Below are 57671 nucleotides of genomic sequence, written 5' to 3' on the forward strand. Positions count from 1 at the left end.
TTAGATACCAGTAGGCATACCCGATATAAAAAGCAGAATTTCCAGCATCAATATTAAGAAAAGTAAAGACTACAAAAATGAGTACAGTGACGACCATACTGGTAATTTGATCAGGGAAATAAGTTCTAACTTCGGCCAGATATCGAGAAAATTCGGCTTTAAATAAATGTATGATCAAGTCTTCCACTCCCTTTCTCGATCAAAAGACTAAACGTAAAAGTTCGTCAAGCGACGGATAACGATTTTGCACCGCATGAACGGTAATCCCATGCTCAAGAAGCTTTTTAAGGAATTCTTGTTGATCTTTCAATGTTTTGAAAGTTGTCGTCACACGCTTTCCGTCGTCGCTTGAGTTGACGGTTATTGCATTGTTGGCTTTGAAAGAAAAATGGGATGAAACTACAACGAAACCAAAAGAAGAAAAGGTTTTTTGGAATTCTTCATAGGGGCCGAAGAATCGTACTTTCTGGTTATCGATAAGAAGGACATCATCGACAAGTTTCTCAAGAACATCAGCTTGGTGTGAGGTAAGGATAATTGTCTTGTGCAACTGCTGATTGATTTCCTTTATCTGCCTGATTAGCGTGCGGCTAGCAACAAAATCAAGTCCAAGGGTCGGTTCGTCCAAGAACAGTAAGCTGGCATTGCTGACTAAACAGGAAATGAGCGCTAGTTTTTGTTTCATTCCCCGCGAGTACTGACCAACGCGCTGGTCAATGGCAGATGAAAGATCAAACTTTTTGAAAAGTGAATTAATCTCGGAGGTTTTGCTGGCTGGAGAAATACCGCTGAGATTCAAAAAGTAGTTTATATTTTGGCGTCCAGTTAAATAGTCGTAAAGATTATCAACGGATTCAAGAACCGCTGCCATGTTACGATAAAGCGCTCTGTTTCCGTATGGGATATGCTTATTTTGAAAAGTATAATCTACAGTGCCGCTTGTTTTATCAATCAGGTTTAACAATATTTTTAATAGTGTGGTTTTTCCAGCACCATTTTTACCGAGTATTCCGGTGATTCGCCCTGCTTGAATCGAAAAACTGACATCTAAGAGAACGGTTTTGTCTTGGAATTTTTTGTTTAAATGATTCACATTAATCATGTTCATTTGTTTAATCCTTTATCATGGCGAGAATCAGTGGGACAGCCCTTCTTTTAAACTCATTTTTAGGATAATGAAATGTTCCAGACTTTCGTTTATGGGGACAACCCCCAAGCAAACTGGAAGGAAATTAGGTTAAACACTAATGGAAAAGGGATAGGGTGTTGTTTGAGTTCGTTGAGAAGTTCAGATATTTGGGATCTTCTAAATACTTTTCTGCTCATCAGTAAAAGTATTTTATCAAATATATAAAACGCTTTCAACGATATTAGCGGCGGACTGTAATTTTTGCTGATTTACAACAATAATGAAAATCAGAATTTTGATAACAACAATAATAGCGATAATGTGAAATCATGTACCGTGTTTTTAAACCTGCTGAAAAATCCAATAAGGGCGGGCTTCGTATCCAACAAGAAATGCTGGTAACATACCTGCGTGCGATGTATTTCAGCATCTTTCTAAAATATTAATTGACAATGTTGTTCAACAAATGCTAAGGTGAAAATCGCTTCATAAAGCGTAATGATTACGATTTAAGGGGCGAGATTGCTTTTATATCAACCAAGCGGGTACTAACTGGCGCTGTATATCTGTAGAAGCAATGAGTCCTTGTTGGCCGATAAAGAAATACACCATACTGCGTTGATCAGTTCGCTAGCTTTGTTTGAAAACACTGGTTAGGAACCAAGGCTACTCAGACTGAGGCGGCTTATCCGGATTGGTTGACGCTAATGAGGGGGTTATTCATGTTTGCACTTGTTTGTTTCTTGATCATGTTGCCGATGATCTTTAGTGTGCCACTGCTGTATGTCGGGATGTTGCCACGGGTTCGCCAGCAATCAGCACTTTTAACCATGAGTATTGCGTTAATGATTGCGATTGTCTGTTGGTTGGTTTTTGGTAACCGCCTGGCATTTGGTTTTGACTTATTACATGCAGCAACTTTTTCATCATTATCTGCTGGCTTGGTACAAATGGATTTTTACTTATATGCGGTTGCGATGTTGATGGGTACGATCGCTGGTAACAGGAACAGCCGCTACATGTTTGGCTTTGTTCCGGTGTGGACCGTGTTGGTGTACTGCCCGCTTGCACGCTGGCTATGGGCTGATCATGGGTGGTTGCGACAGTTAGGCGCTTTGGACTTTTCCGGCGGCATTGTCGTGCATTTGACGGCCGGGTTGACGAGTTTGGTGCTGGCAAAAGCGTTACTTCCAGGTGATCAGCCGAGTATGCCAAATGATTTTCGAACTGATTACGCGGCAACGATCATGATTCTGGTTGGCTGGTTAGGGTTTAACTTAGCCCCGGCAGGCAGTTTGAATGAGCTTGCCGGACAGGTGCTGATTAATACATTCGTGGCCGTGTTGATGGCGATAATCGGTTGGTGTTGGCTGACTTATCGGCAAAATGGTGTGGTGCAGTTAGGCGATTTGTTGAATGGCGTGCTGTGTGGTTTGGTAACCAGCACCGCTTTAGTCGGATACGTCGGGACATTGAGCATGGCCATTGTTGCTGCCGTTGCTGGCGTGATTTGTCGGCAGATGGTTTCAAAAATGCAGCATTCAAAACATTTCTATGATGCGGTAGATTCTTTTGCGATGAATGCTATCGGTGGCATTACAGGGGTTGTTGGCTTGATGATTGTCCAATTCTTTAATGGGACTCATACAATAGCGACCGCGGGGAAGTTCGCAGTGGTTGAACTTTTAGCTGTAGCGGTCGCGGCTGGGTTGACAGTTATTGGCACAATGGTTGCGCAGTTAGTTGCTAGGGCGTGTGAAGCTGGCGTAACACGGGTGATGAATCTTGACAGTGAACGGTTGAATTGACAAAGGGAGCGATTTGGATGAATCAAATGATGATTATTGGTGGTGGAGCAGCGGGCGTTGGTATCGGTATCATGTTAAAACAACTTGGCTGCAGTCAATTTCAGATTCTTGAGCAGGAAGAAATAGGCGCGAGTTTCCGGCATTGGCCAAAAGAAACGCGATTCATTACGCCATCCTTTACCAGTAACGGATTCGGCATGCCGGATTTGAATGCCGTCAGTATGGAGACCTCACCTGCGTATACGCTTGGTGCAGAGCATCTGAGTGGTTCACAATTTGCCGATTATCTTAAATTATTGGCGGATACTTACGCATTACCGATCGCTGAACATACGCGCGTTGGTGCAATTTCACCGACTACTGAAGGTTATCAACTCGAAACGAATCACGGCGTCGTGACCACCAAGTACTTGATCATGGCAGTCGGTCAGTATGCTTTCCCTAAATTAACCGATCATCCGGAAAACGTCATTCACTATCAGCAAGTGACCTCGTGGCAGGATTTGACGGGGAAAACCCAGATTGTGGTTGGCGGAAACGAAAGTGGGGTCGATGCGGCCATCAATTTGGCTACGCTAGGCCATAAGGTGCTTTTGTTGACTAAGGAAACGGGTCTGAACGCGGCATCGCCTGACCCAAGTATTCGGTTGGCACCGTACACGCGTCGGCGATTCTTGGATTTGCCAGCGGAAGTTGCTGAAAGAATCACGTTACAAGAGAAGATTGCGTTGAAGACTGTCACGCGCACCCAGGATTCCCAGTATCAATTGTGGTTTACAGACGGACGTACGATTACGACGCCGTATAAGCCCGTTCTATGCACAGGTTTTGATGCCGGCCCGTTAAAGCTATGGCCACAATTATTTGAAAATAATGATGGCGAAATTGCTTTGAATGACGTTGATGAATCAACTCAGGCGAAAAATGTATTTGTTGCCGGGCCGGATGTACGCCACGAGGATGCGATTTTCTGTTACATTTACAAATTCCGTCAGCGTTTCGGAGTGATCGTTAATGAGATCGCTAAACGGGAACAGTGGGACATCGGGGACTTTGTCAAAATCAGTCGCGCCAATAGTTTCTACCTTGATGATTGTGCAACTTGTGATGTTGCTTGTGACTGCTGAGGGAGCGGGCATTTAGAGGAGGAAGCTTTCATCTTAAGTCAGTAAAATGGCAACGCCCACTTCCATTAAGTTACTTTTGCGTCAATACACATAAAAAATAACCCTCTGAACATGTCTTCAAATGACAGTTGTTCAGAGGGTTATTTAGTTCAACGGTATTTTTAGGTTGGGATTCATTGGTGAGGTCCCAAGACGTGACATTAAGGGTGGGTAAAAATTACCGGTGGATGTAAACGTAGCTGCTGGCACCAGAGATGGTCTGGGTGTTAGGACCGGTTGGTGAGCTGAAGCCCATGCCGCCTTGAGTGATCGTAACGCTGTCGCCAGAAACAGATTGAACATAAGCAACGTGACCATAAGAGCCATCAGCTGTCCATTGGCCGCCAACAGATTGACCAGCAGCGAAGACGATGATGGAACCTGCTGCCGGGGTGTGGTTAACCGTGAAGCCGGCTGCTGCAGCGGAAGCGCCCCATTCAGCACCGTTGCCCCAGCCATTGCCTGCCCATGAAGCAACAGACTTAACGTACCATGTGCACTGACCCCAAGGATAAGTGTTACCTGAACCGCTGTAATCAGCATGGCTGCCGCTACCTGAAGCAGTGTTGCTGCTGATCACAGTAGATGAGGCACCGCTGTTGGAAGAAGTGTTGGTTGATGAGGTACCAGTCGAAAGAACACTGCTGTTGGCACTCTTATTTGAAGTTGAGCTGGTAGAACTTGAAGCAGTTGATGCAGCTGCTGTCTTCAAGGCAGCCTGGGTTGCTTTGGCTGCTTCTGATTGTTCTTGAGCAAATTGACTTTGGAGTGCAACCAATTCGTCTTTGTGATCAGCAATTTCTTTGTTCAAAGCATCTTGCTTATCGCTTGCGGTCTTTTGAAGGGTCTCTAGCTGTGACTTTTGCGTTTCAAGAGATGCTTTAGTCGAAACCAAGGTCTGACGTGCCGTTTCCTGTTCACTCTTCAAAGCGGCTAACTTATCTTTGGCGACGGTTACCGCATCCAAAGCGTCTTTGCTGGCTTGACTTAACTTGCCGACTGTCATGGTACGGGCAATCAAGTCAGATAGACTTTGTGAGTTCAACACGAAATCAATATAGACATTGCCGCTAACTGAACTGCCGGCTTTCTTTTGAAGGGAAATCAATTGATCCTTCAAGTTGTTCTTCCGGGCTGCGACGTTCTTTTGAGCAGCGGTGATTTCGCCACTCAACGATGCGATCTTGGCATCCGTTGCACTGATCTTGGCAGTGGCGTCACTGATTTCGCCATTCTTAGCATCAATCTGTTTGTTGAGGTTGATCACTTCAGTGTTAGCTGCTTCGATTTGCTTTAATAAATCGTTGGTTTCGCTCTTGTTAGATGCGATGCTGGCACTTGTGTCAGCGAAAACCGGTGTTAAGGCGCTAACAGAACCCGCTAAGGTAACTGCTGCAACCAATGTCATCATTGCTTTATTGAATTTCATGTTTGACCTCACTCTTAATTAATTAACTAAAGGCTACTTTACTGTGTCAATGTTACGTCACCATTACAGGATTGTTATGAGTTGTTCTCAATCTTCATCTGGGCGTCAAATTTGCGGCATTTTGAGCATTTAGTGGCGATTTTTCGTGAATTTTACATGAAAAAAGCAGCCGCGATCCGCGACTGCATGACAAAATTGTAAGTTACTCGTTTGATTTCAGTGCCTCGACCATATCCACACGTTGAAGTCGCCGGTGCGTAAGCCAGGTGACAATACCGGTAAAGGCCATCATCAAAAGCGTGGCTGTGAGATAACCGATCATACTAATCGTCAACGGGAAGACAACGGCCTCGGTTTCGGCTTGGAATAGAATATAGACGGTTAAAAGATTACCCAGTCCATAGCCTAACAGGATGCCGACAATGGTAAGGACGATACTTTCGCGGCTGATATACATCGTCACCTCACGATCAAAGAACCCAAGCACTTTGATGGTGGAGAGTTCGCGAATACGCTCGGAAACGTTGATGTTGTTTAGGTTATAGAGGACGACGAAGGATAAAACCGCACTAAGCAAAATAAAGATCAGGACAATCGGGTCTAACATGCCACTCATGTTGTGCAAGGTCTTTTTCGCGGTGGTGGTGAAGCTGATGCCCACAATTGCATGATGATTCAGCAGACGTTTAGCTAAGCGATCGTCCTGCTGCTGACTTTGCGGGCGCAGGCGAACGAGCAGCGAGTTTGGTGCCGACTGTTTGCCGACTAGTTGTTGATACGCCGTGGCAGAGAGATAGCCAAAATGACCGACATAGTTTTTGGCGATCCCTTTGACGGTAAAACGATGGGCTTGACCAGCCGTCGTCATCACCTTTAACCGATCACCGGTGCTAAGCTTCAATGCTTTTGCCGGTTTACTGGTAATGATAATGCCGGTACTTGGCAGGGTTAAGGCTTGGTTGGTAGACGTTGAACGCAGACTGACGTAAGGTTCAAGCTGTTTGCCGCTTGTCGGAGCAAAAAGATTAACATCGCTAATTTGGTGACCGTTGCTGCTTAATTTGGCGGTGGTACTGCTAACACTGGCGGCACTACGATAAGCACGACTTTTTTGCAGAATCGATTTGGCAGCGGTTGGTTGCTTACCATCTGCCAGTCGGACGATGGCTTGGTAATGAATCACGTCGCCATATTGTAAAGTGCCGGTCGCGGTAATGGAATCCTTTATGCCAAATCCGGTAAGAATCAAGGCGGTTCCGCCGGCGATCCCGAGAATGGTCATGACGAGGCGTGACTTATAGCGGAAAAGATTGCGGTAACTGACTTTTTGATTGAATGAAAGGCGTGACCATAAAGGGGTGATGCGTTCAAGCAGGATCCGTTTGGCGGACTTGGGCGCACGCGGACGCATCAAAGCGGCGGGTTTTTCCGTCAGTTCATTGCGCACCACGATGATCGCAGCGCCAAGAGTTGCGATTAAGGCTAATAGCAGCGACAAAAAGATCAGTGGCCATTGCAGCGAAATCACTTGCTTAAGCGGGATGTAGTTCTTATACAGGCTTAAGACGATGCGCGGGATGCTGAAGTTGCCGGCAAAGACGCCGATGATACCACCGAGTAAACCGGCTAAGGCAGCATAGGCCAGATAGTTACGGGCAATGGCCCATTTGCCATAGCCTAATGCTTTAAAAGTTCCGATTTGAGCGCGGGCTTCTTCGACCATGCGACTTACGGTGGTAAACGTGATTAATGCCGCAACGAGGAAGAAGAACACGGGAAACACATTGGCGATGGCAGCGATACGATCGGCTGAACCGCCATAATCCCCGAAGCCCGGTAAATCATCGCGGGTTTGCCATGTGAGACTAGTGGCCAGTTGGTGGCGGGCCGTTGCGGTTGCTTGCTTTTTGAACCCTGCTTGGTAAGTTTTGACTGTTTCCGCCGCTGTTGCCGCTGCTGCGGTGGCAGGCATCCCAGCTGCAACTGCTTGATTAGTGGTCTTGGTTATTGCCGCTTGGGTCATTTTAGCTTGGATGGTCTTGGCTAAATCTGCTTGCGCCTGCGCTTTAACGCGTTGCTTGACCTGTTTCATTTTCGCAGTTACGGCGTCTTGATAGGCTGTGCTGAAAGTGTCGCGGGTTTGCAAGTTTGGAAAGCGGATGTTGAGCTGCGAGGCAACAGGCAGGTTCATTTGCTGATCGGGGATATACGCAAAATAACGGACCGTGCCATCCCCGATATTTGCCGACCCGCGGCTAGTGTCTTCGATATAGGCCGGTGAGTCAGCAAAACCAGTGATGGTATACGTTCGGTCCTTAAGCCCGCTGCTACGTGCAAACGTGTAATGCTGGCCGAGTCGATAGCCGCTCTTTTTAGCAACGGTGTCTAGCACGATTTCATTACGGTGCGTGGGGAGGCGGCCACTGGTGAGGTGGAGGCGATTGATTGTGGCCGTTTTTTGATAGCCGTATAAAGCGACAACATCACTTGAGCGGCCACCGATTGCATATTTGAATTTAACCGCTTCGGCTTGGGTTCCCTTGACTGACTGTGCCGCTTTGACTTGGGCAGAGCTGACGCCAGTAGTTGCCAGCAGTTGGGCATCGGCGAGGTGATCGGCTTTGACGGTCGTATTCAGCGAGTCTTTAAGGGCGGGACCCGTGGCTTTAACGCCGACAAATAAAAGCACGCCAAGCATAATAATGATGACAATCGCAATGAAGCGGCCGAGTGAATCGCGAATGTTACGCCAAAGATTTTTAGTTAATGGTTTCAAACTGATCACCTACCACTCGATGTCCGCTACCGGTGTCGGTGCCGGCTCGTCGTGAATGCTGCGAACCCGGGCATCATTGATCTCAACAACCCGATCCGCCATTTTGGCAATCGCGGCATTATGGGTGATGATCAAGACGGTTTTATGGTCTTTGCGGCTGGCATCTTGCAACAGCTGCAAGACCTGTTTTCCGGTTTTGTAATCCAATGCGCCAGTCGGTTCATCACATAAAAGCAGTTTCGGATTCTTTGCCAAGGCTCGGGCAATGGCCACCCGTTGCTGCTCGCCACCGGAAAGCTGCGAAGGAAAATTATCCAGCCGGGCGCCTAAGCCGACTTGTTTAAGAACCGTGGTGGGATCCAATGCATCAGCGACAATTGAGCCAGCCAGTTCAACATTTTCCTTAGTCGTCAGGTTAGGAATCAGATTATAAAACTGGAAAACAAAACCGACATTGTGCCGTCGAAAAGCTGTCAATTGGCGATCCGAAAAAGTTGCGATATCCGTCCCGTCAATCCAGACTTCACCTTCTGTTGGAGAATCCATCCCGCCTAGAATATTCAGCAATGTCGATTTACCGGCACCGCTGGGACCAAGAATGACCGTGAGCTTACCTTGATCAGCCGAAAAATTAATATCGTGGTTGGCGGTGATGACGGTTTCGCCCATTTGGTAACGTTTTGATTCATGTTTTACTTCGATATATGCCATTGTGACCTCCTGAAGGGTGTTGAGATAGTTCGCGCTTGAGTCAAGCCTGCGCTCAACACGTTGTTCATTTAATAACATTATGTTAGATTAAAACCAGTCGTTCAAGCACAGAATCCGGATATCTGTTGTTAAATGAACACGTTGTACAGATCATGTTGGTTTGGAGGTTATGATGACAGGTATAAGCAATAATCGGCGAGTACAATATACTGTGAGCCAGTTTAAAGCGGCGTTGTTGCAAATTCTGGCGACAAAATCGCTGGATGAGGTGACGGTCACTGAGATTTGTCGGCAAGCGGATCTGAATCGAGGTACCTTTTATTTGCACTTTGCGTCACCGCTGGCATTATTTGAACAAATTGAAACCGATTTATTAAATGAAATTCAACCGTATCTCAGTGTTAAAATAGATGACATGACCAAGATGCTAGTTCCGATTCTCAAGGTCATCACACAGCATCCGCAAGCGGCCACGATTATTCTGACCAACCCGGATAGTACGGTGTTGGAGAAAATTGTCCGCCCGATTCAGACGCAGACGCAAGCACGCTATCAGGCATGGTACCGTGAAGCCGATCCAAAACAGCTCGCTTATTACTACGCATTTTTCGTGCAAGGGGCGGAGGGCGTGTTAACGATGTGGTTGAAACAAGGGATGAAAGAATCACCGGAACAAATTGCGAAGGTGATCGAAAATGTGGTGACAAAAGGAGCGCCGCATTGAGCGAGAGCCGTCAAGCGCTAGTTAATTCATTAATTAGGAGAAAGAAATGCAAAATGTAAAATTAATCGCCAGTGACATGGACCAGACATTGTTGACCAGTGAAGGGACACTACCACCGCACTTTGATCGTTATCTTCGGCGCCTCAATCAAGCCGGGATCGAATTCGTGGCTGCCAGTGGTCGGCCGCTATACACCTTGCAGGAAACTTTTCCGCATTTTACTAAGCAGATTTCATTGGTTTGCGATAATGGTGGATTGGTCGCCTCGCATGGTCAGATCATCGGCAAGAGTTTAATTCCAGCCGCAGCGTATCGCGAGATTGTGGCGTTTATCTGTGACAAGACCGATGGCGTTCCCGTCTTATGTGCCTTGGATGCTGCCTATATTAATGCGGCAGATGGCCAGTATGCCCCGGCGCTATTGCCGTTTTATCATCAACTAAAAAAAGTGCCTGATCTGATGGCGGCTTCCTTGGAAGTGGACAAAGTGACGATTTACTTCCCTAATGCCGATAGTCGTGCCAATGCGGAACGGTATTTCCGGCCGGCTTTTGGCCAAAACTACACGGTTCAAGTGAGCGGCGAAACATGGTTGGATATTCAGAATCTGGGGGTGAATAAGGGTCGCGGCATGCGCATTTTAAGCCGCCATTTTGATATTCCAACCGCACAAATGATGGCATTTGGCGATTATGATAATGACATTCCGATGTTAGAGACGGTCGGTTACAGTTACATCATGGCGAATGCGACTCAAGGGATGGCGCAGCACGCGAAGTATCGGACGCGCAGTAACGATGAGTTCGGGGTCTTGCATGTGATGGATCAAGTGTTGCAGGCGCAGGAAGGCTAGTAACAAATATGGCGGAGATTTTGATTCGTGTGGTGATCGGGTTTTATGGTTTTTTGATGCTGCTCACAATCTGGCAAGCGGGAAAAACGAACCAGAACGCCTCGTACTTAAATCAGCTATTCGCACTGGCCGCTACGCTAGTCCTGACAGCGGCTGTTATTCCTGACAAATTCAGTGCTTTGGTCATACTTTTGATCGGGTTATTAGGTCTATCAGCGGTATCGTGGTTTAATGGCATCCGATTGTATGGCAAGCCGCATATGAAGCATCATCTGATTAGGTTAGTCGTTCACTTAATCTTATTTGGATTAGCAATGTGGTTGCTGTGAGCGTGATGGCTTTTTGTGCAACCAAGGTCAATGCAGGTATAAAAATACAGGGAGTATGATGTGTTCTCACAATACTTCCCTGCAAAATCGTGATTACAAGCTACACGCCGCCAGTACTCGCTAAAGTTCATGCGGCGTTTTTGCTTGCCCGGATGAACGATAGGACTAGGGAGACTACGAAAAATCAAAGATAAGCCTGCGCAAATAATTTTGCTGCCAGCAGGAAGGCCAGTGCTGCAATAATGACGCGTAATAATTGAACCGGTAAGCGGCGGGCGATGATCGGGCCGATGTAGCCGCCGATGAAGAGTCCGATGCCAAGCGGAATGACCATTAACCACTCGATTTTAGTGGTGAAAGCATAAATGACGGTGGCAATGGCGTTAGCTGCAAATCCGGTCAGATTCTTCATTGAGTTGGAGACAATAAACGGCTGGTCAACTGTCAGGGTTAAAGTTGCCAGCATGACGACACCGGCAGCAGCGCCGAAATACCCTGCGTAAGCACCGGTTACGAAAATAACAATGGTCTGTGCAGCTTCTTGGCGAAAGGTTAAGGTTTTCACCGGCTCGCCTGGACGATGCTCCTGGGTCGGCAGTTTACCACTGAATAAGAGTAAAAGTCCCGCAGCGATGATGAAAAACGGCACAATCTTTTCAAATGTCGAAGCCGGTGCAATCAATAGAAGAGCACTACCGAAAATACTACCGAGTGACACAATCAGAATCAGACGCCAAAGAAATTTACCGCGGCCGCGCAGTTCCGGCAGTGAGGAGACGGCTGAACCAACCCCAGTGAAGACGAGTGCCGCTGTATTGGTGACGTTAGCAATGACTGGTGGCACGCCGATTGCGAGCAGGGCTGGATACGAGACCAGTGAAGCTAACCCTGCTAACGTAGCAGTGAGGCCGGCACCGATCCCGGCAACCAGTAAAAAGGCAAAGATCGAAAAAGTCATAGTTGCTGCTCCTTCAGGAATTTGTATGAATGTCAGCCAACATAGTGCGCAACACCATGTATCAGGATTGCATAGGTACTTATAAGCTGGCAAACATTGCTAGTCTCATCATACGCTAAAGCACGACTATTTGGGGGTATGATAAAAGGTAAAGAAGGGACAGATGCACATGTTTGAAAATAGCAAAAGCCGGCTTGATGCCATTTCGGATGGCGTATTCGCGGTTGTGCTGACATTGATGGTATTAGATATTAAAGTGCCCAAAACGCTGACCAAAGTGGACCTTTACGCAACCGGGTTTTCTGTCGTCATTTACTTTATCAGTTTTGCGGTGGTCGGTCAGTACTGGATCTTTCACCAAGAACTTTTGCACACTGTTCAGCAGCCAAGCACCAATTTTTTGGTATTGAATTTTTTCTATCTTGTGTTCATCTGTTTAGTGCCGTTTGCAACCAGTTTTATCAGTGACCATCCAGGTAGCCGTATTAGTGCGACATTATTTGCAGTTATTATCTTTATGGTTGATCTGTTTCAATTTATTTTGTTCCGATTAGTCATTGGCGAGCGACCGAAAAAAGAAAATTTAAATGCTCATGATTGGGAGGAATATCGCGCTGCGTCACTAATGGTACTTGTTGCCGTTATTTATATTCTTGTAGGTTTACTGTTGCCCAAGTGGATTCTTGTTGTGATTGCGCTCGGTTTAGGCGCCCGAACGTTGAATAATACCATTGGACATCGACTTCAACATCAAGGCAAGACTCAATAAAACGACGCCTTTATAACCATATATTTTTACCAAACTAAAGATCGCCCCAAACCATCTGATGAGGGTTTTGCTAGGATCATCAAATGGCCGATTTTTTACGTTGCGTAAGTCTGTGATACGATGAGGCAGAAACGAGGTAACTACGAATGCATGGCACAAAAGGATTACTGACATTAAAATTGGTTCAGGCACAAATGACTAACGTAAATGCAGTCCAACATTGACACCTATAAAGGAGCGATTTCATGACGATTCAAGATAAGATGCATCAAGGGGCGTTGTATCAACCGATGAATGCAGATCTGCAAAAAGAACAGCTGGCGGCAATTGATCAGCTGGCGATTTACAACCAGATTCCGGCGAGCCATCAAGCAGAACGATTTGCCCAACTCAAAAAAATGTTCGCTGAAATTGGCGCTAAAAGTTATATTGAGGCACCGTTTCATTCAAACTTTGGTGGGGCGCATGTTCATTTTGGCAGTGGTATCTATGCTAATTTTAATCTGACCTTGGTGGATGACACCCATATTTACGTGGGCGATCGCACCATGTTCGGGCCAAACGTGACATTGGTAACTGCGACTCATCCGATTGATCCAAGTCTGCGCGAACAAGGCTATCAATATAATAAGCCGATTCATGTGGGCCGCAATTGTTGGTTTGGCGCCAATGTCACGGTGATGCCCGGGGTTACCATTGGCGATAATACTGTCATCGGCGCTGGCAGCTTGGTCACTAAGGATATTCCGGCCAATGTTGTTGCATTCGGTTCACCTTGTCATGTGGTTCGAAACATTACGGAAGAAGACCGAAAAACTTACGATCACGGTAAGCCAATTGACCTGTAGCGAGGCTTAGTCAGCCCAGGTTACTTCCGCAAAGCTCAAAATAAAAGTTTTGACGGCATAACGATTCAGCCGAGCAGTCGTCTGCTTAAGTTCCGCCTGCGAAACAGGGGAGGGCTTGACGTAATAAACCGTTCCTTCATCGTCATGACTATATGCAGGGGCATAAGCATTTTCAGAAGAACGCTGAATGCGGGCGCAAAACGCACTCTGAAAATAACCGTTCATTAGCAGCTTTGTCCTGACAGCCATTGTCGGGATTAGATGGCCAATGACGAAAAGCCCGATGATGGTATAAATAATTGTCGCAAGTTTCTGATTAAGTGTCATCTTTTTTAATTTGGTCATAGGTTGTCCTCGCTAGCATGATTTTAGCGGCTTGATCGAATAGGAAAACCGGTTGTGAAAGCAACAAACGATGATATAGGTATGTAGTGGTCGACTAATAAGTGTCAAGAGAGGCACATGTTTAAAATAGCGCCAACTCGAACTGGCATCAAGGCGAAGTTTTTTGGTCTAAAAATTTTAACGCAAAATGAGCATAGATTGGGAAAAATCACTCGTCCAGTCCCAGCACTCGGCCCTACCAGTGCTATGATAAAAGCAACTGAAAGGAAGCGTGTCTATGAATCAGTTTGTGAACCATTTGAGTTGTACAGCATTGCTTGTTGGTAAGAAGGCGTCGGTTGATGGCTCGACGATGATTGCCCGCAATGAGGATGCGGCAGGCGGGATTAATCCGAAGCGGTTTATCGTTGTGAAGCCGGATGAACAGCCGCAGCGGTATGTGTCAACGTTTAACGGTTTTCAGTTGGACTTGCCGCAGACCCCGCTGCAGTATACCTGTACCCCAGTTGCCGACACGAGCGATGGTACTTGGGGTGAGGCCGGGATTAACAGCGAAAATGTTGCCATGAGCGCTACGGAAACCGAGTTCACAAACACCACGATGCTGGGGCTGGATCCACTTGAGCCAGATGGTATCGGTGAAGAGGCTATGCTGACGGTGGTATTACCGTATATCCATAATGCCCGAGAAGGGGTGCAGCGGCTTGGCGAATTAGTGACGAAGTATGGCACCTGTGAAAGTAACGGCATTGCCTTTTCCGATGCTGATGAAGTCTGGTATTTTGAAACGGTTGGCGGCCATCACTGGGTGGCTGAGCGGATTCCTGATGATCGTTATGTATTGGCGCCGAATCAAACGGGGATTCAGGAGATTGATTTTGACGCACCGGATGATTTCCAGTACAGTGCCGACTTGAAGGCTTTTGCTGAAAAGTATCATTTGAATAAAGCGAAGAAAGGCTTTAATTTCCGCGATATTTTCGGTGAAGATACGCAGGCGGATCATTTTTATAATACCCCCCGTGTCTGGTATGCCCAGAAGATGCTGAATCCTGAAGTTGACCAGGATCCGGAAAGTCGGACCATGCCATTTAGTCGGGTTCCGAGTCATTTGCTATCGGTTGAAGATGTGGCGATGGTTTTAAGCAGCCATTATCAAGCAACCGAGTTTGATCCGTATGGGCAGACAGGGACGGCCGAAACGCGGCATCGTTATCGGCCAATCGGGATGAATCGTAACCAGGAAATGCATATTTTGCAGATTCGGCCGAACATGCCTAAAGCCCATGCGGCGATTCATTGGCTGGCAGAAGGCGTCAACATTTTCAATAGTCCGGTGCCGTTTTTTGCCAACTGCACCACGACGCCCGAGAATTTCCAGTACACCCCGACTGATAAAAGTTCGACTGACAGCTTCTATTGGCTGAATAAGTTGATTGCTATGGTGGCGGATCCGCTGTTTGCCGAACATAACTGGGATGCCGAAGTGGCGGTTTCGGAAAGTCGCAAGTTCGGATTTGCGGCCGGTCGCGCGGCAGTGGCCAAAGGAGACGCAGGGTTTGCAGACGTCAAGCCTGAAGATCTGCCAGCGTGGCATGACGAATTGAATGCCGAAACTGCAGCCACGATCACCAACGACCTCCAATATTTGCTGCATCAACTGGTTTGCATCCGCGCAGAAAAGATGACGCCGACTTTTGAAAAAGGCGGCGAACTATAGCGCTAATCTGACACACTTTGAAAAAATTGAATGCCCGGTCACACTGACGGATTTTCATCAGTGCGGCCGGGCGTTTATAATGGTCAAGAAATCTATCAAGAGAATGGAAAGAAGGTCTTCTCATTAAGAATACAAAAACAGAACGCTGGATCGGGTTGATTGTCGGCTTGATATTAAACGCAGCGGGTAATGGACTTTGTATCGTTGGGGCGATGGGAAGTGGTTTGTGGACCGCCGCGGCGATTAATCTCAATGACTGGCAGGGATGGAATATCGGTGCGGTTTTGTTTACATTCGGCGTGCTCAATGCCATCTCCAACTTAATTTTGATTCGACAGTGGGACTGGCCACGATTCATCGGTGAGGTTATTTATACGCTGTTCTTCAGTTACTTTGTCAATGTTTTTACGTGGCTATTTACTTGGCTGGGTCTGGGAAATTGGCCTGTCATCGCCCGAATCTTTGTTTCCTGCTTTGGCGTTTTCTGCTTTTGTGTTGCGATTTCGCTGTATCAACGCGCGAATATCATCATGCATCCCAATGACGACACAACCAATATTTTGCGCTTCCTGTACTTTAAGGGTAATGCCACAGCGTCACAGTTAACCGATTTCATTCCACCGATTATTGTCACCGCGATTGCTTGGGCGGCGACTGGCAAACTGTTAGGGATTAATATTGCCACATTATTCTCGTTTCTTGGCAATGGTGTCATGATTGCGTGGGCTGACGAGCATATTTGGCCGCAACTGCAACATAACTTTAAGGTTAAAGCTACTCGATAGAAATGACGAGATGTGGCGACGAGGGTTAACTTAATCCAAATAGCTTTTATGGATTAGTCAACTCTAAAGATTTGTATCAGAAGATTTGATTTTAAGCAAAAATGGTTCTAAATTGGCATAGAATTTTGAGTACAGAGGGAGTTACACAGTTTTTGGCACTTATTGTTGCTGATTTACAATCACGTGATTAAGCACGGCAACATCACAACAGTTTTTCTCTGAGTTTGTTTTTGTTACAACTCTAATTTTACGTTCACACCAAGAAGTTTCGGGATTTAAAGTAAGATTATATAGTTTGCTTAATTTAATGTAACTGATCTTGCTTTGTTTAAACACGGGAGATCTCCACAACGATTGGTGTAATTGGAGGCTGGATGAGGTCTACTGCATTATACGCTGAGTGACACAGCTTGCAATGATTTAGGGAGAAAATATGGATTACATTTATATCGTGCCACACGTACTTGTGATGTTAGTTTTTTCTATCACGTTAAGAATTAAGAATGAAATGTTTAAAAAAGAGCGAATAGAACGAATAGCGACATTTAAACGGATTGACTCTGACGGGGGTGTCGGCATGGAGAAAGACGGTGATGAGAGTTTGAACACGCTCGTTGGTCGAAATTTGTATATTGAAAGAATGATGAATTCTCAAATGATTGGGAGCTATTTGGCCGTCATTTTCTTTTCTGCAGGGGTTATCTATGGGAACACATCTACAGGGCTTCTTCTTTTACCAAGTATCGGGGTCTTCCTCCTCTTTGCTAATGTGATTTTTCTGGGTGAAGAACAAGTTTTCCGCGTCATCAAGCAGAGAAAATTGGAAAGACTCTCGGAAAGGTACCCAAGCTTAATGCGTGTTCGAAAGGTTGGGTCAAAATGGTATTATCGCTACCTTTTACTGCTTGTCGTAGTTGGGGGACTCAACTTCGCTATATTTTATGCTGCTGCCGTTGTCTTCTACTAAAGCGTTGAATCAGTCGCTTCTCGGAATTTGATGCCTATTGGAACCCGAATGCTGTTGTGGAACAAGTAAGTAAAACAGTTCCGAGTCGTGCCAATCTCGGGCCGGATGGAGTGAGAGTGCGGAACTAGAGCGGTGCTGGCAAAAACCGAGTCGCTGTGTTGTTTCGTCGGATGAGCCTATTTGGTCGCTATATCAGTCTCAACGGACACTTATCTTGACCTGTATCGACTTACATAAGCAATGCTTGATACGGAATTGTATACTTCATCTTGGAATATTCGTCAGAGAGAGTCTATAGTGATGAGATCGGGAGTGACTAAGGTATCACTGAATCTGAGACGGTTCTAGTCAGAACAACGTAATTTTGTCACAGTAAAAAAGGCTTTCAGATTTTCCTACCAAGATACTTAAATGTGTTTTATCTGAGTGATTCTGAATTTTTTAGCCGAGGGCAGAAAATGTTTAAGGAAAGGAATATCAAAAATGAATGTCTATATACCCTTTATTGAGATGGTTTGTATCTGGGTGGGCGCTTCTACAATTATTTCAATTCTCAGAGGAAAACAGAAAAACAAGTTACTCCAAGAAGGCAAATATACAAATGAAAGTTACTCAGAAGCTAGAAAGAAGATGCAGGAGCTTACCACAAAGGCGTCAAATCAGCTTTTTAATCGTGCTTATAACATCATTATTGTTTGGTATTTTTTCATCGTTGTGTTTTCGTTGGGAGCAATAACGGCGAATTTTTCAATTGCGCCGGTTATTTACTTAATTGATGCGATCTTCCTTTTTGCTTTTGCAGTTATTAATCTTGGTGCATCATATTATACTCAAAAAGTGAGGAGAAAAATAAATACTGAGCTACCAGAAATTAAGTGTGCGGTGAAGATACTACTTTTTATTTTTCGGGATTTTGGCACGGCGTTAGTATTTTTGGTTTCTTATTTGCAGGCTTAAGCTGACTATATAAGTGTTGCATAGCGTTCATTTGGAATGTTTTTGTCAGCGTTTTTTACATGAATGATATTGGTTTGCTACATGAAGAGGACAGGTCATAATTCTATCTAAAATTTTGACGTTGATTAAAACGCGAAAACTGGGGTGGAATAAACTATTAAAAATAGTTCCAAACCTCGCAAAACTGCACATGTAATTTCAATGCGCTGTCACAGCGTTCCAGCCCCAGCTGGCCAGAGATTGCGAGGGTTGGCACGGCCTAGAACGCTTTTGTCGACCGATTTTTCAATAATTCGGCGTTTCAGAGGGTACACTGCACGGTCAAAAATTGTGGTGCGGCCTCAAAAAAAAAGGCACGCCAGCTCTCGTCGGTGTGCCTTCCTTTTTAAACCTTGACCTAGTCAGTCAACTGAAACATCTTAGGAATCGAAAGAGAACCTCACATAAAGAATATTTCCGACTTAACTGCATCTGTATATTTATTTACCTGTTAATCGTCTATTTGGTCTTTTTCCCCTTTAATGCCGCGCAGGAACGTTCCTACAGCCCCGCGGTCTACGCCTCTAGATATACTTGGTGAGTAATAGATAACCTCATCGTTAAGACGTTGGAAGAACAAGCCTTTTCGTCCATACAAGTTATAAAAATAGACAGTTCTTGGAAATGTGCTTTTTGACCAGATCAAATGGTAGGTCTTGCCTTCTAAATGAACTATCGTATCATGCTCATTCCAAAACTGGATAACGTTAGTCTGTCCAAACGTAGAAAGTGATGTTTGATGGACACTCATATTAAACAAAAACAGGCTAACATAGATACAAATATAGGTTAAAATAACTTGTAGTCGAGGTCGCTTTACCTGTTTAGAATTTAGACGGATTTCCCACAGAGTCAGAGCTAAAAAGAGACTAAACATACTTAGACCTAAGATAGTCTGAAACATCGTCCAATTTGCAAAGGCAAGTGACAGGAAAAAAAGCACAAGAACTATCGACATTGCATATAAGTGTCTCCAGTAAACCATCAAAATCGCTTCCTCTAGCAAGTTTCGTGTTCAGTCTCACAATTTATTTTCATTAATGTTCCAAGTGACCCTGGATCATATTTTTAAATACGCTTGCTGCCATCGTTGCTTGATCAGGCGAATACGAGACTTCGAATTTATCCTTGAAAGCATTCAATGCATTGCCAAACTCAGCCGTCTGAGCCAACTCTCCATCGGGATTTAAAACTCGAAGTGCATCTGACTCAATTTTATCATGATTGCCGGAGAACCGGTTTGATACATATTGATTAAAGCGTTCTGTATTCCCCTTGTTGTTGTAATATCTGTCAATAATCGAATACAGGGAGGCATTCCCATTTTTTAAGCTGGCATAGATATTGACTGCATCCGCATCAGCTAACAAGTCGCCTACTCCAAATGAGCTTTTTCCCTTTGATGCATCTTTGCCAATATGATCTTCCATTGCAACAAGTAAGTTGGCATATTTATCAGCCGACTTAATTGAATCCGAAATCCCGGTCAATAAATCTCCTGCCCATCCAGCAAGATCTTGTGTCCCAGTTGCTGAAACGGCAGCATTAAAATTCAATAAGCTAGCTAATGCTGCAATCATATGAATGAAGTCGGTCTTAATTCCTGTCGCAGTATCGGTCAATTCTGGAAAATCATCGTCGCTTGTAATATTCCATTTTTTGTTTTCATTGTATATCCATGTGTCATTCAGTGCCCCAGTCATAATTGTCCATGGTAAGCTTGCATACCTAAACTGCCGATACAATTGGCAAATTAAACGTGCTGCCATCAGTGAATCTGGCACAGTGTTACCATTTTTATCCATATTCTTGACAAATGAATCGGCGTCATCTTGTACCTTTTTCAGGTAGTTAAAGAACTCTGTATTTACCTCTTTCACAGATGAACTAACATGCGAAACTCCTTGATCTTTGCCCGGGCTTGCATCTTGGTCAATGCTAATGCCATATATTGGGTATTCTACGAACTGATCGAATGCCCAATTACTTGGCATCTTAAATCCTAGGTTACCGCTCCAGCCATATTCTGAGCACTTGTTTTTTGCGATTTCATAAAGAGTGCTTTGACGGCGATCCTCAAAAAAACCGAACCAACAAGGTGGCGTCGGTTCGGTTTTCCATCAGTCGCGCTTAACGACAAGCTTAATTGAGAGGTGGTTCTTATGGTAAAGGACTATAAAGTGGTCTTTTAAAAGATAAATTGAGGTAAATAATAAGGTGTGACAGAACTAGGTATGCCATTGGTTACCGCAAGAATTGTAAAGCCGTATACAATCAGCATAAACATGATGAGCATAAACAAGTAGCTTTCTCTTTGTCGTTGCAAGATGCTTGATGGCGTCCAGAGTAAGTCATCTTTGTTATTACCTTGACTAATCAACGTTAAGAATTGGTTATATTGATACCACCAGATTATTGCTGCTAGAGTCCCAGCGACACTTGCGCAAATTAACATTGAATTTCTGACACTGTCTGATTGACTCAGGAACCAAAGATGAGTCAGGTTGACGGGAACAAGTTTGAAAAATAGGCCAAATTGGATACCCAGAGCACAGGCAATAAGCAGAGTAGTTGTTATCAACAATACAGTCGAAATGGTTCTTAACGTTTTGAGTAAACGATGTTGCATATAGACTGTTTTGAAGTAAGAACTGCGTGAGCGGTCGATCTGTTTTTTTGACATGTGCGGATGTTTTTCTTGTTGAAGGGAAATAACTCTTTCGTTTCCAACCTTGATGATTCGTATTGGCATTAGAAAAACAGTGATAAGAAAGAGCAAGATAATGAGCAAAATAAATTCCCCTTTTTAATTGAATTCAGGCTAATCCAAGAGCCGCTAATACTGCTTCGCTACCACCTGATGCTCCGGCTGCCGCTCCTAGTCCACCTGTAATCCAGAGTAAAAGTCCAAAAGCAAGTACTGTCAGCGCACCCTTTCCAAGGGTATTTAATATTTTTCCCCAGTCAATATAATTAGTTGTTGGCCAATCATACGTTTCAGGATTAAGCTCTAGTTTTATAGTCAAGGAGAGCTGGTCTGTAAGTGTTTTGCCGTTTAGTTCTGAGATGTTAAAAATAACTGATAACGAAATAGCTCCATTTGTCGCTATCTCAGTCTCAACCGACATTTTACCTGAGTCGATTTGCGTAAGCAATGTTTGGTGTGAAATTGCATCTGAAAGAAAATGAGTGACTTGGTTATTTACACCAATGTTACTAAGAGATGATATATAGTTTGTCCAGTCAATATTGTCCAATTTGTGATTTTGAATTTTTATGATTGAATAATCATCCGGGGTATGGAATTCTTGATCTAACTCAATGCTGATTAAAAGACCTTTGACATCAAGGATAGTTAAAGGAACATTGAAATCCCAACTAACCAGCCCAAGAAAACCCATTAAATAGTTCTTAGCCCACTCAATAGATTTTGAATTGCCAGGATCTTTTGAAGTGTGAGATACACCTTTGTCTTTGCCGGACGATGAAATTTGGTCAATATCTGTGCCGTAAATAGAATATTCTGTAAATTGATCAAACGCCCAATTTGTTGGCATCTTGAATCCTAAGTTGCCACTCCATCCATAGGACATATTTGCTACGAAGCTATACCGAATTCCAATCTTCTCGGCGTGCAGACAAACATTTCGCGTTCCATAAACACCTGTATTGTAAATTGATTGGCTAAGAATGTTTTGAATGGCTTTAATGTAAGGAATAACCGTCCCGTCAATATCGCCTTCTTGGAAATCAACATCTACGGCGAAATAGATGACAGTTCCAGCTGGTAGTTCTAGGTTTAGAGCAGTCTTGATAGCCGTTTGAGCATCTTTCTGGCCTTGACTCGCAGTGAAGTAAGTTTCAACGTATCCACCGTCTTCGTAAATTGGAAAGAACTTCATACCGCCATCAAGAATCGTTTTGATTTCTGTTGGGGTTAGGTTCTTTGGTTTAAAGTCAGTACCGACTGTGCCTGTTAGATAACGACCGACAATGCTAAAACCGTAGTCTCGAAAATGTTTAACATCTTCTGCGGTCAATTGCGTTGCTGTGTCTAATGCGATGGAATCACGACCGGTATCACCATTGCTGGTAACTAGGCCCTTAATAACAGTGTAGTCAGCGATGCCGGAAGTTTCGTTAGGGTATTTCATAAACTTCCGGAAGCGAATGATGCTGGTGGCGACGTCGCTTCCAAAGCTTTCACTGAAGTCACCGCTGTACATGCTATTTAAATACAAACCATATTTGACGATCTTGACTAACAGGCCGGTTGATCCGACTGATAGCTGGACGTTCTTTAATGCAGCATTGGTGGCATCACCGAAATTACCGTTTGCAACATCAGCGGAGATACTCACGGCTCGCTGTAAGGCGTAAATCAAACCAACATTTGGCTGACTAAAATTGAAATAATTGAAAGATCCGCTACAACTTTGCATATTAGATTTCGGTTGCAACCCGCTTAGTAAATAGTACACTAACATTAATATACTAAAAGCGGAGGGAACAGGATGAATGATGAGCTGACGATTCGAAGCGGGATTCGCGATGTGATGCCGACAGTGTTTGGGTACATTACTGTCGGAATGGCTTATGGCATTGTGGCGAAAACCGGGCATTTGTCGCTGCTGATGATCGGGTTGATGTCGCTAATCGTATATGCCGGATCAGCTCAATTTGTGTTGGTGAGTATGTTAGCAACCGGCAGTCCGATTGGGGCCATGGTGATTTCAACGGCCTTGATTAATGCGCGGATGAGCCTGATGTCGATGACGGTCGCTCCTTATTTAAAAGATGAATCGATGACTCAGAATGTGCTGATCGGTACCTTGCTGACGGACGAAAGCTTTGCGTTGTCGATGAACAAGCTTAATTACACCGGCCATCATTTAAATGCTCCCTGGTTTCATACCGTCAATGTTGGCGCGTACTTAGTCTGGTTTATTGCCAGTCTTTTAGGGGCGGTGATTGGTGGCTTGATTCCTAATCCTGATAATTTTGGGTTGGATTTCGCAGTTGTTGCGATGTTCATCGGTTTGCTGTACTTGCAGATGATTACGGATCGATCGAAGCCTTTTTTGCGGCATTTAAGTGTGGCCAGTGTCGTTGCCGTCGCGATGGTGGTGCTGGTGCGTTACTTGCCGGGGACAACGGCGATTATTGTCGCAACTGTGATTGGCTGTCTGTTTGGAATGGGGGTGGAACGGCATGCAGAATCCTGAAACATTTGTGGCGATTTTGAGTTGCGGGCTGGCGACATGGTTATTGCGGGTGGTGCCGATTGTCTTGGTAAAACGCATGACGATTCCTAAATGGCTGCTGCATTTTCTCAGCTTTGTACCGGTGGCGATTTTATCGGCAATTTTTGTTGAAAGTCTCCTAGTGATTCACCCCGGACAATGGCCAGGCGTCAACTGGTCGAATTTACTAGCATCGCTGCCTGCTATTGTCGTGGCGATTATAACCAAAAGTCTCTTTGCTGTCGTGGTCGCGGGCGTTGCTGCGATGGCGATTTTACGGCTGCTAGGGTGGGCTTAGCCATTATGGTCATCTTTTAAAAAAGGTGGCTTTTTTTATTTTCTTGATAGCAGCAAAACTTTGATTTAACGGGCATCAGGAAAGCTTTCTTTTAGTAAAAATAATAGCTTCATATTGGGTTAACTCATATATCAGAATTTCTAGTGCCAAATAAAATAGCCATTGAAAAGTTTTACTAAAATAAGTACACTACAAGGTGTAAGCGATTTCAGAAAACGTACTCTTTAAAACTTGAAATGGAGGCTTTTTGCATGGAGACATCGTTGTTATACCCAGTGACCAATGATCAGCGCACGGATCAGAAACTGGATGGACTTTGGCAATTTAAGTTTGATGAAGCTGGAGAAGGTGAAAAGTCCGGCTGGGAGACCGGTTTTCACGATGGCGTTTCGATGCCGGTTCCGGCTAGTTTCAATGACTTCTTTACGGATAAAGCAAGTCGTGAATATACCGGTGATTTCTGGTACAGTCGCAACTTTTTTGTCCCTTCTGCGGCTAAGGGAAAGGCATTGTTTCTGCGGTTTGATGCGGTAACTCACCGGGCCACGATTTTTGTTAATGGCAAAGAGATTCGAACGCATGAAGGCGGCTTTTTACCATTTGCTGCCGATATCAGCGAGGCCGTTAAGTATGGTGCCGAAAATACCGTGGTTGTCAAAGGTAATAACGAATTGTCGCGGGAAGCATTGCCGGCCGGGGATACGATTACACTGCGGAATGGTAAGAAAATGGTACGTCCGTTCTTTGACTTCTATAATTACTCTGGCTTAAATCGCTCGGTTCACTTGTTGTCCTTGCCTCAAGAGCGGGTGTTGGATTACACCACTACTTTTGCGTTAGCTGGCAACGATGCAACAGTGAACTATACGGTTGAAACCAATGGCGATGCGCCGGTAACGGTTAGTCTGGCAGACGCGGATGGCCAGGTGGTTGCGACTGCTCAAGGCAAACAAGGCGCCTTACAGGTTCAAAACGCTCACCTATGGCAGGTTCGCAATGCCTATCTTTATACGCTGACGATTCAGCTTGGCGATGATACCCAGACACCGCTTGATACTTACACCGATCGGATCGGTATTCGCACGATCAAGATTTCCGGAACCGATATTTTGGTCAACGACAAGCCGATTTATCTGAAAGGCTTTGGTCGGCATGAAGATTCACCATTTGCTGGCCGCGCGTTTGACTTAAATGTTGAAAAGAAAGACTTTGCCTTGATGAAATGGATTGGCGCAAACTCTTTCCGGACATCGCATTATCCATATGACGAACAGGTTTACAAGATCGCGGATGAAGAAGGCTTCCTGCTGACCGATGAAGTACCGGCAGTCGGCTTTAAAATGGCCGCCGCTGCTTTTCTTGGCGGGCTGAACCAGTCCTTCTTCAAAGGGCCATGGCTCAAGAAGCTGCATGAACGCCATATTGACCAGATTCGTGATTTGATCAAACGCGATAAGAACCATCCGTCTGTTCTGGCATGGAGTCTGTTTAACGAACCGGATACAATTGATGAAAATGCGGTCCCATACTTTAAACAGATTTTTGACGAATCTAAAGATCTTGACCCTCAAGGCCGCCCGCGGACGTTTACTTTGAGCGAAGATGATACGATCGAGACGTCAAAAGTACTCGACTTCCCAGACTTTTACATGCTCAACCGATATCCTGGCTGGTATCATTTTGGCGGCTATCAGATTTCCGATGGCGAGGCTGGCTTGCGCGATGAAATGGATAAGTGGCAAAAAGCAGGCGTTAAGAAGCCAGTTGTCTTTACCGAGTTCGGGGCCGACACCGAAGCTGGCTTGCATAAGTTGCCAAGTGTCATGTGGACCGAAGAATATCAAGTCGAAGTGCTGAAAATGTTCAGCCGTGTCTTCGATGATTATGACTTCATCAAAGGCGAACAGGTTTGGAATCTGGCTGACTTCCAGACGGTTGAAGGTAACATGCGGGTCAACGGTAACAAGAAAGGTATCTTCACCCGCGATCGCCAACCCAAAGCCGCGGCGTTCTTCTATCATGATCGCTGGAATAAGCTGCCGCTGGATTATAAAGCAAAGTAAGTTTTGGGTGAAAGTATCAGCAGTAACGAAATTCTAATAATAACGTCGTCGGTGTAGACGCAGAATACCAATCTTGGCTGTCCGTAACGGGCGGTAAGATTGGTATTTTTGCGTGCGCGTGAATGTCTAAAGGATGGCCTGACTTAATCCCCCCAAATATCAGCAACTATTTTAATCGACAGAAGATTGACAAACCCTGCTTAAATAGGCCGTAATGGCAAACAATTGGCCTAAACCATTGAAAAACATGCGACAAATTTGGCAAAAATTATTGTTGTTAACCCTTAAACATGTATACTAATATATGAGTTTAACAAGTAAGCGCATTCAGTAAGTGCTTTTATGCACGGTTACTAAAGGGGGTGCCGCGTTCAGGCAAAAAAAGCAATCGGTAAACGCAGACGGAACAAAGACATGGGAGGCAAATACTCAAATGAAAGCAAAGCTGATTGGCTCAAAACCTAAAAGCAGCAGATACAGATTGCTTTGGTCCGGTATTGTCATGGCAATGATGGCGGTATCACTGGTAATATTGCTGACAATACCCGCTGCAACCCGCGCTGCATCGCAAAACCCGGAAGACACGGTTGCCGTTCATCTCGATGGGAACGACATTGCTTCAAACAACACCAACGGCCTGACTTTTAAGGGCTTCGGTGTCCTGAGTGGTAACGGTACTAGTGCGCTGTTAATGGATTATAAATCCGAACAGCCCGATGTTTACGCCAAGATGATGAAGACCTTGTTTGGCGGCAGTCAACCCATTATGACCAATCTCAAACTGGAAATGGGTAATGACCGCAACAACTCCACCGGTTCGGAACCGGCCACCCAACGCACGGAATCAGAAGCTGCCAATGTGACCCGCGATCAAGGGTTCCAGTTAGTGGCAGATGCCAAGAAGATTAATCCCAATCTGAAGGTGACAATTTTACGCTGGAACGCGCCGGGATGGGCCAAAACAAACGATCAGATTTACACTTGGTACAAGAACTCGATTTTGAACGCGTATCGTACATATGGCTATATGGTCGACTATGTTAATCCGGGATTAAATGAGCATAAGCCGGATCTAGCGTGGGCTAAAGAATATGCAGAGCGCGTTAAAACCGATAACACCGGCTTTAAGAATGACACAGAACGTCAACTTTATAACAAGATCAAAGTGGTCATTTCCGATGAGGTCGGTGTTGGTAGTTTTGGTAAGGATATGGTCACCGATTCATCCTTACGAAACGCGGTTACGGCAGCCGGCTATCACTACTCAACCGAAGATGACAGCGCTAAGAACTTCACGGCACTTGCTGATAAGTACGACAAGGAAGTGTGGAATAGTGAAGCTCAGGCCACTTTTGGCAACTCCGACTACCGGCCTAATTCAGGTACCGGAATCGGTGTAGCAGGCAGCTCATTAGAAATGGCCAACACCATTGTGAAAGGTTTTACCGATTCACGGCGGACGAATTTTATCTACCAACCGGCAATTGCAGCTTTCTATGAAGGCGGTCAATATTCATCTAAGAGTGTCCTGCAGGCAACCGATCCATGGTCAGGGTGGACGAATAGTGATGTTGCGATTGATGTGCTTGCCCAATTCAGTAAATTTGCCAAACTTAGTTGGGAAAATAGCGACAATACGTCTGGTATCTGGCGCGCCGTATCTCAGGCAAGTGTTTCCACGGCAACGGGTTCCAATAATGTCAACGGCCGCAACGGTTTGGCTAACTATTTAACCCTTGCTTCACCGGATAAAAAGGATTTTTCCACGGTTATCGTCAATGATAGTAAGTACACGAAGCACTATCAGATCTCGGCTTCCAACATGGCTTATAAAGGAACCCCGACCCTTGAGGAATGGGAAACACGGGCAGCTGACACGACTGCAAAAGATGCGTATGACAGCAATTACCTCAAACATGTTGGTGATGTCCAAGCTGATAGCAAAGGTGTTTATACCGTTACGGTTAAACCATTTTCAATCAAGACGGTCACCACGCTTGATAAGGCAAAGGATTCCGATTTGAACCAAGGTATATCGGCTTCATCGAACAAGCAGCGGACGGTACTTGATACCGATGCCAATGGTAAAGGGACCGACACCTCAGACACGACCTTGTATGCAGATAATTTTGAATATGGCGGTAAGAAAGTTGCAACGCTGAATGCTGATGGCACCAGCAACACCGCAAAGACTGAAGACTTCATAACATCGCGCGGTGGTGACGAAGGCTTCTATCCGTTGTATACATTTAATCGTAATGGGACACTTGAAGGCTACAAGACGACAAATGCCAAGTCAGGTCATTACGTTTTACGCCAGCAGTTGGACTCAACGGTGGTCGAACCGGGCGGGGCTTGGAACGATGGCGATGCGTTGGCATGGATCGGCGACAATCGCTGGATGAATTACAAAGCCAGCACGGATGTCTCATTTGAAGATAAAGGCACCCATGGCAGCGCAAATTATGCTTCGATCGGTGCACGTCAGCAGGCTGATTCAGGCCCGGCAGCCTACCTGAAATTCTGGCAGGATGGCGGCTGGTCATTGCATATCGGCAGTCAGTCAGTTGCAAGTGGCAATGTCGCCACTGGTCAAGGCGGCACCAAGATTTCCGGCTTCGATACAACGAATACGGCTTGGCACAATATTGCCATTCAGGCAGCAGGCAATACCATCACGGCTTCCATTGATGGCCAAAAGGTTGCTGATGGCAAGGTCACGTCTGAGCTTTCCGGACGAGTTACTTTAGGCAGCGGCTACTTCCACACTGACTTTGATAACCTGAAAGTTGAAACTGTCAAAGGCTATACCCCGTACTACTCGCAACAAATCGATGACTTAGAGATGTACGACACATCTGCCACACCAAAACAACAACTGGTTTATAACGATCAGTGGACGCACGAAACCGAACAAGGTATGTACTTGCGGGACCGGACAGTTTCCAAGAATACAGGCGCCGGTGCTACCCTTACGTATACGTTCACTGGGACCGGTCTGGATATTTGTGGCAACAATGATGGCTCAGTGAAGTTGGATGTGACGGTTGATGGCAAACAAGTCGCAACAGATGCTGCAACCAACAAGGCCGACAATCTCGGGCAGACCTACACATTACGAAATTTGAAGTACGGCCAGCATACCGTGACGTTCACTGTCAAAAGCGGTACGTTAGCAGTTGATTATGTCGGTGTCGTCCCAAGTGACACCATTGCCGATTTCAGCAAGCTGCAAACGGCTTACGATAAAGTCAAAGATGTCACGAACGCCGATAACAAGTACACGTCATCAAGTTGGACATCGTTTCAAAAAGTTTTATTAGCAGCAAAAAATGTCCTTGCAGACACGACGGTTTCACAAAACGATATTGATACGGCCCTCAAAAACCTCAACACAGCATATGCCGCCTTGGCGCTTAGCCCAGACAAGACAAAACTACAAACGGCTTATGATAAGGCAAAAGCTGTGACTAACCCAAGCGATAAGTACACGGCCGCCAGCTGTAAAGTATTCCAGACCGCATTAACGGATGCGCAGTACGTTCTCGCTAACGCCAACGCAACTCAAAATGATGTTGACAGCGCCTTGAAGAATCTAAATCAGGCAGCCTCTGATTTAGTGCTGAACCCGGCCAAACCAGATAAGACGAAACTTCAGGCTGCTTACGATAAGAATAAGGCGGTTACGAACCCAGACGACAAGTACACAAGTGAAAGTTGGCAGGCATTCCAGACGGCGTTATCAGATGCGCAAAAGGTTCTTACCGACACCAACGCAACCCAAAATGATGTCGACAACGCCTTGAAAAGTCTGAACCAGGCAGCCACTGACTTAACGTTGAACCCAGCAAAGCCAGATAAGACGAAACTTCAGGCTGCATACGATAAGAATAAGGCAGTTACGAATCCAAACGACAAGTACACGAGTGATAGTTGGCAGGCATTCCAGACGGCGTTATCAGATGCGCAAAAGGTTCTCGCTAACACCAACGCGACCCAAGACAGTCTTGATACAACCTTGCAAAAATTGAATAACGCTTATGCTGGCTTAAAGCTTAACAGCCAGAAACCAGATAAGTCGGCACTACAGACGGCTTATGACAAAGACAGTACAGTGACCAACCAAGCTAATAAGTACACGACCGCAAGTTGGACAACCTTCCAGTCAGCACTTGCTAATGCGAAAAAAGTGTTGGCAGACACTGACGCGGTTCAAGCAGATGTTGATACGGCTTTGCAGAAGTTAAATGATGCTTATGACGGCTTAACCCTTAGCCCAGATAAATCGGCATTGCAAACGGCACTCACAGAGGCACAAACGCTCAGTCATTCAGCAGTAACTGGCGACCACGAAGGTAACTACCCAGCAGATGCGCTTAAAACCCTCCAGGTTGCGATCGACACCGCCAAGAAAGTCGCGGATAACCCTGATGCTTCAAAAGATGATATCGACACTGCAGCATCAACATTAAAACAAGCGGTCACAGCCTTTAAACAGACCGTTGTAACCGTCAGCCGCGACCAACTGACTCAGCTCGTCACCGAGTCGCAAACCTTGCGTGCCGATGATTACACCCAAGACAGCTGGACGCCTTATCAGCAAGCAGTAGCAGCAGCACAAAAACTGTTAGCAGGTAAGCCGAGTCAGCAAGAATTAGATGCAGCCGCAACCGCACTGAAGAAAGCCAAAACCAGTCTTGTCGCAGCGCCAACAGGTAAGCTGCCATCAACAGGTGATGCTTCATCCGAAAGTGCCAGTTCTAGCGAAGAAACAGCTTCTTCATCAACAGCCAAGTATCCAAGTACAGGTGAAGCACAGCTGTCACTGGCCGTTACGATGGCAGCAGTCGTTTTCCTCATTGGCATCAGCGGCTTTGCATGGTTCTTACACCAGAAAGGGAAAGCTAAATAATCAAGCACGTAAAGCGAACGACTAGATAAGCTTAAGACCCCTGACTATGGAAGATCAAAACTAAATAAAGAGGCTCTAGGGACGATTGAAGTGTCCCTAGAGTCTCTTTTTGGCTGATGGTCAAAATATAGAGATGAAAAATACTGGAAAAAGTGTCGCAGCCATCTCCAAGGTAATGACTACCCAAAATTGTCAGCAAACGACGCTTAACATACCAAGAATAGTATTTGGAGATATAACTAAAAAACACTTGCCGGGAGTGTCCTTCATGGCAAGTGTTTTTGGTAGTTAACAAAAGTAGATCAGTCGTTTATGGTGATAGTATTTTCTTTACTTACCAGCCCGAATGGCATCAAGCTTAGCCCGATACTTCTTAGCTGTAGCAGTGACGCCGGCATAGTCGCCGGTTTTGGCTGCGGCGGTGAGGTTGCTGCCGGCACCGACTAAGGTAACGCCGGCATCGAACCAAGTTTCGAGGTTATCAAGCGACACACCACCGGTTGGCATAATGGCCAGCTGCGGGAATGGGCCGTGAAGTGCTTTGACCATAGCCGGACCAGCAACACTACCAGGGAAGACCTTCACGAGATCGACGCCGGCTTCAAGCGCGGTTTGGATTTCGGTTGGGGTGAAGCAGCCTGGGGTGTAAGGAATTGAATAAAGGTTGCAGATCTTGGCAACGTCAGCATTGAAGCTTGGGCTGACGATGAACTTGGCGCCGGCAATGATGGCCAAACGCGCGGTTGCAGGATCAAGAACCGTTCCGGCACCGATCAGGACGTCTTCACGGTCACCATACTTTTCACTGAGTTCATCCAATGCCTTGTCAGCATGCGGGACGGTGAAAGTAAGCTCAATACCCGTAACGCCGCCAGCAATCACGGCATCAACGGTTTTGACCGCTTCATCAGCATCGTCACCGCGGACAACGGCGACACAGCCGGTGTTAATTAAGCGATTAAGATAGTCATATTTTTGCATGGGTGTTTTTTCTCCTTAGACGTGTTCTGTAGTGAAGAAAATCAAATGGGATGCTTAAAAGAATTGAGTGTCTCACGCGCGCTCAGTTTTATTAAGACTGGTTTGCATGAACTTGTCAAGCTGTTGTCGCGTTGGGTAACCGGTGTTGTCGCCAGGTGATTGAATCGCTAAGGCACCGATAGCATTACCGCGGCTGGCTGCTTCGGCCGGTGAGCGGCCTTCCAGGATGGCGCTGATCACACCTAATGCAAAGCCATCGCCTGCGCCCACCGTATCGACAATGTGTTCGGCCGGAAAACTTGGCAGTAACTGTCCAGGCACATCACGGCCTAACAGATACGCACCTTGTTTACCGACTTTGACAATGACCAGCTGCGTTTGCTCACTTTGATTGAGATAGAAGTGAGCGATGGTTTCCGGATCATCACTGCCGACGAGAATTTTTCCTTCTGCGGCACCTGGCAGCACGATCGATGCACTTTTGGCCAACGAATTAATCGTTGTCACCATGGTGTTCTGATCAGGCCATAGTGCTGGGCGCAAATTGGGGTCGAACGTGATCAGAATGTGATTGCTGATCAAACGTTTCATCAGCCGCTTCGTTGCAGCCAGCGTTGATGCTGAAGCGGCTGGGAAGATACCGGTAATGTGGGCAAGTTTGACGCCGGCCAAGTCAATCCGATCAATCGCCGCGGGATCAAAATGCGCTGCCGCTGATCCTGCCCGCAGATAGTAGGTGTTAGGATCGCCATGCGTCACACGCGCCTTGAACTCGATGCCGGTTGGATAACGTGAAGTCGTGGTTACATTGTCGCAACCGATGCCGGCTGCTGTGAGTTGTTGGCGAATGAAAATGCCATTCGGGTCTTCACCGAGATGCGTAATGTACTCGACGGAATGGCCGAGTCGACTCAATCCAACGGCAACATTTAACTCAGCGCCGGCCAGATACTTGGTAAAATGTTTGGCGGCCGCTAATGGAACATCTGCTTCTTCAGCGGCAAAGACGACTAGCGGTTCACCGATTGTCAGGCATTCATTCACGTGTGATCGTACTCCTTTAAGCGTTTAATCGTTGTTATTGTCGTAGAAACCAAAGTAGTCATGCGCGTTCCCATAGCTGATATTCTTGATAATCCGGCCAAGGGCATCAAGGTCATATGGTACTCGACCCTGTTCAACCAGTTCACCATAGAAGTTGCACAGTACCCGACGGAAGTATTCATGCCGCGGATAAGACAGGAAACTACGCGAATCTGTTAACATGCCGACAAAGTTTGGTAACAGGCTTTGTTGCGCAAAAGTCTGAAGCTGCCGATGCATCCCTTCAGCCGTATCATTAAACCACCAGGCAGCACCTAATTGCAGGTGTTGTTTATCGCCTTGGCCAACGAAGCTTTGTAACATGGTGATGAGTGGTAGCCAATCATTTGGATTCAGGGAATAGAAGATCACTTTTGGCAGTGGGCCACGCGCGTCCATCGCTTGGAAAAGATCCCGAAACTCGCCGACCAAATCAGGTTGACTGCCCATCGCATCGAAGCCGGTGTCGGGACCGATCTTTTTCAAGTTCGGTAAGCTGAGACTGCGATCAACATTGGCATGGAACTGCATCGTCCAGTTGAACTCCCGGTTGAGATCCATCAGCATTTCCACAAGTCCGGTGAGATACTGATCATTTTCAACATCACTGACTGGCCGGTTTTCAATGCCTTTCTTGATAATGGTATCAAGTGCTTCTTGATCGACTGGGCGGTAGTGGAAGCTGTTGAGGCCGTGGTCAGAAAGGTGGCCACCATGCTCGGCAAAGAAGGTGAAGCGTTGTTTCATGGCTTTCTTCAAGGAAGCAAAGTCGGTGATTTCAACGCCTGCTGCTTTGCCAAGGGTTTGTAAGTAGTCGCCGTAAGTATTGGCACAGATCGCCATTAACTTATCAGGGCGCATCGTTAGCAATGAGTTCGTGGTAGTGCAAGTCGCTGGCTGGATCATCGGTGGTGCAGACAACTTCGACATGACTGCGCCGAATCAACGCGCGCGGCGTAAACTCAGGGGTAGCCAGTTTGGCGTTGGTGAGATCCCAGACCTTTTTGGCGGTGTCACGACTCAATACCAGATCACTGCCGAAGAAACGGCGCAGTTCGAGGTGGGTCCATTCAAACACAGGGTTGCCCCAAGCATTTTCCATGGTTTTGCACCAGGCGACAAACTTCTCGTAATCATCGCCATCGCCAGTGATGAGTTCTTCAGGGACACCATTAGCCCGTTCCAGGCGCCACTTGTAGTGATCGCCGTATGTGCCTTCGTTTAACCAAATGCGGGTGATGTTCTTGAAGTTACGATTTTCATAGATTTCCTGCGGGTTAAGATGACAGTGAAAATCAATAATCGGCAGGTCAGCAGCATATTGATGAAATAGTTGCTTAGCCGGCTCATTGGTTAAGAGAAAATCATCGTCCAAAAAAGCCATTACTTTGCGCTCCCTTTTTCTAATGCTTCCCAGAGGCCGTTTAGATAGGTGATGCCTAAAGCACGATCGTATAAACCATAGCCAGGGCGGCCATTTTCGCCCCAGATGTTGCGGCCGTGGTCAGGACGGATGTAGCCATCGTAATCAAGGTCATGCAAGGCCTTCATGATTTCGTACATATCCAGCGAACCATCCTTGGAAAGGTGATCGGATTCGTGGAAGTCGCCTTCTTTGTTGATGAACTTGATGTTACGGGCGTGGATAAAAGGTGCCCGATCTTTTTTGACAAATTCACGGATGATGGCTGGTACATCGTTGTTTGGATTTTCGCCTAAGGAACCGGTGCAGATGGTAAACCCATTGTACCGAGATTCATGCATGCCTTCAATGATCCGCATGTCTTCAGCGTTCTTGTAAACCCGCGGCAAGCCAAAGAGTTCGCGCGGCGGATCATCCGGGTGCATGGCCATGCGAACGTCATACTTTTCACAGGTTGGGATGATGGCATCAAGGAAGTACTTCATGTTCTCGCGTAACTTAGCGGCATCAACGTCAGCATAAGCTTTGAATAAGCGTTCGATTTCAGCCAGACGTTCCGGTTCCCAGCCAGGAAGAACATAGCCTTCTGAGTTGTTACGAACCGAATCGATAATATCGTGTGGATCGTCTTTTAGATATTGATGTTGAAAGGCCATGACATTGCTGCCGTCTTCTAGCTGATAGTGGAGATTGGTCCGCAGCCAGTCAAAGATCGGCATGAAGTTGTAGCAAATGACCTTGATCCCATATTCGGAAAGGTTCTTGATGGTTTCCTTGTAGTTTTCGATATACTTGTCGCGTGATGGCAAGCCAATCTTAATGTCATCGTGAATGTTGACGGATTCGATGACTTCCAGTTTTAAGCCGGCATCTTCAACTTGTTTCTTCAGTGCGGCAATTTTTTCCTTGGGCCAAACTTCACCTACCGGAACATCGAAAAGCGCACCGACAACTTGTTGCGTACCGGGAATCTGACGAATTTGCTGTAAGGTGATGGGGTCATCTTTTTCGCCGAACCAGCGAAAACCCATTTTTAAATCTGACATAAATTAAAGCTCCTTTTCATGATCTTGACGAAATTGTTCAAGGGTCTTAGTCACTGCACCTGGGCCGGCAATGAGTTTCTTGAAGTCGGCTTCTACTTGGTCAGCCAAACCGATTTGATAAAGGTCGTGGCCAAAGATCTGGGCATTGCTCAAGATTGGCTTGAGTGCGGCGTGGACATCGGCATCACTACCTAACTTGATGTCGGCAACATATGGCTGTAACTGATCCAATAATGGGTCGCGGCTTGGGGTGAAGTCGTTACCTTTATCATCCAATGCCATCAGGTAACGGCACCAACCGGCAAGAATGAGCGGAATTGCCTTAAGCTGCTTAACGCTTTCAGGATCCTTGTCCAAGTAGTGCTGGATCGTCACGCCATAACGAATTGGCAATTTCTGGGACGTGTCGCTGGCAATCCGTTGCGGGGTATCGGGAATATTCTTGTTTGGCAAGCGCTTGGTGACCAGCTGATCCAGAAACTTCTTAGGATCGATAATCTTAGGATCCTTCACAACTGGCAGATCTTCTTTATAGCCAAGGTACTTGATCAAAGTGAGCAAATTAGGATTTTCAACTTCAGCAGCAATTGACGTGTAGCCAAGGAGGTTACCATAAATGGCCAAAGCCGTGTGCAATGGATTCAAGCAAGCGGTGACCTTCATCTGATCGGCATCGTTAACGGTGTCGCGATCGGTGAGGATGACACCGGCATTTTCCAGCGCCGGACGACCATTTGGGAAGCTGTCTTCAATGACGAGGTAGTGGGTTTCTTCCGTATTACCAAATGGCGCAATATTGGTGTGCTTAGGTGTGTGCACGATGGTGGTGTCTTCAAAACCTTCTGCCTTAAGTTTGTCGGCAACGTTTTGCGCCGGGTTCGGTGTGATCCGATCAATCATGGACCATGGGAAGCTGACTTGCTTAGGATCGGTCAGATAATCGATGAAGCCTTGGGTGACCGTCCCGTGTTTAGCCCAGCCCTTGGCAATTGTCAAAATGCCGTCTTCATAACGTTTGCCGTTTTCAGAGAAGTTGTCAGTGCTGACCATGGCAATTGGCTTGGCACCGGCTTCGTAACGTGCCAAAAGTAGGCGCGCAATGGCCCCCATATTGGTCGTCGCATCATCTGGCTTACCTGCGATATCAGCTTCGGCAGCTGGTGTCAGTTTGCCGTTGATATCAGTCAGTTGATAGCCTTTTTCGGTAATGGACATCGTAACGAGTTGCAGTGAAGGCTTCGTGAAGATTTCTTTTAAATGTTCCCAGCCTTCAGGATTGGTCTTGTTGTAGTAAATCGCTTCGGCAACACTGGCTATCAGTGTCTTATCAAGTGTGCCGTCTGGTTGCATAACCACTTGCAACACGCGATCGTTATATGGCTTGTAGATATCGGCAGGCACATCGCCATCATAAGTTTCGGCAACAACCACACCAGACTTTAAGCTGCCATTATTGAGCAAGTCCTGCGCAATCTTGGCATGAAAGCAGCGGAAAAGATTGCCGCCGCCGAAGTGAACCCATACAGGATTGGCCTCAGTTGTCTGTTTCATTTGTTCTTGGTCGAATTGCGGAACAGCGATACCAGCCGCTTTGAAATCAGCAGCCTTTGCTTGATAATCGTCGGTTAGCTTAACCAAAATGATGAACCTCCTTATATATTAATATATCAGTTTCACACACTTAATATAGCACGTGCGGGTTAAAATGGAAAGCGCTATCAGAATACTTTTAACATTTTAATCCAAAAAATATTTCTGTATAGGCTCTGAACCATTAAAAAGGAAAAAGTCGAATCAACAACAGTTATCCGCGTTGTTTGATTCCGACTTTTCCGACGTTATTTCTTGTTAGCATTCACACCTTTGCTAGAAAACCTGTCATCCACAATATTAGCAGATAGGTGAGCATACGCTTTCTGTTAATTAACGAACACGTTTGATGGCGGCAATCAAGAAGCCACCGATGATTTCCATTGCAACCGCGAAGATGAAGACTGCCTGATAACCGAAGCCTTCAACAATAGCAGAAGCAACCATGGCACCAAGCATCTGGCCCAACGTGTTTGCTAAGTTGATCAGTCCTAAGTCTTTACCAGCAGTATCAGAAGATGGCAGCACATCCATGTTCAACGCGCCATCGACTGAGTTGTACAAGCCATTACCAAAAGCAGCGATAACAGCGTAGGCAAACATTGCCCAAGCTTCTTTGACAAACAATGGGAACAAAGCAGCTACGGCTAAGGCGAACGTTGCGATAACAACCGGACCCTTAACCCGCTTCATTTTATCGGCAAGTGGACCGCCAACTAAAGCGAAGAAGACACCAATGACTAACATGATGGTTGAAAATACAGAGATGGAACCGCCAGCTTGTTTGGTGCTTTGACCAATATAGTCGGTGAAGATGAACAAAAGGAATGTGGTAACAATCGTAGAACCGACAACCATCAGGAATTTACCTGACAAGGCGAGATAAAAGTCGCGCGCATCATGGGTTGGGAAGAAGAAGTACTTCTTGAGTGATTCTTTGTCGAGCTTGATCTTTGGTTCGTCCAGGTTGCTCTTTTCGTTGATCAACAGAACGTGGATAATGGCCAACACAACGGTCATGCTTGCCATGACATAAATACCGAATTTAACATTGCCAAGGAATTGAGCGGCTAACAGTGCAAAACCTTGTTGCGCGATCGTGAAACCAACGCCGTAAAAGGTTGAAACAGTGCCACGCCATTTAGGTGCAACCCGATCCGATATTTGCGGATAAATCGCTGCGGCAATCGCGTTTTCGGCCGCCGCCGCGATGATCCAGATGAAGATGATAGCAGTAATTGAAGTCGTATTAGCAATGGCGACCAGTGAAAGCGCGATTGCTATGGTACCAAGGACAATATAAGGTTTCCGCTTACCAAAACGGGTTCGCGTCACATCGGAAAAAGCACCAAACAGTAAGTTGGCAATCGCACCGGTGATAGACGCAACGGTTGCCAGAATGCCGACAGCCCAAACCTTGTGTGCCGAATCAATTTGACTAAATAGTTGTGGAATTAAAACGCTTCGGGTTGAACCGATTGGCCCGTACCAGCAAAGTGGCGCGAGGAACATTGCAGTTGCAACACCAAGTGGCATCTTTGGCTGCTGTGAATCTTGAATCCTTGCGTTGGTAACAACCCCAACCGTCGTTTTGACCGCTTTAGGATCGTTCTTAACATCATTTGCCATTTTTTTCACTCCCATGAAATTAAGTAAGTGCATTAAAAAATAAATAGATAGAACAAATGCATAAATGCCGGAACCTGAATTTTGACACACCCGCCTCCTTGCCAATCAGCTTATGCCACTTAAAACCTGATTGGTCACAAACTGCAACCAGTTGTGACCTTAATGGTAGATATACAACCAGTCAGCTAATGTTAAAGGCGTATTTTTTAAACTAAACGCGCGAAAACATTGACACTCGGATAACTGATATATTAGTATATCCTTACAAGGGCATGATAGCGCTTACCGAAAACGGTGTCAACACCTGTCAAAAAGTTTTATAATTTATACGTCTCAAGCAACATCTTTCTCGAAAGGCTGGGGATGTTATACAATCAGATAATCAGGTGAAAAAGAAGGAAGGGTGACGCCCATGCAAATATCGAATTATCAAGATGAAGCATACAACGCTATCAAGGAGATGATTCTCAGCATGCAGCTGACCCCCGGGGAAAAAGTCGACAAGACTGAATTGAGCGCGCAACTCAAGATCGGTGCGACCCCGATCCGGGAGGCCATTATCCGCTTACGGCGGGAAGGACTATTTAATGTCATTCCTCAAAGCGGTACTTATGTATCAAAAATCAATCTGGATGAAATGTATCAAGGCCGGTTTGCCCGGGTCAATTTGGAGCGGACGATTGTGGCGGACGCAGTTGATGTCATGACGCCAGATCAAATTGCTAAATTGGAACAGCAAATTGCGTTGCAGGGTGTTTATGAGCATTCTCGGGATTACGATCATTTTTTTGATCTTGATCACGACTTTCATGAAATATTTTATATGGCCGATCATAAGCAGTTTATCTGGGCTTGGGTACAGCAAATGAATTTGCAATTTAATCGCTACCGATACTTACGGTTGGAAGTTAGCGGCTTAAAATGGCATAACATTATCACGGAACATCAGGCAATTGTCGATGCAGTCAAGGCTAAAGATGCTGAGTTAGCCAGTCATTTGGTTGCGGATCATTTGTTAGCGATTGACGACGATGTTAAGGCAGTTTTAAGTGCCTATCCTAACTATTTTGAAGGAAAAGCAGCGCCAAGCCATCAGCCTGACTAAGGTGACGCTGTTGTCAGATTTTGTTCACTGTAAGCGCGATCGTGCCCAACGAAAGGAAGGCTTACAGATGACAAAAGTATTAACATTCGGCGAGATGATGTTACGGTTGAAGCCGTATGATCATCAACGTATTCTTCAAGCGTCCGGCTTCGAGGCCAATTATGGTGGCTCTGAAGCTAATGTGGCGGTTTCTTTGGCATTGCTTGGCGACGAGGCGCAGTATGTCACCAAGCTGCCTGATAATGCATTAGGCGACACTGCGCGCAACACCATTCGTGGTCTGGGCGTAGATACACATAAGATCTTGCGCGGTGGTCCGCGTTTAGGGATTTATTTCTTTGAAAAAGGGGCCAGTGTGCGCAACACGAATGTCGTATACGATCGTGCCGGCAGTTCGTTTGCGACCGCTGAAGCTGATGAATTTGATTGGGCCAGTCTGCTTAAAGACGTGGCCTATTTTTATTTTTCCGGAATTACCCCGGCGATCGGCAAACATATGCAGACCGCCATTGAATCAGCCGTTAAATACTGTGCCGCACATGATATTACCGTTGTTTGCGACATGAATTATCGCGGTAAAATGTGGTCGCCTGCAGAAGCTCAGGCATTCTTTGCCAAGGTCATGCCTTATATCACGATTGTTTTGGCTAATGATGAAGATTTTGAAGCAACCTTAGGCATTAAGGCATTTGATGGTAACATGGCGACCGGGATTGATCAGATCGCCAGTTTCAAGGCTGGTATGTTGCAGGTAATGAAGCAGTGGCCGAATGTTAAAACCGTGGCCAGTGTTGTGCGGAACATTCACTCGGTGGAAGATAGCTGGTGGACAGGGCTTTTGGCCGAAGATGGCAAAACATACCAAGGGCCAACCTTCCACATGCATGTGATGGAAGGCGTGGCGTCAGGCGATGCGTTTGGGGCAGGTTTGATGCACGCGACGCTCCATGACTCGCAGGCCAAGATCAATTATGCGATTTCAGCCAGTGTGTTGAAGTTGACGATCAGCGGTGATCTGAATTTGATTACGGATGCAGACGTGCAGGCGGTCATGGCAACCGGCAGCGGTGTTGATCGTTAGTCGGGCAAGAAGAAAGTGAGGATGCAATAACATGCATACGTTGACGATTGATGGTAGTCAGTTGCAGTTAGAGCAAAACGAAGCCAACACAATTAAAGGATTTGGACTTCTAAGCTGTAACAATACATCAAGGTTATTAATGGACTACAAGTGGGAACAACCCGAAGTCTATCAGCAAGTGCTGCAACATTTGTTTGGCGGGCAACAGCCTTTGATGCGCATGCTAAAAGTAGAACTTGGCAGCGATTCGAATACATCATGCGGCACCGAACCGGCTCCTCAGCGTGCTGCGGACGAACCGGCTAATGTGGCACGGGGCATGGGGTTTCAGCTCATTGCCGATGCCAAAAAGATTCAGCCGGACTTGAAAACCTGCATGTTGCGCTGGGCAGAGCCTGGATTTTTACGGCCAAGTTGGCGCCAGGTGAAGTCCGATGATCCTGATGAAAAGGTGCCGACAGAAGCTTTTGAAGCCATGTATCAGTATTACAAGCAAACGGTGATTGCGGCTTGGCAGGCATATGGTTATCTTTTTGATTACATTGATCCCGACCGTAACGAGACCAAACACCCGATGTATCGCTACTTAAAATGGTTTGCTAACCGGCTGAAAACCGATCAGGCTGATTTCCCTGAAGGTTTTCCAGTAGCAGATTATCATGCGATTAAGTTGATAACGTCAGATCAAAATTATGGAACCGACATGGGGACAGCATTGCTTAACGATCCTGAGTTACAAGCGGTGATTCCGGCAGTTGGCTACCATTACAACACCGATGACGGTCCGGACAAACCATTTACGAAGATTGCCGATCAGCTGCATAAGGAAGTCTGGTACAGTGAGGGTATTGCGCCAGTCACATTCGGCACGCTTAGGACACAAGATACTACTGGCATTGGCATAGGCGGTCCAATGAGTGCTTTGGATGTTGCCAATCGTCTGGTTAAAAGTTATGCCCGCTCGCGTCGAAGTTTATACATTTTTCAACCAGCGATTGGCGGCTTATATCCCGGCGCAAAATATCCGGGAAAGCAATTACTTGAAATGGATACGCCGTGGTCGGGTTACTTTCAGCAAGATACGGTGGCTTTGGCGGTCATGCATCACTTCACCGACTTTGCCGTAACGGGATGGCGCGATCAAACAGCCGCAAAAAACTGGCGGTATGTTCCGAGTGCCACGGTAAGTGAAGTGGCGGGGACTGAAAATCTGACGCAGGCGTTTGGAGCTGCCAGTGTCATGACGTTAGTTGCCCCGGATGAAACGGACTACACGGTGATGCTAATCAACGACACCAGTGCTCCCCAAACCTATCAGATTACGGTTAAGAACCTAGCTGCTGCAACTAAACCGCTATACGTATGGCAGACTTGGGCCGATGATGCCGGTAAAATTCACGATCGCGAAAAGACAACCACGCTGACGCCGGTTAATGGGAATGTAACGGTCACGATTGAACCGCGAGCGATCATCAGTGCAACCACCACGGATTTCCAGCCACAAGCCTTATTACCTAATCCTGATGTTAAGACTGATCAGCCACTGCAACAGGATCCGGAAAATCACGTTCTTTTCCACGATGATTACACCTATGCCGATATGCCGGCTGATTATCTCACGCGCCGTGGCGGCACCCCGAAATATACAACTGACATGGATGGCGCGTTTGAAGTCGTTGAGCAGGACGGTAAACGCGGGTTACAACAAAAGATTACCGAGCAGTCGCGGGCATTGGCTTGGGAAACGCAAACCGATCCGAACTTTACCGTTGGCGATATTCGTTGGTTAAACTATGCGGCTGCGTTGAAGTTTACGTTTGACACGACAACCCGGCAAAATACTGTCAGTGCCAACTATATTGGCCTTGGCGTGCGGAGTGTGGACGATTTTGAAGGCAGTTTATTCTCGGCGCCATATGTGGCTACGCTGACAGTTGGTGGGAAGTTACGCTTTTACGTTCGCGGTGCTTTGGCAGCCACACTTGATGTGCCGGTTTTCGATGCCGAAGTGAGTCACGAACTTATTGTTGAAGCAACAGATCGCCATGTGACGGTGCAAATCGATGGCCAGACTTATGTAACTTATGACGATCCAAGTGATCAACCGGGTTTGGCCGGGCAAGTCAAAGTCGGCACCGGCTATTTCAAGACGGTGATTCAGGCTTTGACGGTCACGAGTACGTCAGCACCAGCGGTATTAGGACATCGCCGCGATGACTTAGATGCCAGCCTAACGTTTAGTGACGATCAATGGGAACGCCTTGCCGCACGTTTTCCGCATGCGTGGGAACGCTCGCAGTCAATTGGCGAAAAAGGCGCTACCGTTGACTTTGATGTTGAAGGAACCGGTTTTGTGCTCTTTGGGACGCAAGCACACGCAAGTCGCTTGCAGCTGGCCGTTGACGGGCGGATACAGGAAGTGGTGCCGTTGACTGCGTTGGCCAAGCAACCGAATACGGTGGTGACTGACTTGGCAGCCGGGCCTCATCACGTCAAGGTGACGGTCATTGATGGCAGTTATACCTTTGATGGTGTGGCGCCGATTCTATAAATACCCTTGCTTGAAGAGTCTATTTTAATCATGATCAACACGTTGAAAAATGTCTGGAAAATGAGACGGTTTGAGTCCGATTTCCAGGCGTTTTTGCGTTTTTAGGAAGTGATGGTGGCGTGGCAAAAAGCAGCAACATTAACCGCTAAAATGACGTTAATCGGCCAAAACCCGACGTTTATTTGTTAGATGACACCGCGTGCCGGTTTGCGGGTATTATAAAGGGGAAAATGTTCATTGTTGCGTAGTCTATATTTGAGAGCGTTAAATGAAGTTGCTAGCACAGACAGAAATAAAAGCTCTCAGTCAACATTCGAAAGTCATGAGGTGAGAATGATGAAGGCTTTATACAAAGGTGAACCTGCTGATATTTGGGAAATAGGCAAAACGACGCCTCAGCCAGATTGGGTTCGTGAAGCGTTTGAAGCGAATTACTTGTATTGGTTGGATAATCATCTGCGCATTTTGATGAGTGGTCTGAAGCCATCGCTGGGCACTAATTTAAAGATAGGGGCTGTCGGCACGATCGGCGGCGGCTTTGCCGGGTATGGCATGTATGTCATGGGCTATCCAGGTGATTACTTAGATATCACCAATCATCGGGTGGTTTCAAAGAAAAAGTTTTTGAAGCAGTACCAGCCTATTGACGATACCCGTGTCAGCTGAGGATCAGTTATAGCACAAGACGATGGGACTCGAGACAGGTTCAAAGGCAAGATCGCACAAAAAAGAGCATACTTAGATATAATTTTTTATGTTATCCTGCCAATAGAAACGTGCGTGGGCGCGACCTATGAGCAGCGTCCACATTCGTATCAAGAATGAAAAGAAAGAAGATCAGACGATGAATGAAAAGTTCCTCGAAGTGTTGAAGCACGAAGGTCCTGTTACGATTGTTACCATCAACGGCAACCCGGCTCACGTGGTCAATACCTGGATGTCTTATGTCAGCCGCAAAGACGATGAACTCTATATTCCTGCAGCCGGTATGCACAGTATCGAAGGCGACTTTGCTAAGGATAACCATGTTCTTTTAACGTTTGGTTCCAAGGAAGTTGAAGGAACAGTTGGACCCGGCGCCGGTTTCCATGTGTTTGGTACTGGCCGATTTGTCGATCAAGGCCCGGCGTTTACAGCCAAGAAGGAAAAGTTTCCTTGGTTAACCCGCCTGCTGATTGTTCACGTTGATGAGGTTCAACAGAAAATTTAGCAGAATTGCCGGGTTAAGCCTAACGCTTGTGTGTAGACGAGGCGATAACCTTGCTAGCAACAAGCATATAAATTTATACGCGGATAAAAATAAGATTCTAGAGGGAGTTTGCCTCAAAGGATCTATTTTTTTGACATTAAAAAAACGCAATCCATGATTTACATGGCATGCGTTCCGTAAGTCCATATAAATAACTTTAGCCAAACATTCGGGTGACATCATTTTGAAGCGTGTAATCGCCATTGAACCATAAACGTTAACAAGGCGAGTACCGCGAGCAGAATGAAGTCAATTTGACTGCCGGTTGCATCGGCGCCAGATGGTGATAGGCGATTTTGAAACGTGATGATGGCTGACAAGCTGGCCGTTCCCAGTGATCCGGCGTATTGCTGAATGGTGTTGAACAAAGTGTTAATGTCTGCTTTAGCCGGGCCGGATACCATGGTGCTGGCGTCGGACATGGTGTTGCCAAAGCCCAGATTGAAGCCCATTCGGAAGATGATATAAAAACCGACAATTAAGGGAATGCTCAACTGGTGAGTGAAGCTGCCAAGTAAAACGGCACCGACAAACATTGCGGCATTACTGGTGAGTAGCAAGCGGCGGGCGCCAAAACGATCGTAAAGCGCACCGCCAATCGGTGAAACCGCAGCCCCGATCAGTGAGCCAGGCAATAGTAATAAGCCAGCCACTGAAGCGTTGGTATGCAAGACGTTTTCGGCAAAGATCGGGATGACAAATGCAATACCGATGTTGCTGAATTGCAGGATGAAGAAGTTAATCGCACGGGCACGAATGCCAGCATTTTTGAATAGCGAAAAATTAAGCAATGGCGAATGGGTGTGTTTTAAGTGGCGACCCATCCCGATGATGGCAATTATAAGCGCGACGACATAAGCCCAAAAGGCACCGGTCACGCCGGCAGCCGTAAACTGATCCAGCACTTCGATCAGTGAAAAGAGCCCCAGCGCCAGCAAGAGGAATCCGAGGAAATCAAAACGATCCGCAGTTGGATGTGCTTTGACCCGAATCGTTGCTTCACCCATGAACCAGACAAGTAAGATGATGGGCACGACAAGCCAGAAAATCATCCGCCATGACGCGTAGTAAGTTAGCAAACCGCCATATGTCGGGCCCAAAGCCGGTGCCAGCGAGGTGACCACGCTGGCCATGCCGACATAAATGCCAAGATGTGCTTGAGGAATCGTGGTCAGGATAAGGTGGAACATTAACGGCGTGGAAACCCCGGTAGCAAGTGCCTGCAGCAGCCGACCAGCAAACAGAATCGGAAAATTCGGTGCCCAGATACACAGCAGCGTCCCCGCAAGCGCACAGCAAATGGCTGCCCGGAATAATAAGCGTGTGTTGAAGCGCCGCAATAAAAAAGCGGTGGTACTCATGACCAGCGTTACCATCAGAAGATAGCCCGAGGTCAGCCACTGAACGGTTGATAACGATACATGGAGAGTTTTGATCAAGGTTGGAAAAGTGACGTTCATAGAAGTTTCCACCAGAATACCGACAAAAGTCAGCAAGCCGGCAGATAAAATGGCTAATTGCGTACGGTGTGAAACAGGTGAATTCGTCATAAGGTTGCCTTCGTTTCTATCAATTAACCTGATGCAGCATCAGGTCACTGACGACGATAGCAGATTCCAAAAATCCGCGCAAACGCAAGCGGTTTCATAGGGCCAAAATGAGGAGAAGCACGGTGAATGAAAGCAGTTTGCTGAAGTGGGTTTTGTCTGAAAGATACATATCATTGCCCCCAACGTAAACTGAAATGTGGACGATTAAACTGAGGCCATCAATAGCCTTATTTTGAACATACTGTAGTTGGATTGTAGGTGGCAGGGTTTATTTGCGCTTTTTTAGCGTTTGATACGTTTTCTGGTTATACAGCGTAACGGTCATGAATGCTTAGCCATAAAGGAAGTAATGTTTTGCCAAGCACGTTGAGCCTCTGGAATTTGTGGGGTGGAAATATAGAAAATATGGTACATACCACTAAATTCGACAAACTTAACCTGAACATGAGCAGCGCGCGCTTTTTTGACGACTGTCGTACTGTCACTCAGTAGCAGCTCATGACTACCCGTTTGGATGAGCATGGGAGGCAGGCCCTTAAAGTTCCCAAAAGCAGGTGATAAATAAGGGTCTTTCAAATTGTGTGAACCGGCGTAAGTAATGGGAACCGGATATTTAGGAGCAGTCTTGATTGTCGATGAACCAAATAAAGGATCGCTGGTAACTTTCGTATGATACGAGCTGCCACTTGCGGTTAAATCAGTCCAAGGCGAGGCCAAAACGAGTGCTCGAGGTAATGCAAGCTTATGATCACGGAGGTATAGGGTTAATGCAAGTGAAAGACCGGCACCTGAAGAGTCACCAGCAATTATAATGTTTTGAGGCTGATAGCCGTGCTGCAGCAACCAACGATAGCCGTCAATGGCATCGTTCAATGCTGCAGGGAACCGATACTTTGGCGCAGTGCGATAATCTAATGAAAAAACAGTCGCGTGATGATCCGATTGTGAGTAACGCAGAGCGGCTTGGTTATAAGTGTTACTAAAGCCGCTTAGATAACCACCACCGTGAATTTGATAAACGACTTTTTTTGATGCATCGGGCTGCTTTTTTGAAAGTAAGTAAGCACGTGCATGCTTGAGATGAACTTCTTGATTTCGATAGGTCTTAGGTGGTTGCCAATCCTGGAAGTGGTAATTAGATGGTGTCTCCATTTTTTTAATGATAAACGACTCGCCATGTTGTGACTCATAGTGGCGATTAATCATCTGAAAAGCGTTATTAATAAGATTGCCAGACAATGAAACCTTTAGATTTGGCCGAGTCAAAGCGGTTGTTAGACAGGCAATGAAGAACAAACCGATGGAGATTAAAGAGATTTGCCAAAGCCGTACTATTCGTTGTGATTGTTTCAGATAAATTAAACCGGCAATCAGGATAAGCAGGATGATATATTCAAAAGTCTTGACCCTCAAGAAAACTGCGACTATAAAAATCAAGGCAAACAAAATCGCGGTCATAGCATAGAAACAGATTGTTTTCTTTTTTGACATCTGAACGATCTCCTTAATAAATAAACTTATTATGTTTCCAAGTATTAATGCCCTTAGTCTAGTGGCCTATATTAAGAAAAAGAAGTATCAAAATGGGCAGGAATGTTACTTTAACTTGAAAGTTGGGCCAAAAAAGGTCACGCTAAAAAAGAAGGTGATCTTGATGAGTAAATTTCAGGAAACGGATCAAACCATCCAGCAGGCTTTTTTTAAAGTACTGGCTGCTGAGCCTTTTGAAACAATCACAATAAATAAGATCTGTTCTGAAGCAAAAATCAGTCGAACAACTTTTTATCGTCATTATATGGATAAATACGCGCTTCTTAGCAAGGTTAATCATGCGTTTTCTTCGGCACTAGCAGCTTATCTACAACGCAGAATTCATCAGACAAACATTGCGGATACGTTAGTCTTGATCGCCAAATATTTATCCACCAACGCCAAACCTATTAGTGACTTACTACGTGTACACACACCCGAAAGTGATCTAAGTGCATCATTTCAGAAGATTTTCCATGCGAAATTCGCTCGCTATATCGACTATGAGCTTTCCAAAGGCGCTGTGACGGCTTTTCCAGTTGCTTACTTGATTGAACTATATTTGGCAATCGCGATGGTATTCTTAAGTTACTCTTTAAAAAAGGGGCTGGACGTTGCTGTTGTTCAGTCACTAAACGATTTTCAAAAGCAAATTTTCACTGAAAAAAGTGAAAATTAGGCTAACAGCGGTGGTTATCTCGATTTAGTTAACCATTTATTGATTGGTCAGCCTACGGAATTTTGGGAGTTTGTACGACATTCACGTTGAACTTTCTATGATAAGTGTTCCAAAAATGCCCAAAAAACAACGTTAATCGGCAAAAACCATACGTTTATTTTTTAACCACATACTATTGAGCCTTTCAGGTTATATTGGAGAAAACAAACTTGGAAGGCGGTATGTGAATCATGACAGAAAAAGAGCGTTTCCGGAAATTTGTTCGCAATGGATTTCGAAAAGATGAAGAATTGGGCATCCCGTATCATCTATATTGCCTAGCCCATGCAATTTTGATAGCAGTCCCGCTTGGATTCATTGTATCCGCGGTGTTTTATGCAATGGATTTGCGGGACTTATATGGTACTGTGTACGCTTTTAACATGGGCGTTATTGTGTTTTTGATGTTTGAACTGGACATCGATTGGCGCATTGAGAAGAATGAATTTTTGCCTGAGCGAGTCTCCAAGTTGCAATGGGTCATTCGTATTTTGGCGAGTGTGCTCGTTTCCGGGATCTTCTTTTATTTTCATGAAACAACAGTTATCCAGCAATTTGTGAAGTAAGACCGAGCAACACATTGCCTGTTGCATGTTATGAGTTGACTTGTTCCAAAATAGGGTAATCGGTGCCCGCCTGTTTTCAGGGACGAAAAAAACACCTGTCGCATTGATGAAACGACAGGTGTTTTTGTTGCTGCTGGCGATAAGGACCATCAGTTTTATTTGCAAATGTTATAGCTGACAAAATGCACTGGTTCACGCGCGAGAATGCATTCCTGAGCGAGTGGGCTTAGCTGCTTGTTTAGGCGTAGTTGGGGCAGGTGTTTTTAGTGAAGGATCAGCATGCGGTCCGGGACCCTCAGGATGATTGTTTTGCTTCATTTGCCTGTCAGTCATACTGATCACACTGGACATAACCAGCGGAAGTAGGAAGACGAGCAGGATGAGACCAATGATGACAGCCAGCGCAACCTGAATCAAAGTGGTAATGCCAGATGGAATCATCGCCGCGAACGTACCGCTTAAGATGATCGCTGCCGAGATGACGACTGCGCCAATGACACTGGCGGCTTTGGTGATGCGTTGTGTCATCGTGCCACCTTCCAAGGCATTGTCACGGTAGCGAACCATGAGGAAGATACTGTAATCTACCCCTAACGCGACAAGCATGATGAAGGTGAAGAATGGTGTGTTCCAGGTTAGCATATCCCGGCCAAGCACATAGGTTGAGAATAGCTTAGTCAGGCCCAGTGAGGTGACATACGCCATTAGTAACGTTGAAATGATGCTGATAGGTTGAATTAACGAACGCGTCACGACGATCAGCGCAATGCCGATGCCGATGATCATGATGGCGGCGGTTCGTTCAAAGTCACCATTTGCCAGGTCTTGAAGATCCGCTGTTTGTGAAGTTTGACCGCCAATGGCAATAGTGGCGTCATCAAGCGGTGTATGCTTCAGTTTGGCCGTCAGATCGGTTTTGATCGCTCTAATTTGTTGGGCGGCAGCATCGGTACTTGGATCGCCTTTTAACACAACCGTTAATTTGGTGATTTTATTGTTGTCTGACATGTAAGTCGATAAGGCTGGTTTAAAGGTTTTACTTTTCAAAGTTTCATTAGGGATGTAGAACTTCTTCCCCAAGTATGAATGCTGCAGTTCGGTCAGATATTGTTTCATACTGATACTGCCGTCTGCAATCGTGCCAAGGGCTTGATCGGCGGAAGTAAGGCCACTTTGCATGGCGGTTACTTGTTGCGAGATCGCTTTGACTTTCGTATTCAGCGTTTGGACGCCGGTGTTGACTTGATCAGCACCACTGGCAATTTGCGCGGCACCATTCGTGAGGGTGCCGTTTTGTGCGGCGAGCTGAGCGGATCCGGAACTGAGCTGGTTGACCCCGGAAACCAAGGATGGTACTTGGCTGTTCAATGAGTTAATCCCACTGTTTAGTTGTTGAGTGCCGTTCGTGAGGGTACCAATGCCGCTGTTTAGCGCAGTTGTACCTGCGTTTAGCTGTTTGAGCCCGTTACCCATCGCAGCAGTGCCGTCATTTAGTTTTTGAACATCGGTAGAAAATTGATTGATTTCATTTAAAATCGGCTGGGTTAACTGATCGGCGCTGGTTAGACCATTGATTTTAGCAATGATATCTTTGGCAATCCCTGCTACGCCTTGAAGCTGATCATTGAGAGTTGCCATACCAGTGGTTAATTCACCGGATTTGCTGCTAAGTTGACTCATGCCGTTAGCAAGCACCGTGCTATTGCTATTTAAGGTGCTCATACCTTTAGCTAGTTGCGTCGAACCGGTACTCAAGGTGTTGACACCTGAGCTGAGTGCCGGCATTTGATCATTCAATTGACTAAGGCCGCTGTTTAGGGATGTTACCCCTGACGTGTACTGGCTTATCCCGCTGTTGAGACTGGAAGCACCGGAAGACAACGTTGTGGTACCGTTTGCCAGTGTCTGAACCTGTTGGGTACTTCCGGCAACATTGGCATTTTTGATTTGGGTATTGGCATCGTTGAGACCAGCCTGGACTTGCTTCAAGCCTTTAACACTTTGAGTTAAGCCGGCAGTGATGGTTTTCAGCTGATCGTTTAGATACAACGATTTAATCTTACTACCGCCGGGCTGGGTCACTGAAGCAACGGTTTTGACGCCTTTTTCTTTTTGCAGGTAGTTGGTTAGGTCGTCAATGGTGCCCAAAGTGGTTTGGGTGTTCAGTGCCTGCTTGCTTTGGATATAGATGGTTGTCGGTGAAGCCATGCCTTTTGAATAATGATCCTGAATCAAGCGGTAGCCGACTTTGGATTGGAGGGTTTCCGGTAATTCATCAGCGTTGTTAAAGTTCAGCGTCTGGTTGACGTTCAACAGAAACGGAATGGCGACAATGCCGATGACGCCCAGTGTGATGAGCGGCCGCGCGATGGCAAGCTTGGAAAGGCCATGCCAAAGTTTGCTTGTGCTGTGGCCGTTGAGGTTCTTGCTGGGCCAGAATAGTTTTTCGCCCATGGTTGCCATGAAGAACATGTTTAAGGTTAGCAAAACGGTCAAAAGAATGAGCACGCCGATCGCAACCCCAACTGCGGACCGATAGAACTTGAAGTTGGCGAGGCCGAGCACGGAGAACCCGATCAGAACCGACAGCCCGGAATATAGAATCGTTCGCCCCCCAAAACGACGGGCGATTCTTGCTGCTTTGGTCTTGGGAATACCTTGCGACAGCGCTGCTTTGAAGTCATCGTATAGCAGAATATTGTAATCTGTCCCGATCCCGAACAAAACCACAACGAGAAAGACTTGGGTGAAGTTGGAAATCGGAAAGTTAACTTTGTCTGCCAAGGTCATGATGATGTTTAGTGATGTTAAGAAAGAAATCGCCACAGTTAGTAATGACACTAACGGAACAATTGGCGAACGGAAAACGATGATTAACACAATGAAAATGAAGATGGCCGCGATAATCTCGGTTTTTTGAATGCCTTTTTCGGTCACGCTTGCAAAATCATCATTAAGGACATCGCTGCCGGTCACGTAGGTTTTCACATGGCTGGTTTTGATTTGTCGTTCGAGATCGCGCGTCTGCGGACCAACCTGGCCTTTCGCTTTAACGTCAACCAATGCCATTTGGGTCGTGCCATCCTTGGCATCAAGCTGCTTTTTGGTTTCGGCATTATCGGATGACTTGGTGACGTTGATGATTTTAACGGCTTTGGAGTCTTTGAGTTTGGCTAAAGTTTGATTGATCGCGCGTTTTTGCGTTGTCGAAAGCTTGTCGTCGCCGTTACTGAAGACAAGGGCAAATGAGCGCACCTTTTGATTATGGTTGGCTTTTTTCTCAATTGTCGCGGCAACTTGGCTTTCTTCGGTTTTAGGAAGTGATAAGGCGCCTTTATCGCGAACAATGCCGGATACGTCGGGCATGGTTAAAAGTGCCACCAAAATCACGACAAGCCAGAAGATAAGTGAGGGGATATGGCGGTCGTGAAGCTTTTTCAATTAAACACCCTTCTTTCACTTGTGAGGCCATTCCAGACTTGATTTTTCAAGTCCGCGGCTAATGGTTTCTGATTCGAGACATGACCTTCAAGTTGCTGTTGGGCCCAGACGATGTCGATCATGCTGACAATGCTGCCGTACAAAATCGCCAGCTGCGTCCGAACGTCGGCTTTGACAATCACGCCGCGCTCCTGGCCTTCCAGCAACATGTTATTGATGAGCGTAATCACCCGGCCACGCGCAGCACGACTCTCAGCGTTAAGTGCCTCGTTGAAAACATTTTGTTGAATAAAATGCAATTCTGTCGGATATTGCTCCATGGACGCGGTCGCCGCATCGAATAAGCGACTGAAAGTGGTCTCCGGATCATCCGGTTGGCAGTTTGCCGCGGTTGCCAGGGAGTCGTGGAAGAAGTTCATAATATCGGTAAAGGCGGTATTAAGAATATCTTCTTTGCTTTTAAAATGCCGATAAATAGTGCCTACCGCGACTTTTGCTGCTTTGGCAATCGAGGGCAGATTGGTTTCGGCGTATCCACGCTCAGCGAAGAGCTTCACCGCCTGCGCGATAATCGGACTTGGTAATGGAATGGCTGTCATGATATTTTCTCCTTTAGGAATGAACGTTCATTCACATATATTAGTTTTTGAGAATATTCATGTCAAGTGCATATTCAAAAAATAATTAATACTGGCGTGGTGCGTTATTGATATCAAACTAAAAACTCGTTTAATGGCGCAGAGGTCAGTTTGCGCCCATACAAAAAAAGCGTTGAAAAAACAACGCTTTATTCGAGACTATATTTCTTACGGCCACAATTTAATACAGCCGAGAATAATTGAAAAAATCGCGGTGCCGTTTTTCAATAGGCGCCCATCGATTTTCGGGCCGATGCGACTGCCTACGATGACACCAATACCGTGTGTGACGATGATAATTGCTAGTAGCGGTAAGGTGGTCATGAATTGGACTTGGCTGAGGTAGCCGACTGCGGCCGGTAAGCTGATGAAGACCGAGTTTAGCAAGGCGATGCCAACTGCTGCATGCGGTTCGCAGCCGAGTAAAACGAGTAGCGGCATGACCAGTACCGGGCCGCCTGCTCCGGAAAGGGCACAAATCAATCCGGTGACAACGCCTAGGATGACGAGCAAAATCGGTTGATTCAAATGATTGACGCCGGGTTTTGGCGGGTGGCGTTGTTGGATCAAAATAGCAATGCCGGATAGCAGGACGACCAGATAAAGTAAGAATTGTACCCAGCTGGTCGGCAGTAATAGATTAAGGCGTACGCCAATAATTGCCCCGACAAAGCTGCCGCCGCTGAGTAGATAAGCGACCCGGCGATCCATGAGCCCTTCATGTTGATAATGACGCGAGCCCAACCAGCCGGAAATAATGAAAGCCAGGAAACTGAAGGCCAGACCTTCCGTAGTGCTATAGCCGAGTCCTGCGGTGTATAGAATGGGGAGTAAAAAACCAGCCACGCCAGTCATACCGACGAGGCCGCCGATTAAGATGTTGCCAATTGCGATGATGATGATTGCCATAATGTTGGGTAACGCCGCGCACACGCAGCTTTAATCCCTTCTACGTCTAATGTTAACACTTCTCGGTTCCGCATCAGCCATTTACCGGCAACCATCGAATCCGCGACATCATTAGCATTGACACTTTCAAGCAACGTGTTATTCCAGTTGCCGGTTGGCCAAAGGTGGGGGCTATCAATGTTTAACCCGATGATATCAGCCTGGTAACCCGGTGCGATTCGGCCCAGATGACCGGATAGATTCAGAGCCGCCGCGCCACCATCCAAGACCATGGACATAATTGTCGGGGCAGGCATGACAGCAGGCTGATGTTGCAAGGTGCCATAATGCAGCGTCATAACGGCGCGGAAAATTTTCATTTCCTGCCACAGACTCAGACCGCCATGCGCCGCGCCATCGGTACCCAAACCAATTGAAACACCTGCCTGTAATAATTCAGGCGTGGCAGGGATGCCTTTTCCGGCGTTACTGAACGGACTGTGACTGAGCTTGACATGATGGGTTTCGATGAGCATTTTTTCCGTGTCGTCAAGAAACAGACTATGTGCTCCTAGAAAATGATCGCTTAATGCGCCGCGTTTTGCAAGGTAGACATATGGCCGCTCACCGCAGCGCGCTAAAATACCCGCGACTTCCTGGGGATACTCGTTCATATGCGCTTCGAGAAAAGTCTGACGATCTACGGCGCGCTGGGCGGCCAGATCGACTAATGTATCGGAACAATTATTTAAGGCGCGTAATGAGTAATAAACTTGCAAAAGGTTGCGGCCGTGGAATTGGTCATACAAGGCGTCGGTGTGGGCGATGGCGGTTTTGGCATCCATGTTAATAGTTGCGGGTAACGTCGGATCATCCATCGTTGAGTAGGCAAGGGCGCCGCGTAAACCACTTTGCGCATACACCGTGCCGGCTGCGGCCATGTGATAGCTGCCTGACTCAACGAAACCGGTGGTGTCGCTGGTGATCATTTCAAGGGCGGCTAACTGGGCATTAAGCGTCATGGTTTCTGCCGTCATGTTGGCTTCAAATGGTAGCATGACTTTTTGCCAGATAATGCCTTTCGTGTCGAGTACGCGGCCACGTAAGAGTTGTTGGCCGGTATGTAAGTGACTATCGATCAAGCCGGGCATAAACAGCCGGTGTGAGCCGTCAATGGTTTCATCTGCTTGGACGGTTATCGTCCCATGGTCACTGACCTGCGCGATTTTATCGTCGCGGATTAAAATATCTTGATGCGGCTTGATCTCACCAGGCGCGGTCATGGTTAAGGTATCCTGAATTAATGTGCTCGTCACTTAAATCACCCCTGTCAGTTTCAACGTGAGCGTATCCCACAGAAGCGAACCGACAAATGTTCCGGTCATCACGGCAACCCCGACAATGATGTACTTCCAGCCTTGATGGACAAATGTGCCCAGCTTATCCGAAATTGCAATGCCGGCAAACGAGCCAACAACGGTAAACGGCGCGGCAAACGCAATGACTTTGGTAGAACTAATCACAACCGCAGCAATCGGTGAAAATGGTGAGGCAACGAGTAGGCCTAAAATGGAACAGTACGCAATAATCGGCAACTTGAATGGCACAATTTTAGCTAAGACCACAGCTACCATGGTAACGGCAATTAAAATGATCACGCCGGGGAGGCTTTTAGCGATACTGACGCCGGAACCGATCCAGTTGGCTAGCAGCGTCCCGACCCCACAAACGCTGAGGAGAAATAACCATTCACGTAAACGCATTACTTAATCCGTCCTTTCAAAGCGGTTGCCGTTTTAGCGCGGCGACTGGCGAACATTTTATCGAAAAGATTGTAGAGCTTGTCGGTTAGCGGGATGGCTAGAAACAGGGTGATATAAATCCCGGTGATGCCGGCGATGGTGTTGGCAGCTGAAGCCATGGCGGTGATGGTGTTGGCATCATGCGGGAATAGTTGCGCAAGGCTGGCACTGGCAGAGGCCATGAAAATGCCGGCTCCAACGCCTGTCGACATCCCCAACGCCTTGGGATCAAACCAACCTGTCAGTCCCAAAGCAGTTGCCATCATGCCGAAATAAATCGTGCCAAGAATACCGCCAACGATGTAAATCGCCATACTGCCGCTTGCTTCATCAGAATCCGAACCATAAGCCGAATTGATTAAGGCAAGGTGATATTCGCGATTCAGTGAACTTGTTGCGCCAATTGCCTCACGGTGCAGCCCCAGCAACATTGCCAGTGGTAGGCCGAAGAAGATCCCGAGCAGATTACCGAAGCCGTGCACCAGCAATGCCGGACCAGCATGTAAGATCATGTCCATATTTGCGCCGGCAGTAATTCCTAGGTTCACGACAAACGGGCAAATACCAACGATAACCAATTTGGAAGCAGCTTTAACATGGCGATTGTCAAACCACTGCATCACTTGCGGCCCACTGAGCATACCAAGAATAATGGCATAAAAAACCGGGAATAAAATGATCATGCCGGGACCGACCTTGAGTTTCACCGTTCCGATATATTCGGCGATGACGGTGAACAATGCTGCGACAAGATAACTCTTCCATTCGACTTTGATCCGTGCACGTAAACTGGGATAAGTCATGTTTTGCCTCCTCTTTTAGCGAATGGAACCAGTTTAGCGCAGTTATTCGGGTAAATAAAGGACAATTACATTAAAAAACGTTTTAATGTTCGCGTTTATCCGTCAGCACCTGATGGACAACCTTTTAAAAATGAATAAGTGACGAGCATGACAAATCATATAAAAAGCCAAAAGTCAGTTACCTTGAAAAACCGAATCAAGATCCAATAACGAAAGATCAAGTGCTTTCTGTATTTGGTTTTGATTCGGCAAAGTTTCCTGACGCTTGGCGATGGTGCTAAGTAGCTACTGTGATCAGTTGTTGATCACGCAATTCAATAACGTTATTTGCTGTATTTAGTCGTTTTTGGCCGACTTGTTTTGACCTTTTGTTCCAGATTCTGCTCAGGTAGGCTGGCTGGCTCTTCGTGAAACAGACGGGGCAGGTGGCGTGGCGCAACAGTCGATACTGACGTGACAACCTGTTGAACATGCTGGTTTGGCTCGGTGGTGGGATTGACGGTTGTTGCGGCCGATCCGCTGCTAGTCAACAACCCCGCGGCAACCGCTAAAAATGTAAAGACCATATGCAAAACTCCCTTCGACTGGCTGACATTCTTTAATAACAGCGATTAACAGTCAGTTTAGTAAGGAGATGTGATTGATTTGCCGCATTTGTGAGGTCTTTTCACAACGAAAATGAAACGAAAACATGGTGATTCGTTAACAGAAGCGTAAAGCATGGCGAATATGGACCAAAAGTTGAAGAAGTATGGATGAATCACGCGCCGGGCAGTAAAAAATTTTGAACATGAAAAAAGACGACTCGGGTAAGTCGCCTTTTTACTGTTTGCTCGTTTTCAATTATGAAGCAGATTTTCCTTTTGGTTCCAAGCGCCGTTCCAAAAAGCCTAACGCCAGGTCGGAGATAATCGCCATTAAAGCGGTTGGCAATGCCCCGGCGAGAATGATCGCACCGCCATTGGTTGCATTGGTACCGCGGACGATGATATCGCCCAGACCGCCGGCACCCACGAAGGCACCGATTGCCGTAATCCCAATGGCAACGACCAGCGCGTTACGAATCCCGGCCATGATGACTGACATGCTCAACGGAATTTCAACCATGTACAGTGATTGCCAGCGGGTCATGCCCATTCCTTTGGCGGCATCCATCAGGTTCTTGTCG

Annotated in this window: 46 protein-coding genes and 1 pseudogene (1 of these 47 running past the window's edge); 22 read left to right on the forward strand and 25 right to left on the reverse strand. The window is 46.3% G+C overall.

The window, feature by feature from the left end; genetic code table 11:
* Nucleotides 1-199: 199 nt before the first annotated feature.
* Nucleotides 200-1108, reverse strand: coding sequence for an ABC transporter ATP-binding protein (locus ACWP87_RS03845; RefSeq protein WP_014568886.1), 909 nt, complete (start codon nucleotides 1106-1108; stop codon nucleotides 200-202).
* 743 nt (nucleotides 1109-1851) lie between these two features.
* Between ACWP87_RS03845 and ACWP87_RS03850 the strand changes: the two genes are divergently transcribed.
* Both ACWP87_RS03850 and ACWP87_RS03855 read left to right on the forward strand, forming a co-directional pair.
* Nucleotides 1852-2937 (forward strand): ammonium transporter, encoded by a 1086-nt coding sequence (locus ACWP87_RS03850; RefSeq protein WP_014568887.1) that lies wholly within the window; start codon nucleotides 1852-1854, stop codon nucleotides 2935-2937.
* A 17-nt stretch (nucleotides 2938-2954) separates the two neighbouring features.
* The gene (locus tag ACWP87_RS03855) at nucleotides 2955-4064 is read left to right on the forward strand and encodes an NAD(P)/FAD-dependent oxidoreductase (protein WP_014568888.1); all 1110 of its coding nucleotides are present in this window, start codon (nucleotides 2955-2957) and stop codon (nucleotides 4062-4064) included.
* A gap of 217 nt (nucleotides 4065-4281) precedes the next feature.
* On the opposite strand, the gene ACWP87_RS03860 is transcribed toward ACWP87_RS03855, so the two are convergent.
* The 3 genes from ACWP87_RS03860 to ACWP87_RS03870 form a co-directional block, all read right to left on the reverse strand.
* Entirely contained in the window at nucleotides 4282-5532 is a 1251-nt protein-coding gene (locus tag ACWP87_RS03860) for a cell wall hydrolase P40 (RefSeq protein ID WP_014568889.1), read from the reverse strand.
* 202 nt (nucleotides 5533-5734) lie between these two features.
* Nucleotides 5735-8308, reverse strand: a complete 2574-nt coding sequence (locus ACWP87_RS03865; RefSeq protein ID WP_015764804.1) for an ABC transporter permease — start codon at nucleotides 8306-8308, stop codon at nucleotides 5735-5737.
* 9 nt (nucleotides 8309-8317) lie between these two features.
* The gene (locus ACWP87_RS03870; RefSeq protein ID WP_012807323.1) at nucleotides 8318-9019 is read right to left on the reverse strand and encodes an ABC transporter ATP-binding protein; all 702 of its coding nucleotides are present in this window, start codon (nucleotides 9017-9019) and stop codon (nucleotides 8318-8320) included.
* A gap of 172 nt (nucleotides 9020-9191) precedes the next feature.
* Between ACWP87_RS03870 and ACWP87_RS03875 the strand changes: the two genes are divergently transcribed.
* From ACWP87_RS03875 to ACWP87_RS03885, 3 genes are read left to right on the forward strand one after another with little or no spacing between them, the layout of a single operon-like run.
* Entirely contained in the window at nucleotides 9192-9743 is a 552-nt protein-coding gene (locus tag ACWP87_RS03875; RefSeq protein ID WP_014568891.1) for a TetR/AcrR family transcriptional regulator, read from the forward strand.
* A 46-nt stretch (nucleotides 9744-9789) separates the two neighbouring features.
* A complete protein-coding gene (locus ACWP87_RS03880) occupies nucleotides 9790-10596 on the forward strand; it encodes an HAD family hydrolase (protein ID WP_014568892.1) in 807 nt (268 codons plus the stop codon).
* An 8-nt stretch (nucleotides 10597-10604) separates the two neighbouring features.
* Entirely contained in the window at nucleotides 10605-10925 is a 321-nt protein-coding gene (locus ACWP87_RS03885) for a hypothetical protein (RefSeq protein ID WP_014568893.1), read from the forward strand.
* Nucleotides 10926-11109: 184 nt separating this feature from the next.
* Here ACWP87_RS03885 and ACWP87_RS03890 read toward each other — a convergent pair whose 3' ends face one another.
* A complete protein-coding gene (locus tag ACWP87_RS03890) occupies nucleotides 11110-11883 on the reverse strand; it encodes a sulfite exporter TauE/SafE family protein (protein WP_005690338.1) in 774 nt (257 codons plus the stop codon).
* 163 nt (nucleotides 11884-12046) lie between these two features.
* Here ACWP87_RS03890 and ACWP87_RS03895 point away from each other — a divergent pair, with 163 nt between their 5' ends.
* Nucleotides 12047-12652 carry a TMEM175 family protein gene (locus tag ACWP87_RS03895; protein WP_005690336.1) on the forward strand — a complete coding sequence of 202 codons (606 nt, stop codon included), beginning with the start codon at nucleotides 12047-12049 and terminating at the stop codon, nucleotides 12650-12652.
* Nucleotides 12653-12897: 245 nt separating this feature from the next.
* Nucleotides 12898-13500, forward strand: coding sequence for a sugar O-acetyltransferase (locus ACWP87_RS03900; RefSeq protein WP_005695851.1), 603 nt, complete (start codon nucleotides 12898-12900; stop codon nucleotides 13498-13500).
* Between the two features lie 6 nt (nucleotides 13501-13506).
* Here the strand turns inward: ACWP87_RS03900 and ACWP87_RS03905 are convergent, their stop codons facing one another.
* Entirely contained in the window at nucleotides 13507-13845 is a 339-nt protein-coding gene (locus ACWP87_RS03905; RefSeq protein ID WP_014568894.1) for a hypothetical protein, read from the reverse strand.
* Between the two features lie 277 nt (nucleotides 13846-14122).
* Between ACWP87_RS03905 and ACWP87_RS03910 the strand changes: the two genes are divergently transcribed.
* From ACWP87_RS03910 to ACWP87_RS03925, 4 genes are all read left to right on the forward strand, one after another.
* Nucleotides 14123-15565 (forward strand): C69 family dipeptidase, encoded by a 1443-nt coding sequence (locus ACWP87_RS03910; protein ID WP_014568895.1) that lies wholly within the window; start codon nucleotides 14123-14125, stop codon nucleotides 15563-15565.
* 158 nt (nucleotides 15566-15723) lie between these two features.
* The gene (locus tag ACWP87_RS03915) at nucleotides 15724-16350 is read left to right on the forward strand and encodes a hypothetical protein (RefSeq protein WP_029943767.1); all 627 of its coding nucleotides are present in this window, start codon (nucleotides 15724-15726) and stop codon (nucleotides 16348-16350) included.
* 433 nt (nucleotides 16351-16783) lie between these two features.
* Nucleotides 16784-17317 (forward strand): hypothetical protein, encoded by a 534-nt coding sequence (locus ACWP87_RS03920; RefSeq protein WP_014568897.1) that lies wholly within the window; start codon nucleotides 16784-16786, stop codon nucleotides 17315-17317.
* A gap of 483 nt (nucleotides 17318-17800) precedes the next feature.
* Nucleotides 17801-18274, forward strand: coding sequence for a hypothetical protein (locus ACWP87_RS03925; protein WP_029606635.1), 474 nt, complete (start codon nucleotides 17801-17803; stop codon nucleotides 18272-18274).
* A 1076-nt stretch (nucleotides 18275-19350) separates the two neighbouring features.
* Here the strand turns inward: ACWP87_RS03925 and ACWP87_RS03930 are convergent.
* The 3 genes from ACWP87_RS03930 to ACWP87_RS03940 all read right to left on the reverse strand — a co-directional run bounded on the left by ACWP87_RS03930 (nucleotide 19351) and on the right by ACWP87_RS03940 (nucleotide 22755).
* On the reverse strand, nucleotides 19351-20307 hold the full coding sequence (locus ACWP87_RS03930; protein WP_014568899.1) for a hypothetical protein: 957 nt from the start codon (nucleotides 20305-20307) through the stop codon (nucleotides 19351-19353).
* Nucleotides 20308-20501: 194 nt separating this feature from the next.
* A complete protein-coding gene (locus ACWP87_RS03935; protein ID WP_048653156.1) occupies nucleotides 20502-21065 on the reverse strand; it encodes a hypothetical protein in 564 nt (187 codons plus the stop codon).
* 64 nt (nucleotides 21066-21129) lie between these two features.
* Entirely contained in the window at nucleotides 21130-22755 is a 1626-nt protein-coding gene (locus ACWP87_RS03940; protein ID WP_225361840.1) for a glycoside hydrolase domain-containing protein, read from the reverse strand.
* A 72-nt stretch (nucleotides 22756-22827) separates the two neighbouring features.
* Here ACWP87_RS03940 and ACWP87_RS03945 point away from each other — a divergent pair, with 72 nt between their 5' ends.
* The 4 genes from ACWP87_RS03945 to ACWP87_RS03960 all read left to right on the forward strand — a co-directional run bounded on the left by ACWP87_RS03945 (nucleotide 22828) and on the right by ACWP87_RS03960 (nucleotide 30829).
* Nucleotides 22828-23538 carry an AzlC family ABC transporter permease gene (locus ACWP87_RS03945; protein ID WP_014568901.1) on the forward strand — a complete coding sequence of 237 codons (711 nt, stop codon included), beginning with the start codon at nucleotides 22828-22830 and terminating at the stop codon, nucleotides 23536-23538.
* The gene (locus tag ACWP87_RS03950; protein WP_005687544.1) at nucleotides 23525-23854 is read left to right on the forward strand and encodes an AzlD domain-containing protein; all 330 of its coding nucleotides are present in this window, start codon (nucleotides 23525-23527) and stop codon (nucleotides 23852-23854) included. The genes ACWP87_RS03945 and ACWP87_RS03950 overlap by 14 nt, the downstream gene beginning before the upstream one ends.
* A gap of 251 nt (nucleotides 23855-24105) precedes the next feature.
* Entirely contained in the window at nucleotides 24106-25917 is a 1812-nt protein-coding gene (gene uidA, locus ACWP87_RS03955) for a beta-glucuronidase (protein WP_005687546.1), read from the forward strand.
* A 433-nt stretch (nucleotides 25918-26350) separates the two neighbouring features.
* The gene (locus tag ACWP87_RS03960) at nucleotides 26351-30829 is read left to right on the forward strand and encodes an FIVAR domain-containing protein (RefSeq protein WP_014568902.1); all 4479 of its coding nucleotides are present in this window, start codon (nucleotides 26351-26353) and stop codon (nucleotides 30827-30829) included.
* Nucleotides 30830-31159: 330 nt separating this feature from the next.
* Here the strand turns inward: ACWP87_RS03960 and ACWP87_RS03965 are convergent, their stop codons facing one another.
* The 6 genes and pseudogenes from ACWP87_RS03965 to ACWP87_RS03990 form a co-directional block, all read right to left on the reverse strand.
* Nucleotides 31160-31810 carry a bifunctional 4-hydroxy-2-oxoglutarate aldolase/2-dehydro-3-deoxy-phosphogluconate aldolase gene (locus ACWP87_RS03965; RefSeq protein ID WP_005687550.1) on the reverse strand — a complete coding sequence of 217 codons (651 nt, stop codon included), beginning with the start codon at nucleotides 31808-31810 and terminating at the stop codon, nucleotides 31160-31162.
* Nucleotides 31811-31882: 72 nt separating this feature from the next.
* Nucleotides 31883-32854 carry a sugar kinase gene (locus ACWP87_RS03970; RefSeq protein WP_014568903.1) on the reverse strand — a complete coding sequence of 324 codons (972 nt, stop codon included), beginning with the start codon at nucleotides 32852-32854 and terminating at the stop codon, nucleotides 31883-31885.
* 24 nt (nucleotides 32855-32878) lie between these two features.
* Nucleotides 32879-34277 (reverse strand): annotated as a pseudogene (gene uxaC / locus ACWP87_RS03975) (glucuronate isomerase).
* The gene (gene uxuA, locus ACWP87_RS03980; protein ID WP_005710812.1) at nucleotides 34277-35362 is read right to left on the reverse strand and encodes a mannonate dehydratase; all 1086 of its coding nucleotides are present in this window, start codon (nucleotides 35360-35362) and stop codon (nucleotides 34277-34279) included. Before uxuA ends, uxaC begins: the two are co-directional and overlap by 1 nt.
* A 3-nt stretch (nucleotides 35363-35365) precedes the next feature.
* A complete protein-coding gene (locus tag ACWP87_RS03985; RefSeq protein WP_014568906.1) occupies nucleotides 35366-37000 on the reverse strand; it encodes a mannitol dehydrogenase family protein in 1635 nt (544 codons plus the stop codon).
* Between the two features lie 285 nt (nucleotides 37001-37285).
* Entirely contained in the window at nucleotides 37286-38614 is a 1329-nt protein-coding gene (locus ACWP87_RS03990) for an MFS transporter (RefSeq protein WP_087307845.1), read from the reverse strand.
* 379 nt (nucleotides 38615-38993) lie between these two features.
* Here ACWP87_RS03990 and ACWP87_RS03995 point away from each other — a divergent pair, with 379 nt between their 5' ends.
* The 5 genes from ACWP87_RS03995 to ACWP87_RS04015 all read left to right on the forward strand — a co-directional run bounded on the left by ACWP87_RS03995 (nucleotide 38994) and on the right by ACWP87_RS04015 (nucleotide 44528).
* Nucleotides 38994-39686, forward strand: coding sequence for a GntR family transcriptional regulator (locus ACWP87_RS03995; protein WP_014568908.1), 693 nt, complete (start codon nucleotides 38994-38996; stop codon nucleotides 39684-39686).
* Nucleotides 39687-39753: 67 nt separating this feature from the next.
* Complete coding sequence (locus ACWP87_RS04000) at nucleotides 39754-40767, forward strand: sugar kinase (protein WP_014568909.1); 1014 nt, start codon at nucleotides 39754-39756, stop codon at nucleotides 40765-40767.
* Nucleotides 40768-40798: 31 nt separating this feature from the next.
* Nucleotides 40799-43318, forward strand: a complete 2520-nt coding sequence (locus ACWP87_RS04005; RefSeq protein WP_014568910.1) for a galactosidase — start codon at nucleotides 40799-40801, stop codon at nucleotides 43316-43318.
* A 336-nt stretch (nucleotides 43319-43654) separates the two neighbouring features.
* Nucleotides 43655-43984 (forward strand): hypothetical protein, encoded by a 330-nt coding sequence (locus ACWP87_RS04010; protein WP_015764807.1) that lies wholly within the window; start codon nucleotides 43655-43657, stop codon nucleotides 43982-43984.
* Between the two features lie 178 nt (nucleotides 43985-44162).
* Nucleotides 44163-44528 (forward strand): pyridoxamine 5'-phosphate oxidase family protein, encoded by a 366-nt coding sequence (locus tag ACWP87_RS04015; protein WP_015764808.1) that lies wholly within the window; start codon nucleotides 44163-44165, stop codon nucleotides 44526-44528.
* Between the two features lie 218 nt (nucleotides 44529-44746).
* Here ACWP87_RS04015 and ACWP87_RS04020 read toward each other — a convergent pair whose 3' ends face one another.
* Nucleotides 44747-46117, reverse strand: coding sequence for an MFS transporter (locus tag ACWP87_RS04020; protein WP_014568913.1), 1371 nt, complete (start codon nucleotides 46115-46117; stop codon nucleotides 44747-44749).
* 321 nt (nucleotides 46118-46438) lie between these two features.
* Nucleotides 46439-47608 carry an alpha/beta hydrolase gene (locus ACWP87_RS04025; protein WP_005687573.1) on the reverse strand — a complete coding sequence of 390 codons (1170 nt, stop codon included), beginning with the start codon at nucleotides 47606-47608 and terminating at the stop codon, nucleotides 46439-46441.
* A 31-nt stretch (nucleotides 47609-47639) separates the two neighbouring features.
* Between ACWP87_RS04025 and ACWP87_RS04030 the strand changes: the two genes are divergently transcribed.
* Nucleotides 47640-48326 carry a TetR/AcrR family transcriptional regulator gene (locus tag ACWP87_RS04030; RefSeq protein ID WP_014568914.1) on the forward strand — a complete coding sequence of 229 codons (687 nt, stop codon included), beginning with the start codon at nucleotides 47640-47642 and terminating at the stop codon, nucleotides 48324-48326.
* A gap of 230 nt (nucleotides 48327-48556) precedes the next feature.
* A complete protein-coding gene (locus ACWP87_RS04035; RefSeq protein WP_014568915.1) occupies nucleotides 48557-48931 on the forward strand; it encodes a hypothetical protein in 375 nt (124 codons plus the stop codon).
* Nucleotides 48932-49123: 192 nt separating this feature from the next.
* On the opposite strand, the gene ACWP87_RS04040 is transcribed toward ACWP87_RS04035, so the two are convergent.
* The 8 genes from ACWP87_RS04040 to ACWP87_RS04075 all read right to left on the reverse strand — a co-directional run.
* Nucleotides 49124-52372: an MMPL family transporter gene (locus ACWP87_RS04040; protein ID WP_014568916.1), complete on the reverse strand. Its 3249-nt coding sequence runs from the start codon at nucleotides 52370-52372 to the stop codon at nucleotides 49124-49126.
* Nucleotides 52369-52971, reverse strand: coding sequence for a TetR/AcrR family transcriptional regulator (locus tag ACWP87_RS04045; protein WP_005704947.1), 603 nt, complete (start codon nucleotides 52969-52971; stop codon nucleotides 52369-52371). Before ACWP87_RS04045 ends, ACWP87_RS04040 begins: the two co-directional genes overlap by 4 nt.
* Before the next feature lie 207 nt (nucleotides 52972-53178).
* Complete coding sequence (locus tag ACWP87_RS04050) at nucleotides 53179-53919, reverse strand: sulfite exporter TauE/SafE family protein (protein WP_029943758.1); 741 nt, start codon at nucleotides 53917-53919, stop codon at nucleotides 53179-53181.
* Nucleotides 53883-55214 carry an amidohydrolase family protein gene (locus ACWP87_RS04055; RefSeq protein ID WP_014568918.1) on the reverse strand — a complete coding sequence of 444 codons (1332 nt, stop codon included), beginning with the start codon at nucleotides 55212-55214 and terminating at the stop codon, nucleotides 53883-53885. The genes ACWP87_RS04050 and ACWP87_RS04055 overlap by 37 nt, the downstream gene beginning before the upstream one ends.
* Nucleotides 55215-55661: a hypothetical protein gene (locus ACWP87_RS04060; protein ID WP_005687398.1), complete on the reverse strand. Its 447-nt coding sequence runs from the start codon at nucleotides 55659-55661 to the stop codon at nucleotides 55215-55217.
* Entirely contained in the window at nucleotides 55661-56503 is an 843-nt protein-coding gene (locus ACWP87_RS04065) for a DUF3100 domain-containing protein (protein WP_014568919.1), read from the reverse strand. The genes ACWP87_RS04060 and ACWP87_RS04065 overlap by 1 nt, the downstream gene beginning before the upstream one ends.
* Before the next feature lie 323 nt (nucleotides 56504-56826).
* Nucleotides 56827-57069: a hypothetical protein gene (locus ACWP87_RS04070; RefSeq protein ID WP_005710840.1), complete on the reverse strand. Its 243-nt coding sequence runs from the start codon at nucleotides 57067-57069 to the stop codon at nucleotides 56827-56829.
* Between the two features lie 277 nt (nucleotides 57070-57346).
* Nucleotides 57347-57671: the final stretch of an ABC transporter permease gene (locus ACWP87_RS04075; protein WP_005687395.1), read on the reverse strand. The gene runs 338 nt beyond the window's last position; 325 of the gene's 663 nt are visible here — the last part of the coding sequence; its start codon lies off the right edge, out of view; its stop codon occupies nucleotides 57347-57349.

Source organism: Lacticaseibacillus sp. 22 (assembly GCF_055413445.1).

What these genes read in the sequence shown, in the direction of transcription:
- ACWP87_RS04070 (WP_005710840.1), bottom strand. Translation starts at nt 57,069, where the DNA reads ATGGTCTTTACATTTTTAGCGGTTGCCGCGGGGTTGTTGACTAGCAGC.
- ACWP87_RS03855 (WP_014568888.1), top strand. Translation starts at nt 2,955, where the DNA reads ATGAATCAAATGATGATTATTGGTGGTGGAGCAGCGGGCGTTGGTATC.
- ACWP87_RS03920 (WP_014568897.1), top strand. Translation starts at nt 16,784, where the DNA reads ATGGATTACATTTATATCGTGCCACACGTACTTGTGATGTTAGTTTTT.
- ACWP87_RS03845 (WP_014568886.1), bottom strand. Translation starts at nt 1,108, where the DNA reads ATGAACATGATTAATGTGAATCATTTAAACAAAAAATTCCAAGACAAA.
- ACWP87_RS03910 (WP_014568895.1), top strand. Translation starts at nt 14,123, where the DNA reads ATGAATCAGTTTGTGAACCATTTGAGTTGTACAGCATTGCTTGTTGGT.
- ACWP87_RS03935 (WP_048653156.1), bottom strand. Translation starts at nt 21,065, where the DNA reads ATGCCAATACGAATCATCAAGGTTGGAAACGAAAGAGTTATTTCCCTT.
- ACWP87_RS03905 (WP_014568894.1), bottom strand. Translation starts at nt 13,845, where the DNA reads ATGACCAAATTAAAAAAGATGACACTTAATCAGAAACTTGCGACAATT.
- uxuA (WP_005710812.1), bottom strand. Translation starts at nt 35,362, where the DNA reads ATGTCAGATTTAAAAATGGGTTTTCGCTGGTTCGGCGAAAAAGATGAC.
- ACWP87_RS04060 (WP_005687398.1), bottom strand. Translation starts at nt 55,661, where the DNA reads ATGCGTTTACGTGAATGGTTATTTCTCCTCAGCGTTTGTGGGGTCGGG.
- ACWP87_RS03895 (WP_005690336.1), top strand. Translation starts at nt 12,047, where the DNA reads ATGCACATGTTTGAAAATAGCAAAAGCCGGCTTGATGCCATTTCGGAT.
- ACWP87_RS03885 (WP_014568893.1), top strand. Translation starts at nt 10,605, where the DNA reads ATGGCGGAGATTTTGATTCGTGTGGTGATCGGGTTTTATGGTTTTTTG.
- ACWP87_RS03930 (WP_014568899.1), bottom strand. Translation starts at nt 20,307, where the DNA reads ATGCCAAGTAATTGGGCATTCGATCAGTTCGTAGAATACCCAATATAT.
- ACWP87_RS04065 (WP_014568919.1), bottom strand. Translation starts at nt 56,503, where the DNA reads ATGACTTATCCCAGTTTACGTGCACGGATCAAAGTCGAATGGAAGAGT.
- ACWP87_RS03925 (WP_029606635.1), top strand. Translation starts at nt 17,801, where the DNA reads ATGAATGTCTATATACCCTTTATTGAGATGGTTTGTATCTGGGTGGGC.
- ACWP87_RS04015 (WP_015764808.1), top strand. Translation starts at nt 44,163, where the DNA reads ATGAATGAAAAGTTCCTCGAAGTGTTGAAGCACGAAGGTCCTGTTACG.
- ACWP87_RS04050 (WP_029943758.1), bottom strand. Translation starts at nt 53,919, where the DNA reads ATGGCAATCATCATCATCGCAATTGGCAACATCTTAATCGGCGGCCTC.
- ACWP87_RS03875 (WP_014568891.1), top strand. Translation starts at nt 9,192, where the DNA reads ATGACAGGTATAAGCAATAATCGGCGAGTACAATATACTGTGAGCCAG.
- ACWP87_RS03870 (WP_012807323.1), bottom strand. Translation starts at nt 9,019, where the DNA reads ATGGCATATATCGAAGTAAAACATGAATCAAAACGTTACCAAATGGGC.
- ACWP87_RS03890 (WP_005690338.1), bottom strand. Translation starts at nt 11,883, where the DNA reads ATGACTTTTTCGATCTTTGCCTTTTTACTGGTTGCCGGGATCGGTGCC.
- ACWP87_RS03900 (WP_005695851.1), top strand. Translation starts at nt 12,898, where the DNA reads ATGACGATTCAAGATAAGATGCATCAAGGGGCGTTGTATCAACCGATG.
- ACWP87_RS04005 (WP_014568910.1), top strand. Translation starts at nt 40,799, where the DNA reads ATGCATACGTTGACGATTGATGGTAGTCAGTTGCAGTTAGAGCAAAAC.
- ACWP87_RS03945 (WP_014568901.1), top strand. Translation starts at nt 22,828, where the DNA reads ATGAATGATGAGCTGACGATTCGAAGCGGGATTCGCGATGTGATGCCG.
- ACWP87_RS04025 (WP_005687573.1), bottom strand. Translation starts at nt 47,608, where the DNA reads ATGTCAAAAAAGAAAACAATCTGTTTCTATGCTATGACCGCGATTTTG.
- ACWP87_RS03990 (WP_087307845.1), bottom strand. Translation starts at nt 38,614, where the DNA reads ATGCACTTACTTAATTTCATGGGAGTGAAAAAAATGGCAAATGATGTT.
- uidA (WP_005687546.1), top strand. Translation starts at nt 24,106, where the DNA reads ATGGAGACATCGTTGTTATACCCAGTGACCAATGATCAGCGCACGGAT.
- ACWP87_RS04045 (WP_005704947.1), bottom strand. Translation starts at nt 52,971, where the DNA reads ATGACAGCCATTCCATTACCAAGTCCGATTATCGCGCAGGCGGTGAAG.
- ACWP87_RS03850 (WP_014568887.1), top strand. Translation starts at nt 1,852, where the DNA reads ATGTTTGCACTTGTTTGTTTCTTGATCATGTTGCCGATGATCTTTAGT.
- ACWP87_RS04020 (WP_014568913.1), bottom strand. Translation starts at nt 46,117, where the DNA reads ATGACGAATTCACCTGTTTCACACCGTACGCAATTAGCCATTTTATCT.
- ACWP87_RS04010 (WP_015764807.1), top strand. Translation starts at nt 43,655, where the DNA reads ATGAAGGCTTTATACAAAGGTGAACCTGCTGATATTTGGGAAATAGGC.
- ACWP87_RS03950 (WP_005687544.1), top strand. Translation starts at nt 23,525, where the DNA reads ATGCAGAATCCTGAAACATTTGTGGCGATTTTGAGTTGCGGGCTGGCG.
- ACWP87_RS03995 (WP_014568908.1), top strand. Translation starts at nt 38,994, where the DNA reads ATGCAAATATCGAATTATCAAGATGAAGCATACAACGCTATCAAGGAG.
- ACWP87_RS03860 (WP_014568889.1), bottom strand. Translation starts at nt 5,532, where the DNA reads ATGAAATTCAATAAAGCAATGATGACATTGGTTGCAGCAGTTACCTTA.
- ACWP87_RS03940 (WP_225361840.1), bottom strand. Translation starts at nt 22,755, where the DNA reads ATGCAAAGTTGTAGCGGATCTTTCAATTATTTCAATTTTAGTCAGCCA.
- ACWP87_RS03965 (WP_005687550.1), bottom strand. Translation starts at nt 31,810, where the DNA reads ATGCAAAAATATGACTATCTTAATCGCTTAATTAACACCGGCTGTGTC.
- ACWP87_RS04035 (WP_014568915.1), top strand. Translation starts at nt 48,557, where the DNA reads ATGACAGAAAAAGAGCGTTTCCGGAAATTTGTTCGCAATGGATTTCGA.
- ACWP87_RS03960 (WP_014568902.1), top strand. Translation starts at nt 26,351, where the DNA reads ATGAAAGCAAAGCTGATTGGCTCAAAACCTAAAAGCAGCAGATACAGA.
- ACWP87_RS03880 (WP_014568892.1), top strand. Translation starts at nt 9,790, where the DNA reads ATGCAAAATGTAAAATTAATCGCCAGTGACATGGACCAGACATTGTTG.
- ACWP87_RS04000 (WP_014568909.1), top strand. Translation starts at nt 39,754, where the DNA reads ATGACAAAAGTATTAACATTCGGCGAGATGATGTTACGGTTGAAGCCG.
- ACWP87_RS04030 (WP_014568914.1), top strand. Translation starts at nt 47,640, where the DNA reads ATGTTTCCAAGTATTAATGCCCTTAGTCTAGTGGCCTATATTAAGAAA.